Below are 57671 nucleotides of genomic sequence, written 5' to 3'. Positions count from 1 at the left end.
GAAAAACCTGAATGTGCATCTGATTGGCCGGGCAACCAAAACCAAAATCGAGCTGGATCAGGACTACATTGACGAACGCTTGCCGGTTGCGGGTAAAGAGATTATCTATCGCCAGGTTGAGAACAGCTTCACCCAGCCGAACGCCGCCATGAATATTCAGATGCTGGAGTGGGCGATTGATGTCACCAGGGGCTCAAAAGGCGATCTGCTGGAGCTGTATTGCGGCAATGGCAATTTCTCGTTAGCCCTGGCACAAAACTTCAACCGCGTACTGGCAACGGAAATCGCCAAGCCGTCCGTTGCTGCTGCACAGTACAACATTGCGGCTAACCAGATTGAAAACGTACAAATAATCCGCATGGCGGCCGAAGAGTTTACTCAGGCGATGAACGGCGTTCGCGAGTTCAACCGTTTGCAGGGAATCGATCTGAAGAGTTACCAGTGTGAAACTATCTTCGTTGACCCACCGCGCAGCGGTCTGGACAGCGAAACGGAGAAAATGGTGCAGGCGTATCCGCGCATTCTGTACATCTCCTGCAATCCGGAGACGCTGTGTAAAAACCTGGAAACGTTAAGCCAGACGCACAATGTTTCACGTCTGGCGCTATTCGATCAGTTCCCGTATACGCACCATATGGAATGCGGCGTACTGTTAACCAAGAAGTAAAACTGAACGTAGGCCGGCCGCTTCAGATTGCCGGATGGCGGCTTTGCCTTATCCGGCCTACAGTTACAACTGTTACTCTGCTATTTCCTGCTTACGGTTACGCACTTTAAAGCCGATCCAGAACACCAGAATCACCGACAGTACCGCCGGGAAGAAGTTAGAGCCGATATCCGGATATTCAGCGCGTACTACGGTGCTGTACAACAGAACGCCGAGGATAAAGCAGGCGGCAGCCAGGCCCGGCAATCCCACAGGCATGGTGCGGTTCTGATAGCGTTGATGCAGACAATACACCGTCAGCACCAGCGAAATGATCGGGAATACTGAGAATGGCACAATGGAGCTAAACAGCGCCGCAAATGTACCATTGATCGATAAGCCAGCAACCAGCGCCAGCAGCAGCGTACCTTTATCTTGACCTGACTGTTTCATTGCTTGTCCTTCTCGTTACTCGGAGTGGTGCGTCATCTTCTCTTGTTCACGGCGGTACCAATAAAATGCGCCTTTCGCGATCATGCGTAGTTGCAATACCAGCCGCTCTTCCAGCTGTCGGCGCTGCTCAGCGCCAACATCCAGTGCTTCTGCCCCGGCGCTGAACACAATGGTTACCATGGCTTCGGCTTGTGCTTCAGTAAACGCACGAGGCATATGGTTTTCGAGTTCCAGATAGTCCGCAAGTTCCGCGATGAAGTGCTGAATTTCACGAGCGACCGCTGCACGAAACGCTGCGGATGTCCCCGAACGCTCGCGCAATAATAAACGGAAGGCGTTGGGATTGTTGCCGATGAACTCCATAAATGTTGAGACCGAGGTGCGGATCACACTCCCGCCCTTCGCGATACGCTGGCGCGCCTGGCGCATCAACTGACGCAGCATCAGACCGCTCTCGTCCACCATCGTCAGGCCGAGTTCATCCACATCGCGGAAATGGCGATAAAACGAGGTTGGCGCAATGCCCGCTTCACGAGCAACTTCGCGTAAACTGAGGCTGGCAAAACTACGCTCAGCGCTGAGTTGACTAAATGCGGCTTCTACCAGCGAACGCCGGGTTTTCTCTTTTTGTTGCGCTCTAACGCCCATCACGATGTCTGAATCCTTCCACATACCTTGCTGGCACTATACCAGAGATTAGGCGGTTGGCATGGCTTTGTGAATGATTGTTTACGCGCAGTTTGTGCTTCGACTTCGCAAAAAAGCACAACGATAATTGGGTTATCTCAACAACGATGTTACTATTCTGTTGCTTTTATGTATAAGAACAGGTAAGCCTGACCATGTCACATTCTTACGATTACGATGCAATAGTAATAGGTTCCGGTCCCGGCGGCGAAGGCGCGGCAATGGGTCTGGTTAAGCAAGGAGCGCGCGTCGCGGTAATTGAGCGCTATCATAACGTCGGCGGAGGTTGTACCCACTGGGGCACCATCCCGTCGAAAGCTCTCCGCCACGCCGTCAGCCGCATTATTGAATTCAATCAGAACCCACTGTACAGCGACCACTCCCGACTCCTTCGTTCTTCTTTCGCCGATATTCTCAACCACGCTGATAACGTTATTAATCAGCAAACGCGTATGCGGCAAGGATTTTACGAGCGCAACCACTGCGAAATTTTGCAGGGAAATGCTCGTTTTGTTGATGAACACACGATCGCCCTGGAATGTCACGACGGTACGGTGGAAACGCTGACTGCGGATAAGTTTGTTATTGCCTGCGGTTCGCGTCCTTATCGCCCTGTTGATGTCGACTTTTCGCATCCCCGGGTTTACGACAGTGACTCTATCCTGAGCCTGCACCACGAACCCCGTCATGTGCTGATTTATGGCGCAGGGGTCATTGGCTGTGAATATGCGTCGATCTTCCGTGGAATGGACGTCAAAGTTGATTTAATCAACACCCGCGATCGTCTGCTGGCATTCCTCGATCAGGAGATGTCCGACTCGCTCTCTTACCACTTCTGGAACAGCGGTGTGGTCATTCGCCACAACGAAGAGTATGAGAAGATTGAAGGTTGCGATGACGGCGTCATCATGCACCTGAAGTCCGGTAAGAAACTGAAGGCCGACTGCCTGCTGTACGCCAATGGCCGTACCGGTAATACCGATTCGCTGGCGCTGGAAAACATTGGTCTGAAAACCGACAGCCGCGGGCAGCTCAAAGTGAATAGTATGTACCAGACGGCGCTGCCGCATGTGTACGCCGTAGGGGATGTGATTGGTTATCCGAGCCTGGCATCGGCGGCCTACGACCAGGGACGCATTGCCGCCCAGGCATTGGTAAAAGGCGAAGCCACTGCGCATCTGATTGAAGATATCCCAACCGGGATTTATACCATTCCGGAAATCAGCTCCGTTGGTAAAACAGAACAGCAGCTCACGGCAATGAAAGTTCCATACGAGGTTGGCCGCGCCCAGTTTAAGCATCTGGCACGCGCACAAATCGTGGGTATGAGTGTCGGAACGCTGAAGATCCTGTTCCATCGCGAAACCAAAGAGATTTTGGGGATCCACTGCTTTGGGGAGCGCGCGGCCGAAATTATTCACATCGGGCAAGCGATAATGGAGCAAAAAGGTGGTGGTAACACTATCGAGTACTTCGTTAACACCACCTTTAACTACCCAACCATGGCAGAAGCCTATCGGGTAGCGGCGCTAAATGGCTTAAACCGCCTGTTTTAACGCACTGTCGAAATGGCCATCCATTGATCCACGGATGGCCTCTGCCAGCTGTTCATAACGGCTGCGCAGCGGCGAACCAGGACGGTACACCAGACCAATCGTACGACGCGGTTCGGGTTTAATGCATGGCAGATAAACGACACCATCACGCTTACGCTCCGGTGGAACGGCCAGCGCAGGCAGTAAGGTAATACCACTGCCTGCCGCCACCATGTTACGCAGCGTTTCCAGACTGGTTGCCCGAAAATGGGTATCTTCATCAGCACCCGCTTCAAAGCAGAAACCCATCGCCTGATCGCGCAGACAGTGGCCATCTTCCAGCATCAGCAGTTTTTCACCCGCCAGATCGGACATCGGTACACAGTCACGGTTTGCCCATGGGTGATCTTCATAGATCGCCAGCATCATAGGCTCATCAAATAACGGTACTTCGATGAACGCCTCACTCTCTTTGACCAGCGCCAGAATGACGCAGTCGAGCTTGCCGCTATCCAGTTGCGCCAACAGCTGATGTGTCTGCGCTTCATGGAGATACATCTCCAGTTTTGGGAAGGTCTGGTGCAACATCGGAATAATATGCGGCAGCAGGTATGGCCCCACCGTTGGGATCAAACCAATATGCAGCGGGCCAGACATTGTCTCGCCTTGTTGGCTTGCCATCTCCTTGAGCACTTTGACCTCGCGCAGCACGGTACGCGCCTGATCCACCAGCAGCAAACCGGCCTGGGTGAACAGCACCTTGCGACTCGTACGCTCCAGCAACATGACGCCAAGCTCATCTTCCAGCTTGCGGATCTGCCCGCTCAGCGTTGGTTGGCTAACGTGACAGGAGTCTGCCGCTCGTCGGAAGTGACGATGTTCGGCTAGTGCCACCAGGTATTCAAGATCACGAATATTCATTATTCATCCTCCATCGCCACGATAGTTCGTAGCGATAGGTAGCATAGCAACGAACGATTATCCCTATCAAGCTTTCTGTTTAATAATGCACCACAGAAACGGAACGGTACCCCTTTAACCCTTGAAGCTACTGTCCGTTTGAGAGTTTCTCTCATACTCGAAATAACTAAAGCCAACGTGAACTTTTGCGGACCTTGAGTCCGCATTTTTTTTGCATAAAAAAAGCCCGGCGTCGCAAAGCTCGGCCGGGTTATGGTTTGGTAGGCCTGATAAGCGTAGCGCCATCAGGCAGAACGGCGCACAGTGCCGGATGGCGGCTTCGCCTTATCCGACCTACAGGCGTGCCTTCGCGTAGTCGATCGCCTGCGCAACCTGCTGCGGCGACACGCCACCTTTCGCTGCACGTTTATCCAGACACGATTGCAACGAGAGGATCAGGTAAACGTCATCGCCAATCACCTGGCTGAACTTTTGTAAGTCGGCAAGCGACAGCGCTTCCAGCGGTTTGCCCTGACGAATCGCCTCGACCACCGTTTCCCCCACAATATGGTGCGCTTCGCGGAACGGGACGCCCTTCGCCACCAGATAATCCGCCAGCTCAGTGGCGTTAGCATAACCCTGCTGCGCCGCTTCCTGACAACGCGGACGTTTCACCTGAATGCCATCCAGCACCAGCGCGGCCATATGCAGGCAGTCCAGCCAGGTGTCGAGCGCGTCGAACAGCCCTTCTTTGTCTTCCTGCATATCTTTGTTGTATGCCAGTGGAAGGCCTTTTAACGTCATCATCATGCCGGTCAGCGCACCCTGCACGCGACCGCATTTGCCACGGATCAGCTCCAGCGCATCCGGGTTTTTCTTCTGCGGCATCAGAGATGAACCGGAAGTCACACGGTCGGAGAGTTCAACAAAACCCGCTTCGCCGGTGTTAAAGAAAATCAGATCTTCAGCAAAACGCGACAGGTGTACCATGCCGATAGAGGCGTCGGAGAGTAACTCCAGCACGTGGTCACGGTCAGAAACGCTGTCCAGGCTGTTGCGCGTTGCCGAGGCAAAGCCCAACCAACCCGCCAACTGCTCGCGATCGATTTCATACGCCGTACCCGCCAGCGCGCCGCAGCCTAACGGACTGACGTCCAGGCGTTTGAGCGCATCCTGCAAACGGCTCTCGTCACGCGCCAACATTTCAACATAGGCCAGACACCAGTGAGCAAACGTCACCGGCTGCGCACGTTGCAGGTGGGTGTAACCCGGCATGACGGCGTCCTGGTTATTCTCCGCCGTCACCACCAGCGCAGTTTGCAACTGACGATTGGCCGACAGTAATTCGATAACCGTATCTTTGCACCACAGCTTGAGATCGGTCGCGACCTGGTCATTACGGCTACGCCCGGTATGCAGTTTTTTACCAAGCTGGCCGACTTTATCAATCAGCTTACCTTCCACCCAACTGTGAATATCTTCGGCATCGCTTTGCAAAATCTGCTGAGGATTCGCACGAACCTCTTCCAGCAGGTTATTCAGCGCCTCTTCCAACTGCAGCTGTTCATCGGCAGTCAGTACACCGACCGTTACCAACGCTTTGGACCAGGCCACAGAGCCAACAATATCCTGTTCTGCCAGGCGGTAGTCAAAACGCAACGAGTCGTTGAACTGTTTGAACCGCTGATCTGCTGCCTGTGTAAAACGCCCACCCCAAAGTGCCATAACAAATTTCCTTAATATGATATTTTTGCCCGGTGGCGCTGCGCTTACCGGGCCTACAAAACCCACGTAGGCCGGATAAGGCGAAGCCGCCATCCGGCACATTAATAGTTAAGCCAGAATACGCGTACCAATTGGCGTGCCGTTAAACAGCGCCGGAAGTTGCTCTGCATGACGCCAGGAGGCGATATCCACCGGACGGCCCAGCGTACGCGCGGCATCCAGCGCTGCATTCACCTTCACGATCATGCCATCGGTAATAATGCCCTGTTCAATCAGCTGTTCCGCTTTCGCCGCGGTCATTTCGGCAATGCGCTGGCCTTTGCCATCCAGAATACCGCTCACATCAGAGAGCAGGATCAGATCCGCACCCAGCGTTGCCGCCAGCGCCGTTGCAGCCTGATCGGCATTCACGTTCATCAGCAGACCATCATCAGTGACACCAATAGAGCTCACTACCGGCAGAAAACCGCTTTCCAGCAGCGTGTTAATCAGCTTAGGCGAACCCGGCTGCGCCAGTCCAACATGACCCAGTTCTTTATCGAGCGGCGTCACTTTTACGCTGTCGCCATCGCCAAGATACAGACCAACAGACGCGATGTGATGCTTTTTCGCCCAGGCCAGCAAGGTTTTATTCGCCGTTCCCGCCAGGGCACCGGTAATAATGTCAATTTGATCGGCAGGCGTGACGCGCAGACCATTTTTCTTTTTCACCGGCAGATTCAGCTGCTTCATCAGCTCGTCGACCACGCAGCCGCCGCCGTGCACAATGACCAGCGGACGCTGGTGCGACTCACGATAATTCACCAGTGCGGTAAACAGACGCTCCAGCGCCTCTTCGCTATCCAGTAAAACGCCGCCCAGCTTGATAATTAATGGATTCATTGTTGCACCCTTAAATAAGAGACTGCGTTTGGGCAAAGCCAAAACGAATATTTGCGCACTGCATCGCCTGTGCCGCCGCGCCTTTCAATAAGTTGTCTTCCGTCGCCACAACGATCAGATGCTCACCCTGCACAGCAAACCCGATATCGCAGAATGGTAATCCAACCACATTCTTCAACGCTGGAACCCCTTTGTCATACAGACGCACCAGCGGTTTATCGCCATACGCCTGTTGCAGCGTCTGCGCTACCTGAGCATGAGCTACACCCGCTTTAAGGCGGCAAGTGATAGTTTCCAGAATTCCGCGCGGGAAGTTGCCCAGATGCGGGGTGAAAATCACTTCAGCCCCCAGATGACTAGCGATTTCCGGCTGATGACGATGGGTAAACACGCCATATGGTTGCAGGCTTACTTCGCAAAAACTATTAGAGATAGCCGCTTTACGGCCCGCGCCGCTTACGCCGCTGGTCGCATTAATTACCGGCCAATGGCTGAGATCCAACAGCCCGGCGTCAATCAGTGGTTTCAGCGAAAGCTGCGCCGCCGTCGGGTAACAACCCGGCACAGCAATCAGATTCGCTTCTTTCAGTTGGTCTTCTTTCCATTCCGCCAGTCCGTAAACTGCCTGCTCCAGCAGGTCGGGATGCTGATGGGTAAAACCATAATATTTTTCATAGAACGCGCCGTCATTTACGCGAAACGCGCCAGAGAGGTCAAACACCACGCAACCGGCCTGCAAAAACTGCGGAGCCAGGTCATGACTTACCTCATGAGCCGTTGCGAGGAACACAACATCCACCCCTGCGCTAAACTCGCTGATATCTGACATTGGCTGCAACGGTAAATCGACAATGCCTTTCAACTGCGGATGCAAATCGGAGATTAATTTTCCTGCATCATTGCTTTGCGCTGAGACGGTCAAAGCGGTTATGGTCATATCAGGATGGCGATTTACATAGGTCACAAGCTCTGCGCCGGCATAGCCACTGGCGCCCACAATCAGCGTATTCAACATCGGGGCTGCTCACCTTCTTAGATTCTGTTGCCAGGTATAAGCCTTTATCACCTCACCTTACACTTGGTGGGTTTTATTACGCTCAACGTTAATGTATTTTTATTCATAAATACTGCATGAATATTGATACTATCATGACCCGAGGTGTGTCAACAATGAAAAACAATTTACCGCCATTTATCGAGATTTACCGCGCTCTGATTGCCACGCCATCGATTAGCGCTACCGAAGAAGCGCTCGATCAAAGCAATGCAGGTTTAATCACTCTGTTGGCGGGCTGGTTTAAAGATTTAGGCTTCAATGTGGAGGTCCAGCCGGTTCCCGATACGCGGAATAAATTCAATATGCTGGCGAGCATTGGACAGGGCTCTGGTGGTCTGTTGTTGGCGGGCCATACCGATACCGTACCCTTTGACGACGGACGCTGGACGCGCGATCCGTTCACCCTGACCGAGCATGACAATAAGCTCTATGGTTTGGGTACGGCGGACATGAAAGGCTTCTTCGCCTTTATCCTCGACGCGTTGCGTGATGTCGACGTCACGAAGCTGAAAAAGCCCCTCTACATTCTGGCCACTGCTGACGAAGAGACCAGCATGGCGGGAGCTCGCTACTTCTCTGAAACCACTGCTCTGCGCCCAGACTGCGCGATTATTGGCGAACCCACTTCACTGCAACCGGTTCGCGCACACAAAGGTCATATCTCTAATGCGATACGCATTCTGGGACAATCGGGTCATTCAAGCGATCCGGCGCGTGGCGTTAATGCGATTGAACTGATGCATGATGCCATCGGCCATATCATGCATCTGCGCGATGACCTGAAAGCGCGCTATCACCATGATGCCTTTACCGTTCCGTATCCAACGTTAAATTTGGGCCACATCCACGGCGGCGACGCCGCCAACCGAATCTGCGCCTGCTGCGAACTGCATATGGATATTCGCCCGCTACCGGGTATGACGCTAAACGATCTCAATGGGTTACTTAACGAAGCGCTGGCCCCTGTCAGCGAACGCTGGCCGGGTCGCCTGACCATATCGGAACTGCATCCACCGATTCCAGGCTATGAGTGTCCACCTGACCATCAACTGGTAGAGGTGGTTGAGAAACTGCTGGGCGCACAGACTGAAGTGGTGAACTACTGCACCGAAGCGCCATTTATCCAGACGCTTTGCCCGACGCTGGTATTGGGTCCTGGTTCTATTAATCAGGCGCATCAGCCGGATGAATATCTGGAAACACGCTTTATTAAGCCAACTCGCGAATTAATCACCCAGGTTGTGCATCATTTCTGCTGGCATTAACTGCTTGTCACCCCGCCAATCCTTTAGTGGTAAGCGGGGTGATTTTTTAACATTTCCATAAGCAACGCTTATTTGATTGGATGTGAATTAAATAACGTAAATTCACGGCATTTATTCGTTTGCTGAACCGATTTCGCAGCAATTGACGTCACGTGTTTTACGTGGCTTTATAAAAGACGGCTAAAAAATTAAGTCCGCAAGATTTCGCGTGATAGTCAGGCGTGAAAGATACAGGACATATTCAAAATAGATGGGGTGTCTGGGTTAATATGAACGAACAATATTCCGCGTTGCGTAGTAATGTCAGTATGCTCGGCAAAGTGCTGGGAGAGACCATCAAGGATGCGCTGGGAGAGAACATTCTTGATCGCGTAGAAACAATTCGTAAGCTGTCCAAATCATCTCGCGCTGGCAATGAAGTTAATCGCCAGGAATTGCTCACCACACTGCAAAATCTGTCTAACGACGAGCTGCTGCCGGTTGCCCGCGCATTTAGCCAGTTCCTGAACCTGGCCAACACCGCCGAGCAATACCACAGCATTTCGCCAAAAGGCGAAGCAGCCAGCAACCCGGAAGTGATTGCTCGCACTCTGCGTAAACTGAAAGAGCAGCCCAACCTCAATGACGCCACCATCAAGAAAGCCGTAGAATCACTCTCTCTGGAGCTGGTACTCACCGCCCACCCGACCGAGATCACTCGTCGTACGCTGATCCATAAAATGGGTGAAGTGAACGCCTGCCTCAAGCAGCTTGATAACAAAGACCTCGTCGATTATGAACGCAACCAACTGATGCGCCGTCTGCGTCAGCTCATTGCCCAGTCCTGGCATACGGATGAGATCCGCAAACTGCGCCCGAGCCCGGTTGATGAAGCCAAATGGGGTTTCGCGGTAGTTGAAAACAGCCTGTGGGAAGGTGTACCGAACTACCTGCGCGAGCTGAATGAACAACTGGAAGAGCATCTGGGTTATAAGCTGCCGGTTGATTTTGTCCCGGTTCGATTTACTTCCTGGATGGGCGGTGACCGTGATGGTAACCCGAACGTAACGGCAGATATCACCCGTCACGTGCTGCTACTCAGCCGCTGGAAAGCGACAGACCTGTTCCTGAAAGACATCCAGTTTCTGATTTCTGAGCTGTCGATGGTGGATGCCACGCCGGAGCTGATGGCGCTGGTAGGCGAAGAAGGCGCAGCTGAACCTTATCGCTATCTGATGAAAACCCTGCGTTCTCGTCTGATGGCAACTCAGGCCTGGCTTGAAGCCCGTCTGAAAGGCGAGAAATTGCCGAAACCTGCGGGACTTCTCACCCAAAACGAACAGCTTTGGGACCCGCTATACGCGTGCTACCAGTCTCTGCAGGCCTGTGGCATGGGTATTATCGCCAATGGCGAATTGCTCGACACCCTTAGGCGCGTGAAGTGTTTCGGTGTACCGCTGGTGCGTATTGATATTCGTCAGGAAAGCACCCGTCATACTGAAGCCCTGGGCGAACTGACCCGTTATCTGGGTATTGGCGACTACGAAAACTGGTCGGAAGCGGATAAACAGGCTTTCCTGATCCGCGAACTGAATTCCAAGCGTCCGCTCCTGCCGCGTAACTGGGAACCGAGCAACGACACCCGTGAAGTGCTCGACACCTGTCGGGTCATTGCCGAAGCCCCATATGGCTCCATTGCCGCCTATGTTATCTCGATGGCGAAAACTCCGTCGGATGTGCTGGCCGTGCATCTGCTGCTGAAAGAAGCCGGAATTGGTTTTGCTATGCCGGTCGCTCCGCTATTTGAAACGCTGGACGACCTCAACAATGCCGATGACGTCATGTCTCAACTTTTAAATATCGACTGGTACCGCGGCTTTATTCAGGGCAAACAGATGGTCATGATTGGCTATTCTGATTCCGCAAAAGACGCGGGCGTGATGGCGGCCTCTTGGGCGCAATACCAGGCTCAGGACGCGCTAATCAAAACCTGCGAAAAAGCCGGTATCGAACTGACGCTTTTCCACGGTCGCGGTGGTTCCATTGGTCGCGGCGGCGCGCCTGCACATGCGGCGCTACTCTCTCAACCGCCGGGCAGCCTGAAAGGCGGTCTGCGCGTGACAGAACAAGGGGAGATGATCCGCTTTAAATACGGCCTGCCGGAAGTGACCATCAGCAGCCTGTCGCTGTACACCGGAGCAATTCTGGAGGCCAACCTGTTACCACCGCCAGAACCGAAAGATAGCTGGCGTCATATCATGGATGAGCTTTCCGATATTTCCTGCGAGCTCTATCGTGGATATGTGCGTGAAAACAAAGACTTCGTCCCTTATTTCCGCTCGGCAACACCTGAGCAGGAACTGGGTAAACTCCCGCTCGGTTCACGTCCGGCAAAACGCCGTCCGACCGGCGGGGTAGAGTCTCTGCGCGCCATTCCGTGGATCTTCGCCTGGACGCAGAACCGCCTGATGCTCCCGGCCTGGCTGGGTGCAGGTACCGCGCTGCAAAAAGTGGTTGAAGACGGCAAGCAAAGCGAACTTGAAGCCATGTGCCGCGACTGGCCATTCTTCTCCACACGCCTTGGCATGCTGGAAATGGTTTTCGCGAAAGCAGACCTGTGGCTGGCAGAGTATTACGATCAGCGCCTGGTCAAAAAAGATCTGTGGCCGTTGGGTGCAGAGCTACGCCAACGCCTGGCAGCAGATATCGATGTCGTACTGGCGATTGCCAACGACTCACATTTGATGGCCGACCTGCCGTGGATTGCCGAGTCCATTCAGTTAAGAAATATTTATACTGACCCGCTAAACGTATTACAGGCAGAGCTGTTACACCGCTCACGCCTGGCGGAAGAGCAAGGCAATGCACCGGACCCACGCGTAGAACAAGCATTGATGGTCACAATCGCTGGTGTCGCCGCTGGTATGCGCAATACAGGCTAACGTCCCTCCCCCGTCGCCTTCGTGCTATTATTCGGAGGCGACGGCAAAAACCGCTGTTACAACCACTTCATTTTCAATATATTCCCCCTCGAATATATTCATAAAATGAATATAAAGATGGCAAAACACGATCCTAAGATCGTGATGCTTCAGTTCCTCTTAATGTTTAAGTGCTACTCTTGGCGCTACAATTAAAGACAGGCTTACATTATGCAATCCTTACACCCCCAGTCTAAACCTAAATTTAGCTGGAAAGCCCTGGGCTGGGCGCTCCTCTATTTTTGTTTTTTTTCCAGTTTACTCCAGGTCGTTATTCTCTTATCCGGCTATAGCGGAACTAATGGTTTACGCGACTCCTTGCTGTTCAGTTCGCTGTGGTTGATTCCGGTATTCTTATTTCCAAACCGTATCCGCGTTATTGCTGCCGTCATTGGCGTAATGCTATGGGCAGCCTCGCTGGCTGCTCTAAGCTATTACGTCATTTACGGACAAGAGTTCTCGCAAAGCGTTCTGTACGTAATGTTTGAAACCAATGCGAACGAAGCCAGCGAATATCTGAGCCAGTATTTCAGCCTGAAGATTGTCTTGATTGCGCTGGCCTATACAGCTGTGGCAATTCTGCTATGGACACGTCTGCGTCCTGTGCATATTCCATCGCCCTGGCGCTATCTGGTGTCGTTTGCACTGTTATACGGTTTGATTCTGCATCCGATGACGGTGAACACGTTTATCAAACATAAACCATTTGAAAAAACGTTGAATGGTCTCGCCTCACGCATGGAACCAGCTGCGCCATGGCAATTCATCTCTGGTTATTATCAGTATCGTCAGCAGTTGACCGCGCTGAACAGCCTGCTGAATGAGAACAATGCCCTGCCGCCGTTGGCCAACTTTAAAGACAGCTCAGGTGATGCACCGCGTACGCTGGTACTGGTGATTGGCGAATCAACGCAACGTGGCCGCATGAGCCTGTACGGTTACCCACGCGAAACAACGCCGGAACTGGATGCACTGCATAAATCCGATCCTAACTTCACCGTGTTCAATAATGTCGTGACCTCCCGTCCGTACACCATTGAAATCCTGCAGCAGGCGCTGACCTTTGCCAACGAGAAGAACCCGGATCTGTATCTGACTCAGCCGTCCCTGATGAACATGATGAAACAGGCAGGTTATAAAACCTTCTGGATCACCAATCAGCAGACGATGACCGCCCGCAACACCATGCTGACGGTGTTCTCTAAGCAGACGGATAAACAGTTCTATATGAACCAGCAGCGTACACAAAGTGCGCGCGAATATGACAGCAACGTGCTGGCACCGTTTAAAGAAGTACTGGCCGACCCTGCACCGAAAAAGTTCATCATCGTGCACCTGCTGGGAACGCATATTAAGTACAAATTCCGCTATCCGGATGGTCAGGGTAAGTTCGACAATAATGTCGACAATGTGCCCGCAGGCCTGAGTGACGATGAGCTGGAAGCCTACAACGATTACGACAGCGCGAATGTCTACAATGACCATATCATTGCCAGTCTGATCAAAGACTATAAAGCGACCGATCCGAACGGCTTCCTGCTGTACTTCTCCGATCATGGAGAAGAGGTATACGATACGCCACCGCATAAAACGCAGGGTCGTAATGAAGACAACCCAACGCGTCATATGTATACGGTGCCGTTCCTGCTGTGGACCTCGGAAAAATGGCAGGCTGCACACCCGCGTGACTTCTCACAGGATGTGAATCGTAAATACAGCAGCTCAGAGCTTATCCACACCTGGTCTGATTTAGCGGGCTTCACCTATGATGGTTTCGATCCAACTCGTGCCATTACCAGCCCGCAGTTCAAAGAGACGACCCGCTGGATTGGCAACCCGTACAAAAAGAATGCCCTGATTGATTACGATACCCTTCCTTACGGCGATCAAATCGGTAATCAGTAACAGTCTGCCGGATTCGCTACGCTTATCCGGCCTACAGCTCGCAAAGACTTGTAGGCCGGATAAGGCATTAGCCGCCATCCGGCAATAATCACTTGAGGGCGATTGTTTTCAACGTTACTGTTTCCCTGTCTGCTGCCTGCAAGGGATTAACATGTATCACGACATCAGCCACCTGCTCTCTCGCCTGATCAACGGCCCCACACCGCTGCGGCAGATTTACTTTGCCAGCACCAGTAGCTCAACGCCGGAACTGGCGTATCAGGTCGATTTTCCCCGACTGGAGATTGTGCTGGAAGGTGAATTCACCGATAACGGTGTTGCTGGCGCATCCGCGACGTTACAGCCTTGCGATGCCTTGTTCGTTCCGGCTGGTGGCTGGAACTTTCCACAGTGGCTCACACCGGTGACCACGCTCAGTATCTTATTTGGCAAACAGCAACTGGGTTTTAGCATCGTTCAGTGGGACGGTAAGCAATATCAAAACCTTACCCGCCAGCACGTCGCGCGCCGTGGACCGCGTATTGGCTCATTCCTGCTGCAAACGCTCAATGAAATGCAGATGCAGCCGCAGGAGCAGCAAACCGCCAGGCTAATCGTTGCAAGCTTACTGAGCCACTGCCGCGATCTGCTCGGCAGCCAGATCCAAACCGCATCACGCAGCCAGGCGCTTTTCGAAGCCATTCGCAACTATATTGACGAACGCTACGCTTCACCGCTCACCCGAGAATCCGTCGCGCAGGCGTTCTACATCTCACCCAATTATCTTTCCCACCTTTTTCAAAAAACGGGCGCTATCGGTTTTAACGAATACCTGAACCACACGCGACTGGAACACGCAAAAACGCTGTTGAAGGGTTACGAATTGAAGATTAAAGAGGTGGCGCACATTTGTGGGTTTGTTGACAGCAACTACTTCTGCCGCCTGTTTCGCAAAAATACAGAACGTTCACCATCAGAATACCGTCGGCAATACCACAGCCAATTGACGGAGAAAAATATCTGCCAGCAATAAAGAAGACAAAAATAACATTCACTGGATTTTTGTAATATCAAAAAAGAAATCCATTACCCATTTTGCCAGAATAAACTCACCTAAAACTGATATGTGAAGTATCTCTCATTTTTCTAGATACATTACATTTATCCAGCTTTTGACAAATTTGTCAGATAGCGCGGTGTGGAGAAACACTCTTATCCTGTTCACAGCAAAGCATTCCGGCAACGGGTTGCTAATAGAAAACGAAGAGGGTGTTTTGTATGGAACTTTACCTTGATACCGCCAACGTTGCGGAAGTTGAACGTCTGGCACGCATCTTTCCTATCGCGGGAGTCACCACCAACCCAAGCATTGTGGCGGCAAGCAAAGAATCTATCTGGGATGTACTGCCACGCCTGCAAAACGCCATCGGCGAAGAGGGTATTTTGTTTGCCCAAACCATGAGCCGCGAGGCGCAGGGCATGGTGGAAGAAGCCAAACGCCTGAGCAATGCAGTGCCCGGTCTGGTAGTGAAAATCCCGGTGACATCCGAAGGTCTGGCCGCGATTAAGATGCTGAAAAAAGAGGGTATCACCACGCTGGGAACCGCCGTTTACAGTGCTTCTCAGGGGCTACTGGCTGCGCTGGCAGGAGCCAAATATATCGCGCCTTACGTTAACCGTATCGACGCACAGGGCGGCGACGGGATTCGCACAGTACAAGAACTGCAAACGTTACTGGAGCTGCATGCGCCAAACAGCATGGTACTGGCAGCCAGCTTTAAAACCCCGCGTCAGGCGCTGGATTGCTTACTGGCAGGATGTGAAGCTATCACCCTGCCATTAGACGTAGCGCAACAAATGCTCAATACCCCTGCGGTAGAGTCAGCAATAGAGAAGTTTGAGCAGGACTGGAACAACGCATTTGGTCACATCAACCTGTGAGGGAAATAAAGTATGGATCGCATTATTCAATCACCTGGTAAGTACATCCAGGGTGCCGATGTTATTACCCGTCTTGGCAGCTACCTCAAACCACTGGCAGAACGCTGGCTGGTCGTTGGGGACAAGTTTGTCTTAGGCTTTGCCCAGAGCGCACTGGAAAAAAGCTTTCAGGATGCCGGACTGGCGCTGGAAATTGCACCGTTTGGCGGCGAATGTTCACAAAACGAAATCGACCGTCTGCGCGGCGTAGCGGAAAAAGCGCAGTGTGGCGCAGTACTTGGTATTGGCGGCGGTAAAACGCTGGATACCGCCAAAGCGCTGGCACACTTTATGGGCGTGCCTGTCGCCATTGCCCCAACCATCGCCTCTACCGATGCGCCGTGCAGCGCGCTGTCCGTCATTTACACCGATGCCGGTGAATTCGATCGCTATCTGCTGCTGCCCAACAATCCGGACAGGGTCATTGTGGATACCAAAATTGTTGCGGGTGCACCGGCGCGTCTGTTATCTGCGGGTATTGGCGATGCGCTGGCAACCTGGTTCGAAGCGCGTGCTTGTTCACGCAGCGGCGCAACCACCATGGCGGGCGGTCAGTGTACTCAGGCGGCGCTGGCGCTGGCAGAGCTGTGCTTTAATACGCTAATCGAAGAAGGTGAAAAAGCGATGCTGGCAGCCGAGCAGCACGTGGTTACACCAGCACTGGAGCGCGTTATTGAAGCCAACACCTATCTGAGCGGTGTCGGTTTTGAAAGCGGTGGTCTGGCAGCTGCTCACGCCATTCATAACGGTCTGACCGCAATCCCGGATGCGCATCACTACTACCACGGCGAGAAAGTGGCTTTCGGTACGCTAACGCAGCTGGTGCTGGAAAACGCGCCAGTTGATGAAATTGAAACCGTTGCCGCGCTGTGTCATTCCGTTGGCCTGCCGATTACCCTGGCGCAACTGGACATCAAACAGGATATCCCGGCGAAAATGCGCATTGTGGCTGAGGCAGCCTGTGCAGAAGGCGAAACCATCCACAACATGCCTGGCGGCGCAACTCCGGACCAGGTGTATGCCGCCCTGCTGGTGGCTGACCAGTACGGTCAACGTTACCTGCAAGAGTGGGAATAACCTGCCAATAGAAAATCCCCGCAATCGCGGGGATTTTTTTATTCATACTATGCCGGATACGCACAAGCGACATCCGGCATTATCTGTTACAGCAGATCGAAACGATCCAGGTTCATCACTTTCACCCATGCGGCAACGAAATCTCTCACGAACTTCTCGTGAGCATCGCTGCAGGCATAAACTTCAGCCACTGCGCGCAGTACGGAGTTAGAACCGAACACCAGATCGGCGCGGGTTGCCGTGTATTTTACTTCACCGCTCAGACGGTCACGACCTTCGAACAGCTCTTTTGACTCATCAACCGCCTTCCACTCATGGCGCATATCCAGCAGATTGACGAAGAAGTCAGTGCTGAGCACGCCAGGACGATCGGTAAAGACGCCATGCTGGCTGCCGTCGAAGTTGGTGCCCAGTACGCGCATACCGCCCACCAGCACGGTCATTTCCGGTGCGGTCAGCGTCAGCTGCTGCGCTTTATCAATCAGCAACGACTCGGTGGTCGATACGTCAGGACGGGAGCGGTAGTTACGGAAGCCATCGGCGATCGGCTCAAGCAGTTCAAACATCTCAATATCCGTTTGGTCCTGACGCGCATCCACGCGGCCCGGCGCAAAAGGTACTTTAATGCTGACACCCGCAGCGCTAGCCGCCTGCTCTATACCAACAACACCGGCCAGCACGATAATATCGGCTAACGAAGCGGTATGGGCTGACTTATAAATGCCTTCCAGCACAGGCAGTACGCGTGCCGCGGTAGCATTCACATCCCAGCCACGCTGTGGGTCCAGCGCCAGACGCGCACCGTTAGCGCCGCCACGTTTATCCCCACCGCGGAACGTTGATGCAGAAGCCCACGCCACTGACACCAGCTCGCCCACGGACAACCCGGAAGCAGCAATGGTCGCCTTCAGTTTCAGGATATCTTCTTCGCTTGGGTTAAAGAACGCATGCGGCAGCGGGTCTTGCCAAATCAGATCTTCTTTTGGCACTTCCGGTCCGATGTAACGCGCTTTTGGCCCCATATCACGGTGCGTCAGCTTAAACCATGCGCGGGCAAACGCTTCGTTAAACGCCTGCGGATCGTTCAGGAAACGGCGGGAAATCTTCTCGAACTCCGGATCGAAACGCAGCGTCAAGTCGGTAACCAACATTGTTGGCTTACGTTTTTTCGACGGATCGAACGGATCGGGGATAATTTCCGGTGCGTCAACCGCTTCAAACTGAATAGCGCCTGCCGGACTGCGAGTTTGCACCCATTCATATTTGAACAGGTTCTCGAAGAAATAGTTGCTCCATTGGGTCGGCGTCTGCGTCCAGACCACTTCCAGACCGGAAGTAATTGCGTCTGCACCCGCGCCGCTGCCGTAGCTGCTGGCCCAGCCCAGGCCCTGCGCTTCAATTGGTGCGGATTCTGGATCGGCGCCTACGTGCGAAGCCGGCGCTGCACCGTGAGTTTTGCCCAACGTATGACCGCCGCCAATCAGCGCTACGGTTTCTTCGTCGTTCATACCCATGTTACCGAAGGTCGCGCGAATAGCCGCTGCCGCAGAAAGCGGTTCGCCGCTATGGTCCGGCCCTTCCGGGTTCACATAGATAAGACCCATTTCGGTTGCGCCCAGCGGCGCTTTTGCCAGTTCTTCCGGATGACGGTGGGTCAACCAGGCTTTTTCATCACCCCAGTTTACGTCGAGATCCGGTTCCCAGACGTCTTCACGACCGGCACCGAAGCCGAAAGTGCGGAAGCCTGAGTTTTCCAGCGCCACGTTACCCGCAAGGATAAACAGGTCGGCCCAGGAAATTTTCTGGCCATATTTCTGCTTGATTGGCCACAGCAGACGACGCGCTTTATCCAGGCTGACGTTGTCTGGCCAGGAGTTCAGTGGTGCAAAACGCTGCTGTCCGCGACCCGCGCCACCGCGTCCATCGATGGAACGATAGGTCCCAGCACCGTGCCATGCCATGCGGATAAACAAACCGGCATAAGAGCCCCAGTCAGCAGGCCACCACGGTTGAGATTCGGACAGAAGGGCTCTGAGATCCCCTTTCAGGGCAGAGTAATCAAGTTTGCTAAATTCTTTGCGGTAGTCGAAGTTCTCACCCAGCGGGTTCGAACGATTGGAATGTTGGTTTAAAAGATCAACGCGGAGTTGATTAGGCCACCAGTCGCGGTTATTTCTTCCTGCACCCGCGCTGTGATCCGGCCCGCCCTGATGAAAAGGACACTTACCGGCAGTTGATGCGTTTTGGCTATCGTCGGACATGCTCATCTATATGCTCCCTTTACAGTGTTCTGACTACGATATACACCACCAGAGATAAGATATAGTCGAAAAAACCCACAGATTCGATAGCTCATTCCTTTTATATTTAAAGTTACAGAGATGTAGATCAAAATGATCAATAAAAAACCCTCCGAAGAGGGCTGAGGCACTAATTATGCTGGTCTTACTCCCAGCGTGTGACAAATTGCGTAGCTCATCTCGGCGCGATTTAGAGTATAGAAGTGAAAATCTTTCACCCCTTCGCGACTGAGGATTTTCACCATGTCCATGGCGATGTTTGCACCTACCAGCTTGCGGGTTTCCGCATCGTCATCCAGACCATCAAACATGGTCGACATCCAGGAGGGGATACGAACATTGGTCATATCGGCAAATTTTTTCGCCTGTTTAAAGTTGGAGACTGGCAGGATACCCGGAATAATTTCCACATCGATTCCCGCAGACACGCAGCGATCGCGAAAGCGCAGATAGCTTTCCACATCGAAGAAAAACTGAGTAATGGCGCGGTTTGCACCAGCATCAACCTTACGCTTCAGGTTCAGCAAATCGGCCTGAGCGCTCTTCGCTTCTGGGTGTACTTCCGGATAAGCCGCAACGGAGATATCAAAGTCCGCAACGTCTTTCAGCAGAGTCACCAGGTCAGAGGCATACATATCCGGTTTACCGCTTCCCGGCGGCAAGTCACCGCGCAGAGCAACAATATGACGAATACCGTTATTCCAGTAGTCCTGAGCAATGGTGCGCAGCTCATCGCGGGTAGCATCAATACAGGTCAGGTGCGGAGCTGCTTCAAGACCAGTGCGATCCTTAATGCCTTTAATAATGCTGTGCGTACGGTCGCGCTCACCAGAGTTTGCACCGTAGGTGACTGAAACAAACTTCGGCTTCAGGCTGCTCAGGCGATCGATGGAGTTCCACAGGGTTTGCTCCATTTCACTGGTGCGCGGCGGGAAAAACTCAAACGAAACGTTAATCTGACCCTGTACTTCCGCCAGGCTCTGATTCAGGGCTTCCCGCTGGTTGGCGTGAAAAAAGCTCATACCTTACCTCATCAATCTTTTGTCGTTATATGTTGTGTTGTGAACTGCTATACGTTTAGACGTCTAGATGTAAAAATGACGGAAAAGCACGCTGGCGTCAACACAAAAATCATCGTTAAAGGTGAGGAATACTCAGCCAACGTGAAAAAAATTCACATCAGCCTGAAATGATGGGGAATTGTGGCATGACCGTCTGCCAGCCGTTAACGAGAGCGGTGACAGACTCGCCTCTGGCCAGAGCGCGGGTAAGACGCAATACGGGTAGGTTTAACGCAGGATGAGAGCGTTGAAGTGATTATGCAGATGGCTGTTGACGTATTTTATCCGGCCTGGGTCACAAACGAACCGTCGGCCGGATCATCCGGCAACAAAAACTACAGCAGCTGCGCCAGACGGTTGATGTCTGACTGAATAGCGCCGGCAGTGACGTCACGACCTGCGCCCGGTCCACGGATCACCAGCGGGTTATCGCGATACCAGCGGCTTTCAATAGCGAATACGTTATCGCACGGCAGCAGCGCCGCCAGCGGGTGTTCAGGACGAACCGCTTCAACACCAACGCGCGCTTTACCGTTAGCATCAAAACGCGCCACATAGCGTAGCACCAGCCCCATTTCACGCGCCGCTTCCAGACGCTGCACCATCTGCTCGTTAAGCTCATCACCATTCTCAAAGAAATGGTCAATAGAGCCTTCTTCACAGTGCGCAGGCACCAGCGATTCCACGCGAACCTGGTCCGGTTCGATGTCGTAACCTGCTTCACGCGCCAGAATCACCAGCTTACGCATCACATCTTTGCCGGAAAGATCTACGCGCGGATCGGGTTCAGTCAGCCCCTGTTGCCACGCCTGATCCACCAGATCGGTGAACGGGACCGTGCCATCAAATTGCAGGAACAACCACGACAACGTACCGGAGAAGATCCCGCTGATCGACAGAATGGTATCTCCGCTATCAATCAGATCGCGCACGGTATGATTGATCGGCAAGCCTGCGCCTACGGTAGCGTTATACAGCCAGTGGCGACCGGTTTTTTCAAAAGCGTCATGAATTTGGCGATAATTATGACTGCTGCTCGCCCCCGCCAGTTTGTTGGCGCTGATAACGTGGAAACCATGGCTGGCAAAATCCAGATACTGATCCGCAAGTTGCTCGCTGGCAGTAACGTCCAGCACCACTAAATCATCATACGGGTGAGCACGCATCCACAGGAATAGAGACTCTTCATCCTGCTCTACTGCCTCGTCATCAAAGAAAGCTAACGCGCGGCTGGCATCCAGCCCTTCGTAATTCAGCAGGCTACGACGGCTATCAACCACACCCGCCAGCACAAACTCTAATCCGGTGCGCGCCGAGAGCGTGCTCTGCTCGCGAGCGAACAGTTCCAGCCAGCGCGAACCAATGTTGCCTTTGCCGAACAACACCAGACCAATGCGTTTTTCCGCGCGGAAAATTGACTGATGCAGGCCCTGAATCAGGCTCTCTGTTGGCCCAGTACGCAGTACCGCGACCAGGCTGATACCCTCTTCCGATTGCCAGGTGAATTCAACCGGCTGACCTTTCAACTGTTGCCAGAAACGGTGGCAGTGCAGCGGATTACGGGTGACGCCCGCCCCGACCATCGCTACCAGCGCCAGCCCCTGGCGCAAACGCAGCTCGCCCGGCAGACCAGCTTCATCCAGAATTTTCAGTGCGCCGTCAGCGACTTCGGAGGTATAGCAAAATTGCAGCAGTTGGCGGTCAGGATGCACACCCACTGCCAGCGGACGCACCTGGGTACGTTTTAAAACCTGATCAATCTCTTTATAAGCCAGCTTAAAGTCCTGGCCAGTCGGAACCAAAAACTCAATCAGGCAGACGTCATCATGACTGGTCACAATACGCGCCCCGGTACCGGAGGCCAGTACGCGTTCAATGCGCGTTGAACCCTGCTCCGGCGTATAGCTACAACGCAGTTGGAGATCGATATCGCTACCGGAAACCGGCTGTAAGGTACGGGCATGGAGAACCGGCGCCGCCAGACGCGCCAGTTCGCTGGCTTCATCCAGACGCAGCAGCGGCAGCAAACAGGCGTCTTTTACTTTACGCGGGTCCGCGCTGTAAACCCCGGCGACATCGCTCCAGATAGTTACGCGAGAAACGCCCGCCAGCGCGCCAACCTGCGTCGCCGAGTAGTCGGAGCCGTTACGCCCCAGCAGGACCGTTTCACCGGCATTGCTGCGGCTAATAAAGCCGGTAACCACCAGCCGTTTACCCGGATGCTGTGCCAGCAGTTGCTGTAGCAGCGGGTAAGAAAGACCTTCATCTACCTGCGGCTGGGCACCGCGTTCAGCACGTAAAAAATCGCGCGCATCCAGCCAGGCTGACTCCAGCCCCTGTTGGTTAAGGACCGCAGACATCAAACGCGCGGACCATACCTCACCATGCCCAACAACCTCAGCATAGACGGCATCGTTCACGCCGCTGTCGAGTAATCCGGCCAGACGCTCCAGATCGTGAATAAACGCGCCAATCAGTCCATCCGCTATCTCAGGCGGTAACAAACCGCTGATAAGCTCGCTCTGATAGCGACGTAACGCCTGTTGAACCTGATGCGCAGAAAGGCGATCGGTCTGGCTTAATTTCAGCCAGCTAATCAACTGGTTAGTGGTACTGCCTGCGGCTGAAACAACCATCATGTCATCAGGCTGCGAGTACTCCGCCATAATGCCTGCGACACGCAGATAACATTTCACATCAGCCAGACTACTACCACCAAATTTGTGCAGTTGACGACCCTTCGCCCCTGCCTGCGCAATCACACTCATGTTTACCCCTTGTTTGCAGCCCGGAAGCCATTTTCCAGGTCGGCAATTAAATCTTCGCCATCTTCAATACCGGTGGAGATACGCAGCAGCGTTTCGGAAATTCCGGCAGCAGCACGCGCTTCTGGCGCCATGCCCGCGTGTGTCATGGTTGCGGCGTGGGAGATCAGACTTTCAACGCCCCCTAACGATTCCGCCAGCGTAAACAATGACAACCCTCCGAGGAAGCGGCGCAGCGTTTGCTCATCACCATCCAGTTCAAAACTTAACATCGCGCCAAAGCCTTTTTGCTGACGCGCGGCAATCTCATGGCCCTGATTATCCGGCAATGACGGGTGATACAATTTTTTCACCAGCGGCTGAGTTTGCAGATAATCGACTATCGCCTGAGCATTACGTTGCGCCACCTCCATTCGAGGAGACAGAGTACGCAGGCCGCGCAACAGCAGATAACTATCAAACGCGCCGCCGGTCACACCAATATTATTCGCCCACCATGCCAGTTCAGTGACCGTTTCCGGATCTTTCGCTATCACAACACCAGCCACCACGTCTGAGTGACCGTTTAAATATTTCGTGCATGAATGCAACACCAGATCGGCGCCCAATGCCAGTGGATTTTGCAGTGCCGGGCTTAAAAAAGTGTTGTCGACCACGCTGACCGCGCCAGCTTCACGCGCCAGCTGACAGATTTTCGCAATATCCACCACGCGCAGCAGCGGGTTGCTTGGGCTTTCTACCAGCACCAGCTTCGGTTTTTCCGCCAATGCGGCCTGCAATGCCTGCTCATCTCCTTGATCGACAAACAGGACGCGGTAACAGCCACGTTTTGCCAGACTGTCAAACAGTCGGTAGCTCCCGCCGTAGCAGTCATGCGGTGCGACCAGCAGATCGCCTGGCTTGAGGAAGACTGTGGTCACCAGATGAATCGCCGACATGCCAGTATTGGTCAGCACAGCACCTGCACCGCCTTCCAGTTCCGCCAGCGCACGCTGAACAACATCGCGCGTTGGGTTGCCGCGACGCGAATAGTCATGGGCGCGAGGTTCATTAAATCCGGTAAAGTTATAGGTGCTGGAGAGGTGAATCGGCGGGACAACGCAACCGTACTGTTCGTCGTCATTTAACCCGCTACGCACTGCGATGGTGGCCTGTTTACGCGTCATATTGAGGAGATCCTGGCTGAGTCGGTGAAAAGTCAGACACCAGAGTAATCATAGTTACGATAGCCGTCAATACATCTGGACATCTAAACTTCTTTGCGTATAGATTGAGCAAACTGGAAATAGCCGTTAAAATTATATGCATTAGCGTACATCTGCGTCGGCTTACTTCGTGTCAGGGCCACGCCACTACGATAAACTACGCGCAATTATGGTCCGGGCTCAGGTTCTGGCCTCAATATTAATGACGAAGAGGATTAGGTATCTCATGGCTGAATGGAGCGGCGAATATATCAGCCCATACGCTGAGCACGGTAAGAAGAGTGAGCAAGTCAAAAAAATTACGGTTTCCATTCCTCTGAAGGTGTTAAAAATCCTTACCGATGAACGCACGCGTCGTCAGGTGAACAACCTGCGCCACGCCACCAACAGCGAACTGCTGTGTGAAGCGTTTCTGCATGCTTTTACTGGGCAACCCTTACCCAACGATGACGACCTGCGTAAAGAACGCAGTGATGAAATCCCGGAAGAAGCAAAGGTAATCATGCGTGAACTGGGTATCAACCCGGAAACGTGGGAATACTGATAGTTAGAACGGCAATGGGCGTGTAGAGGCGGGAATGCTCCCGCCTTTTCTCACAGTGTTACTTACTAATACCATTGAGTTTATTCAATGTTTCTTCCATTTTGAGCGTTTCCGTACGGTTCAATGGATAGAAATAAATCAGAATGACCGCCGCCAAAAACAGGCATAGCGCCGGCAAGAGATTCGCCATCGTATAAATATTTTCCTGCACAATGCTGGTTTGCACTGCACCACCTGTTGACGATGATTGATAGCCAATGATAGCCAACATAAAGCCACCAATCGCCCCTGCGCATGCCTGACCAACCTTGCGCGCAAAGAAGTTCACACCATAAACCGTGCCATCCTCGCGATCGCCAGTGACATACTGATGGTAGTCACAAACATCAGTCATAAACGCCCAAATCATCAGGTTGAATAACCCTGCACCCAGCGTCGCCAGGAACAAGAAAACCAGATAGACCTTTGCATCCGTAATGTGGACAAAGTACATAATCACATACATGACCACGGCAAAAAGCAACGCGCCTACGCTGGCTTCTTTTTTACCAAACCGCTTCGTGAGCCAGGATGCCGATGGCGCCAGCAGAACCAGGGAACCAAAGGTAAACAGCAATGCGACTGACATCGCCTCTTTATTGTGGAAATAGTCATTAAACAGGTAAGTCATGTTGGTACCGGACAACCCCTGATTAATTACAATCAGCAAATCCACAACCACTAAAACAATCAGCGCCTTATTGCGTGCCAGTCCCTTCAGCAACACCGAAACGGGCATGCTCTCTTTTCTCTCCACGCGCACGCGCTCCGTCGTTAAATGACAGGTCAAGGATAAAAAGATCAAGCCCAGCACTGCGCAACCAATGGAAATCCAGAAGAAGTGTTGCCCGGAAATCACCTGGCTTCCATCCACCAGGGTGGTGTACATCAGGATTGGAATGAAAAAGCCAGTTGCCCCACCGCCAATTGCTGACCCAACGCTACGCCAGGTTGAAAGCGATACACGATCTTCAGGATTCGAGCTAATCGCCGCAGACATAGCACCGTACGGAATACTCACGGTCGATAACAGCGAACCGTAAATGAAATAGGAGCAGCAGATGTAGATGATTTTCGCCGTATAAGAAAAATCATTCACAAACGGCAGGAACAGGACAACCGCAATGATGCAAAATGGATACTTCATACGACGCACCCACGGGTTGAAACGTCCATGTACCGTCAGTTTAGAGGTATCGCATAAGCGCCCTACACCAACATCAACAAACGCATCAAAGAGTTTGGTCACAAAATAGAGTGAACCAACAATAACGCCGGAAATACCGAGGACGTTAGTGTAATAAATCATTAAAAAACTATTAACTAAGCCAAGAATAAAACAGGTTCCGAGGTCACCACATAAATAACCAATTTTATCTCTAATTCCGAAAGGCCTGACGGCAGTGGTTTCATTATTTCCGATAATAGCTCCATCATTAGACATGATGTCAACTCCTTAGACATATTATTCACACAAACTATGCTTATCGACGTAATCAGCCGATACGAAAACTATTACCGATTAAAAGTTATAACCAAGACCGACACGATAACGGGTCTGACGATCGTCTGTCGTTGTTGTGTTATAACCCGAGGAAACGTTGCCAACCTCAACAAATGGAACCCAGGAGCCTAATTTGTACGCCACGCGGAAGTTATATTCATAATCATCTTTCCGGTTGTTATATAAATCTTCGCTATCGGCAATTTTATAAATACCATTTAGCTCAAACATCCAGTCATTGACATTATAACCAAGCCAGGCTTCCGGACGATAGACCATGCGGTCATCTTTGCCGTCAGTGTTTCTGCGCATGTATTCCTGACGATAGCGGAACGCGGTCCACCAGTTGTCGTTGATGTTGTACTGCACGCGGATATAAGGCTTATAAATCGCGATATTATCGCCCGTTTCGATCGCAATGCCGGGCTGCCAGACAAGACCCTGCCAGGTGAACTGATAGCTTGCGGTATACTCGTTGCCGTTACTTTCCATATTATTCCACGCATCATTTGACTGCGTGTTTTCGGAACGAGAAATGGCTTCTACTGCCACACCAAAACCCGTGGCAAAACGGTGAGACATATACACACGATCGTAATTACGTCCATCGTCATAATATTCATGTCGGTAATCAACATAACCCGCCTGTGCGGCCGCAGAGAATAATGGAATCAGTAATAACGCAGATTTAAATTTCATGACAATCCCTCTTCACACTCAACAACGGAAATAATCCATCTCGTTTGTCCATAAAATGGGAAAACAAAAAGGCTTTTAGATTAATTTTATATTTCCACGAAAGTGTATTTTAGAAAGAAAGCAGAAACCTTTGGTATTTTGCCAGGAGCTGGTAAAAGTGGCAAAAGACAGAAGATAAAAAGGACGCAGATCACCAGTTGCAATATTTTATCGAGAAAATAAAACACCGTTTTATTTATTGAATAAAATAGATTATTCAATACATCAATATATATTTCAGTTCTGAAGCGCAGAAACAAAAAAAGCGCCGTAAGGCGCTTTTTTCTGACAGCTGAAACTTACTTGCTGCCTGGGATGCTGAAACGCTTGTTGAAGCGATCAACACGGCCACCGGTAGCAACATCACGCTGCTTGCCAGTATAGAACGGGTGGCACTGACCGCACACGTCCAGGTTCAGATCGTGACCGACGGTAGAGCGGATTTTCATGACGTTACCGCAAGAGCAGTTTGCAGTAATTTCTTCGTATTTCGGGTGAATATCTTTTTTCATGGGAAAACCTCGGTTTAAGGCCGCGTCGCTCTTCCAGCCCTAACGCCAGACACCACGCGATGTTAATTATTCCCCGTCACCTTTCACGCTGCATCAACAGCCTGAAACTCTCGGGTAATGGTCATTGTTTGACGCAATCAATTTGCATCAAAGGCGGCGAATCATACAGAAATTAACCTGCTCATGCAAACTGATCCGCATTCTACCCTCCACTAATGTGTATACTAACCCGCCAGATTTCAAGTCAGGATGATTCAATGCCCGTTGCGCACGTTGCCTTACCTGTTCCGCTACCTCGCACCTTTGACTACCTCCTGCCGGAAGGCTTGAGTGCCAAAGCCGGGTGTCGTGTACGCGTGCCCTTTGGCAAGCAGCAGGAGCGCGTGGGTATCGTCCTTTCCGTCAGCGAGCACAGTGAACTGCCGCGGAGCGAATTGAAAGCCGTTCTCGAAGTGCTGGACAGCGAACCTGTCTACTCGACCTCTGTCTGGCGTCTGCTGTTGTGGGCGGCTGATTATTATCATCATCCCATCGGTGACGTACTGTTTCACGCTCTGCCAATTTTACTGCGCCAGGGACGCCCGGCGACAAACGCGCCCATGTGGTACTGGTTTGCCACTGAAGAAGGCCAGGTAATTGACCTCAACAGCCTGAAGCGTTCTCCCAAGCAGCAACAGGCGCTGGCTGCGCTACGCCAGGGGAAAATCTGGCGCGACCAGGTGGCTGAACTGGAATTTAATGATGCCGCATTACAGGCACTGCGGAAAAAAGGGCTGTGCGATCTGGCGAGCGAAACACCAGGCTTTAGCGACTGGCGTACGCACTACGCGGTTTCCGGTGAGCGTCTGCGGCTGAACACCGAGCAGGCCACCGCCGTCGGGGCGATTCACAGCGCCTCAGACAGTTTTAGCGCCTGGCTATTAGCGGGCGTAACGGGATCAGGCAAAACAGAGGTCTATCTCAGCGTTCTGGAAAACGTCCTTGCCCAGGGCAAGCAGGCTCTGGTGATGGTGCCGGAGATTGGCCTGACGCCGCAAACTATTGCCCGTTTTCGCGAACGTTTCAATGCGCCGGTCGAAGTCCTGCACTCCGGTTTAAACGACAGTGAACGTCTTTCAGCCTGGCTGAAAGCAAAAAATGGCGAGGCGGCGATAGTTATCGGCACGCGTTCTTCGCTGTTTACGCCGTTTAAAAATCTCGGCGTGATTGTCATCGACGAAGAACACGACAGCTCTTATAAACAGCAGGAAGGCTGGCGCTATCATGCGCGCGACCTCGCGGTTTACCGCGCCCATAGTGAGCAGATCCCGATTATTCTCGGCTCAGCCACTCCGGCACTGGAAACGCTGTGTAACGTGCGGCAGAACAAATACCGCATGCTGCGCCTGACGCGCCGAGCCGGAAATGCGCGCCCAGCCACTCAGCACGTGCTGGATCTCAAAGGTCAGCAGGTGCAGGCCGGACTCGCCCCTGCGCTAATCGCCCGTATGCGTCAGCACCTGCAGGCGGATAACCAGGTGATCCTGTTTTTGAACCGTCGTGGTTTTGCGCCCGCCCTGCTTTGCCACGACTGTGGTTGGATTGCCGAATGTCCGCGTTGCGATCATTACTACACGCTACATCAGGCGCAGCACCACCTGCGTTGCCACCACTGCGACAGCCAGCGCCCAATACCGCGTCAGTGCCCCTCCTGCGGTTCGACGCATATGGTTCCGGTAGGACTCGGCACCGAACAGCTTGAGCAGGCTCTGGCACCTTTTTTCCCCGGTGTGCCAATTTCACGTATCGATCGCGACACCACCAGCCGTAAAGGGTCGCTGGAGCAGCATCTGGCGGAAGTGCATCGCGGCGGCGCACGAATTCTTATAGGCACGCAAATGCTGGCCAAAGGCCACCACTTCCCGGACGTCACTCTGGTGGCGCTGCTGGACGTTGACGGCGCGCTATTCTCCGCAGATTTCCGGTCAGCAGAACGCTTCGCCCAGCTCTATACGCAGGTCTCTGGCCGTGCCGGACGCGCCGGGAAACAAGGCGAAGTGGTGCTGCAAACGCACCATCCTGAACATCCGCTGCTGCAAACCTTGCTGTATAAAGGCTATGACGCGTTTGCCGAACAGGCGCTGGCCGAGCGACAAACGCTCCAGCTTCCACCGTGGACCAGCCATGTGATCGTGCGGGCAGAAGATCATAACAACCAGCATGCACCAATGTTCTTGCAGCAACTACGGAATCTCATTCAAGCCAGCCCGTTGGCCGATGACAAACTCTGGGTGCTCGGCCCGGTTCCCGCACTGGCGCCCAAACGCGGTGGTCGTTATCGTTGGCAAATATTGTTGCAACATCCATCACGAATTCGTCTGCAACATATCGTCAGCGGCACGCTGGCACTGATCAATACGCTACCCGATGCACGCAAGGTTAAATGGGTGCTGGATGTCGATCCCATCGAGGGATAACCCCTCACGATGCGAGGCGGATCGTAAAATTAAAGATCCATCACACTTTTTATGAAAATTCTGTAACCGCTTCCATTCACTATCTGATAAAAATGTTTCAGATGAAGGTTATCCAGGGACGAGTCTGTGCCAGCAGCTCTCTGGCGAGGAGAAAGAGTGAAACCGAATAAGCAGGTTGCCGCCGCTACGATGAAAGATGTTGCTCTGAAGGCGAAAGTCTCAACGGCAACCGTATCCCGCGCATTAATGAACCCGGACAAAGTCTCGCAGTCAACCCGTAACAAGGTTGAGCAGGCAGCGCTGGAAGTGGGATATCTACCCCAATCAATGGGACGTAACGTTAAGCGTAATGAGTCACGTACCATTCTGGTGATTGTGCCAGATATCTGCGATCCGTTTTTTAGCGAAGTGATTCGTGGCATCGAAGTGACTGCCGCAGAACAGGGATACCTGGTGCTTATTGGCGACTGCGCGCACCAGAACCAGCAGGAAAAGACGTTTCTTAACCTCATTATCACCAAGCAGATCGATGGCATGGTACTGCTCAGCTCACGCCTGCCGTTTGATGCCAGCGTGGAAGAACAGCGCAATTTACCGCCGATGGTCATGTCGAACGAGTTCGCGCCAGAGCTGGAACTCCCTACCGTGCACATTGATAACCTCACCGCCGCCTTTAACGCGATGAATTATCTGCTGGAACTGGGGCATAAACGCATTGGTTGTATCGCCGGACCCGAAGATATGCCGCTGTGCCATTACCGTCTGCAAGGCTACGTTCAGGCATTACGCCGCAGCGGAATTACGGTCGATCCGCATTTCATCGCGCGCGGTGACTTTACCTATGAAGCGGGAGCCAATGCGTTGAAGCAGCTCCTTGAACTACCGCAGCCGCCGACCGCTGTCTTTTGTCACAGCGACGTCATGGCGCTGGGCGCACTCTCTTACGCCAAACGTCAGGGTCTGAAAGTCCCTGATGATTTATCCATTATTGGCTTTGATAACATTTCGCTCACGGAATTTTGTGATCCACCCCTGACAACCGTCGCACAGCCGCGTTTCGATATCGGACGTGAAGCTATGCTGTTACTGCTCGATCAATTACAAGGGCAGAGCGTCAGCAGTGGCTCACGTTTACTGGACTGCGAGCTTATTATTCGGGGTACTACCCGGGCACTGACGTAAAGTAAAGTGCTTTCGGACTCCCCTGTCTGGTCAAAGGCCCGCCGCTTAAGTAACATGGCGGGCTGACGAACGAATATATACAGCGAAACGATAGTGGCACAACGAGATTATGTACGTCGCGGCCAACCGGCACCTTCGCGGCGCAAGAAGAGCACATCACGGAAAAAACAACGCAATACGCCTGCGGTATCGCCCGCAATGGTTGCTATTGCTGCAGCCGTACTCGTGACCTTTATCGGTGGTCTGTACTTCATTACGCATCACAAGAAAGAAGAGTCCGAAACGCTGCAAAACCAGAAAGTCACCGGTAATGGCATTCCGCCAAAACCGGAAGAGCGCTGGCGATACATCAAAGAGCTGGAAAGCCGTCAGCCTGGCGTACGTGCGCCTACCGAACCGTCTGCGGGCGGCGAGGTGCTGAATGCCGATCAGCTAACCAATGAGCAGCGCCAGCTATTGGCGCAAATGCAGGCTGATATGCGTCAACAGCCGACGCAGCTCAACGAAGTACCGTGGAACGAGCAAACGCCTGAACAACGCCAGCAAACGCTGCAGCGTCAGCGTCAGGTGCAACAGCAGCAGTGGAATAACGCACAGCAGCAGGCTCAGCAGCCGCGTCCACGGGCAACAGAACAGCCGTATCAGCAGCAGCAAACGCGTACAGCACAAGCCGCGCCGGTACAGCAGCCGAAAGCGCAGCCAAAACCGGCGGCGCAACAGCCGTATCAGGATCTGCTGCAAACGCCTGCGCATACCACCGCCGCTCAGCCGAAAACGCAACCGGCCGCGCCAATAACGAATGAAACGCAACCGCCAAAACAGACGGCGGAGAAAAAAGATGAACGCCGCTGGATGGTTCAGTGCGGGTCATTTAAAGGCGCTGAGCAGGCAGAAACCGTGCGCGCGCAGCTGGCCTTTGAAGGCTTTAACTCCCGTATTACCACCAATAACGGCTGGAATCGTGTGGTCATTGGTCCGGTCAAAGGCAAAGAGAATGCCGACAACACCATCAGCCGCCTGAAGGTTGCTGGTCACACAAACTGCATTCGACTCTCTACTGGGGGTTGAAACCCCCAAAATCCCCCCCATCTATACTTGCATTACGCCCCGTACACTGTGCGGGGCCTGTACATTGCATTTGTAACCAAGGGGTCTGCTCGTGACAACAATAGTAAGCGTACGCCGTAACGGCCATGTGGTAATCGCCGGTGATGGTCAGGCCACACTGGGTAACACCGTAATGAAAGGCAACGTGAAGAAAGTCCGCCGTCTGTATAACGACAAAGTCATTGCGGGCTTTGCGGGCGGTACTGCGGATGCATTCACGCTGTTCGAACTGTTCGAACGCAAGCTGGAAATGCACCAGGGTCACCTGGTGAAAGCGGCCGTTGAACTGGCAAAAGACTGGCGTACCGACCGTATGCTGCGCAAACTCGAAGCGCTGCTGGCCGTCGCAGATGAAACGGCATCACTCATCATCACCGGTAACGGCGACGTCATCCAGCCAGAAAACGATCTGATTGCTATCGGCTCCGGCGGTCCCTACGCCCAGGCTGCTGCACGCGCTCTGCTTGAAAATACCGAGCTTGGCGCACGCGAGATTGCTGAGAAAGCGTTGGATATTGCAGGGGATATCTGCATTTATACCAACCACTTCCATACCATCGAAGAATTGAACTCCAAAGCGTAAGGATCCCCCATGTCTGAAATGACCCCACGCGAAATTGTCAGCGAACTGAACAAACACATCATCGGCCAGGATAACGCTAAGCGTTCCGTGGCGATCGCCCTGCGTAACCGCTGGCGTCGTATGCAGCTCAACGAAGAGTTGCGTCATGAAGTCACGCCGAAAAACATTCTGATGATTGGCCCGACCGGCGTCGGTAAAACCGAAATTGCCCGTCGTCTGGCAAAACTGGCCAACGCGCCGTTCATCAAAGTTGAAGCAACAAAATTCACCGAAGTCGGCTATGTTGGTAAAGAAGTAGATTCCATCATCCGCGATCTGACCGATGCTGCCATCAAAATGGTCCGCGTGCAGGCAATCGAGAAAAACCGCTTCCGTGCCGAAGAGATGGCGGAAGAGCGCATTCTCGACGTGCTGATCCCACCAGCTAAAAATAACTGGGGGCAGTCAGAGCAGCCGCAGGAACCTTCTGCAGCGCGTCAGGCATTCCGTAAAAAACTGCGTGAAGGCCAGCTGGATGATAAAGAGATCGAAATCGATCTCGCGGCCGCACCGATGGGCGTTGAAATTATGGCGCCTCCAGGAATGGAAGAGATGACCAGCCAGCTGCAGTCCATGTTCCAGAACCTGGGCGGTCAGAAGCAAAAACCGCGTAAGCTGAAAATCAAAGACGCGATGAAGCTGCTGATTGAAGAGGAAGCGGCCAAACTGGTGAACCCGGAAGAGCTGAAACAAGAAGCTATCGACGCCGTTGAGCAGCACGGGATCGTGTTTATCGACGAAATCGACAAAATCTGTAAGCGCGGCGAATCCTCCGGCCCGGACGTGTCCCGTGAAGGCGTACAGCGCGACCTGCTGCCGCTGGTTGAAGGCTGCACGGTCTCCACCAAGCACGGCATGGTGAAAACAGATCACATTCTGTTTATCGCTTCTGGTGCATTCCAGGTAGCCAAACCGTCCGACCTGATCCCAGAACTGCAGGGTCGTCTGCCGATTCGTGTCGAGCTGCAGGCGCTGACCACCAGCGATTTTGAGCGTATCCTTACCGAACCGAATGCCTCCATCACCGTCCAGTACAAAGCGCTGATGGCGACTGAAGGTGTGGACATCAACTTCACTGAATCCGGTATTAAACGCATTGCCGAAGCGGCCTGGCAGGTTAACGAAACCACCGAAAACATCGGTGCACGTCGTCTGCATACCGTTCTGGAACGTCTGATGGAAGATATTTCCTATGATGCGAGCGATTTGAACGGCCAAAGCATCACAATTGATGCCGAATATGTGAGCAAACATCTGGATGCGCTGGTCGCAGATGAAGATCTGAGCCGTTTTATCCTATAATCGCGTTCAATGCATTTTCATCACTGTTGATGGGGCTGATAAAGCCCCATTTTTATTGGCGCTAAATATGACTGAACAACAACAAATTAGCCGCTCACAAGCCTGGCTGGAAAGTTTACGACCTAAGACCTTACCGCTCGCCTTCGCGGCGATCATCGTCGGTACGGCATTAGCATGGTGGCAAGGATACTTCGATCCGCTGGTTGCTCTGCTGGCATTGATTACGGCAGGACTGCTGCAAATTCTGTCCAATCTCGCTAACGACTATGGCGATGCCGTTAAAGGCAGCGACAAACCCGACCGTATTGGACCGCTGCGCGGTATGCAAAAAGGGGTCATCACCCAACAGCAGATGAAGCGCGCGCTGATCGTCACCGTGGTGCTGATCTGTCTGTCCGGGCTAGCCCTGGTTGCTGTAGCCTGTCACACGCTGGCGGATTTTGTCGGTTTCCTGGTGCTCGGCGGTCTGTCGATTATCGCCGCGATCACCTACACCGTGGGTAATCGCCCTTACGGATATATCGGCCTGGGCGATATTTCTGTGCTGGTATTCTTCGGCTGGCTCAGCGTAATGGGAAGTTGGTATCTGCAGGCGCATACGTTGATTCCAGCGCTGATTCTGCCTGCCACCGCCTGCGGCCTGCTGGCAACCGCCGTGCTCAACGTCAACAACCTGCGCGATATCAACAGCGACAGAGAAAACGGCAAGAACACGCTGGTCGTGCGTTTAGGCGCTGTCAATGCCCGCCGCTACCACGCCTGTCTGCTGATGGGCACGCTGGTCTGTCTGGCACTGTTCAACCTGTTCTCACTGCAAAGCCTGTGGGGATGGCTGTTTATCCTCGCCGCTCCGCTGCTGATCAAACAGGCTCGCTATGTAATGCGCGAGATGGACCCGGCAGCAATGCGTCCGATGCTGGAACGCACCGTAAAAGCGGCATTGTTAACTAACCTGCTGTTTGTCGTTGGAATTTTCTTAAGTCAGTGGTCTCTTTAACTGACAAATATCAATTAACAATTGATGATTTTGCCAACAGTACACATAGCGCGATATACTAAAAATTCTCGCAGCAACTGAACGTTAAGCCTATGAAATACGATACATCCGAGCTTTGTGACATCTATCAGGAAGATGTCAACGTCGTGGAACCGCTGTTCTCTAACTTTGGAGGACGGTCGTCGTTTGGCGGACAAATCATCACGGTAAAATGTTTCGAGGACAACGGGTTGCTGTACGATCTGCTCGAACAAAACGGCCGTGGTCGCATTCTGCTGGTCGATGGCGGCGGTTCTGTTCGTCGTGCGCTGGTCGATGCCGAACTGGCACGGCTGGCCGTACAGAATGAATGGGAAGGTCTGGTCATCTACGGCTCAGTACGCCAGGTAGACGATCTGGAAGAACTGGATATCGGCATTCAGGCGATTGCCGCAATTCCGGTAGGCGCTTCCGGTGAAGGCATTGGGGAAAGCGATGTGCGCGTCAACTTTGGCGGCGTGACGTTCTTCTCCGGCGACCACCTGTACGCCGATAACACCGGGATAATCCTCTCCGAAGACCCGCTCGATATCGAGTAAGCGAAAAAGGCCATCAGCAAATTTGATGGCCTTTTTTTCATTCATTTGATTCGTAATGAATGACTTTAATATCATACTTTTTATATTTTTCTTCGACAACGATACTCATCGTCTCACGACTGACAGGATAAGTTTCGATATAAGCATTTAATTTATCCTCAGCTATCTGAATGCCACTCTTTTGTATCTCGGTAAAAATTATCTCACTGCGTTGAAGATGACTACCATCATCTGCATAGCTTACAAAAAACCAGTCGTTAGATATCCTTGGAGCCTGTTTAAGAGGTTTCGGTGTTAGCAGATGATAAAATAATAAATTCTGCTGAGTGTAGATTTTTTCTGTATAGATGCTCACCATAAAATGACAATAAAATAGCGCAATAAAAAGCATAAACACAATAATAAAACCTGATCTCCTGGATTTCATATGTGGAGTTCCCGAACATAATCAGGATTAGCAATAGGTCTTATTACATCCATAAATAAAGGTAATTCACCCGAATAGGGTTCATGTCTCTTATCTTTATTGATAGGGTCAGGAAACAGTAACGGAATAACACTTTTATTCTTAAACTCACCAACTGGGCCATAGAAGTCCCAGATTCGATAAGCCTTTTCTTTCGAGCATATCTGAAGGTAAGAGGTGTAATCTGCATAATTTACCGCTTGGTAAAAACCAAATAGATTTGAGACCAAATCTTCAGCACTATAACCACTATCCGTTAAATAAACATAAGGCCAAAAGTCCTGTAAGGACTCAAAGCGATGTGACGTACCTAAGAATATTGATAAAGCAATACCTTGTAAGGTTCGCTCCTGCAATCCTCGGCGCACCATAAATCTACGATATATACCAGTATTGATATTTATGCCATGAATGTTTTTGGACATACTTTGATGATAATTCACTTCATAAAACTCACTATCACCACCACGAGGCCTTGTCATTTCAAACCATAATTTTTCAGCCCCTGCCGGATTAGCATGGCCTAAATCAATCCATCCTAAATTATCTGTATAGATAAGACCATATCTAATATCGCTGGTGATAAGTCGATCCGAATCATCAATAATATCGTTTCTTTTTGTCATATCGTATTCTTTGATATTTAAAAAATACGATATCCTAATCTCTACATAACAAAAAGGCATCCATTATGGATGCCTTTTTCAAGAAATCAGAATTAGACTTCTTCCATACGACCCAGCAGGGCATGCAGACGATCCTGCCAGCCGTTCTGCTGTTCTTTCAGGTTGTTGTTCTCACGCTCCAGTTCTTCACGCTGCTGCTGTGCAGTCTGAACTTCCTGCGACAGTGAGTTGTTCTTTTCTTTCAGCTCTTCGATTTCCATCTGCAACAGCGTGATGGTATCAATCGCCTGCTGTACTTTTGCTTCCAGTTTCTCAAACACTTCTAATGACATCGTCATACCTCTCCTGAATTGCAAGGCGTTGATGGATAAAAATCCTCGTCCCGATAACCGGCGACGCCTTAATAAAAACGAGCGCACTCTACTTAACACCGATTGTATGAAGCCGCGTCATCCCTGTCCAGCGGCATCCCGCGCAGATTGCGGTTTGCAACACTTTTAGTCTTTCTCCTGGTGACATTACTGTCATAACTCTTAAGTGTTAACAGATTGATCAGTGAAATGATTCAGCTCACATTATTTTTGTATAACAAATACCTCACGATGGCGCGAAAACGCTCATTTTGTTGATGCAGTACACACATTTTAATTTCGATATTTCTCGTTTTTGCGCGTTAACGATAAATTAACAGTGTGCCTACCGGCTCCGGGGATGTCAGTGACCTTCTCGCACACAATAAACATTAAACTCTCTTCAGGATCCGATTATGAGTCAAACATCAACCTTAAAAGGCCAGTGCATTGCTGAATTCCTCGGTACCGGGTTGTTGATTTTCTTCGGTGTGGGCTGTGTCGCTGCACTTAAAGTGGCTGGGGCTACTTTTGGTCAGTGGGAAATCAGTATCATCTGGGGTCTGGGGGTAGCGATGGCTATCTATCTGACCGCAGGCGTTTCTGGTGCACACCTGAATCCCGCGGTAACCATCGCACTCTGGCTGTTCGCCTGTTTTGATAAACGCAAAGTTGTTCCTTTTATTATTTCGCAAATTGCCGGCGCCTTTTGCGCAGCGGCACTGGTTTACGGGCTTTATTACAATCTTTTCCTCGATTTCGAACAAACTAACCATATCGTACGCGGCAGTACCGAGAGCCTGGGTCTGGCAGGTACTTTCTCCACCTATCCAAACCCGCATATCAATTTTGTGCAGGCCTTCGCGGTTGAAATGGTCATTACCGCTATTCTAATGGGGCTGATTCTGGCTCTGACCGACGATGGTAACGGTGTACCTCGTGGTCCGCTGGCACCACTGCTGATCGGCTTGTTGATTGCCGTTATTGGTGCTTCCATGGGTCCGCTGACAGGTTTTGCGATGAACCCGGCACGTGACTTCGGACCGAAACTCTTCGCCTGGATGGCCGGATGGGGTGAGATTGCCTTCACGGGTGGTCGCGATATCCCTTACTTCCTGGTTCCGGTGTTTGGCCCGATTACCGGCGCGATTTTGGGCGCATGGGCATATCGCAAACTGATTGGTCGTCATTTACCGTGCGATGTCTGCGCGATTGAAGAAAAAGACGTTGCGGCCAACACTCAACAAAAAGCTTCGCAGTAATGTGACTACGGGACAAAAAATTATGACTGAAAAAAAATATATCGTTGCGCTCGACCAGGGCACCACCAGCTCCCGCGCGGTCGTAATGGACCACGATGCGAATATCGTTGCCGTTTCACAGCGCGAATTCGAGCAAATCTACCCGAAAGCAGGTTGGGTAGAACATGACCCGATGGAAATTTGGGCGACCCAAAGCTCCACGCTGGTAGAAGTTCTGGCGAAAGCCGATATCAGTTCCGATGAAATTGCAGCGATCGGTATTACCAACCAGCGTGAAACCACCATCGTCTGGGAACGCGAAACCGGTAAACCTATCTATAACGCGATTGTGTGGCAGTGTCGTCGTACCGCGGATATCTGCGAAAAGCTCAAACGCGACGGTATGGAAGAGTACATCCGTAATAATACAGGTCTGGTCATTGACCCGTACTTCTCCGGCACCAAAGTGAAGTGGATCCTCGACCACGTAGAAGGCTCGCGTGAGCGCGCTCGTCGCGGCGAACTGCTGTTCGGTACCGTAGATACCTGGCTTATCTGGAAAATGACGCAGGGACGTGTACACGTCACGGATTACACCAACGCCTCACGTACCATGCTGTTCAACATCCACTCCCTGGACTGGGATGACACGATGCTGGATGCGCTGGATATTCCGCGTGCGATGCTGCCTGAAGTTCGTCGCTCTTCTGAAGTGTACGGCCAGACCAACATCGGTGGTAAAGGCGGTATTCGTATTCCTATCTCCGGTATCGCCGGTGACCAGCAGGCGGCGCTGTTTGGCCAGCTGTGCGTGAAGGAAGGGATGGCGAAAAACACTTACGGTACCGGCTGCTTCATGCTGATGAACACCGGCGAGAAAGCCGTTAAGTCCGAAAACGGACTGCTGACCACCATCGCTTGCGGACCGACCGGGGAAGTGAACTACGCGCTGGAAGGTGCGGTATTTATGGCTGGCGCATCTATCCAGTGGCTGCGTGATGAAATGAAACTCATCAGCGATGCGTTCGACTCCGAATATTTCGCCACCAAAGTGAAAGACACCAACGGCGTGTATGTCGTTCCGGCATTTACTGGCCTGGGCGCACCATACTGGGACCCGTATGCTCGCGGCGCCATCTTTGGTCTGACCCGTGGGGTAAACTCCAACCACATCATCCGTGCCACGCTTGAGTCTATTGCATATCAGACTCGTGATGTTCTGGAAGCAATGCAGGCTGACTCCGGTATTCGCTTGCACGCCCTGCGCGTCGATGGCGGTGCGGTCGCCAACAACTTCCTGATGCAGTTCCAGTCCGACATTCTCGGCACGCGCGTTGAGCGCCCGGAAGTCCGCGAAGTCACCGCATTGGGTGCGGCATACCTGGCTGGTCTGGCAGTAGGCTTCTGGCAGAATCTGGATGAGCTGCAGGAAAAAGCGGTCATCGAGCGTGAATTCCGCCCAGGTATCGAAACCACCGAACGTAACTTCCGTTACAGCGGCTGGAAAAAAGCGGTCAAACGCGCCATGGCGTGGGAAGATCACGACGAGTAATACGTCATAGCCGGATGGCAACTGTGCCTTATCCGGCAATATCTTCGTGCGGGGGCAACCCCGCACACACATCAATAATCTCGCCCCCTCCCCTGTGCTACACTTCGCGCCATTCCTTTTAGCTACGAGTTTGCAATGAGACGAGAACTTGCCATTGAATTTTCACGCGTGACCGAAGCGGCCGCGCTGGCTGGCTATAAATGGCTGGGCCGCGGCGACAAAAATACCGCTGACGGCGCGGCGGTAAACGCCATGCGTATTATGCTCAACCAGGTCAATATCGACGGCACCATCGTGATTGGCGAGGGTGAGATCGATGAAGCACCGATGCTGTTTATCGGTGAGAAAGTCGGGACCGGTCTTGGTGATGCGGTCGACATCGCCGTCGATCCTATCGAAGGCACACGCATGACGGCAATGGGTCAGGCAAACGCGCTGGCCGTACTGGCTGTTGGCGATAAAGGTTGCTTCCTGAACGCGCCAGACATGTACATGGAAAAGCTGATTGTCGGCCCAGGCGCAAAAGGGTCTATCGACCTGAACCTGTCGCTGGAAGCCAACCTGCATAACGTTGCCGCTGCACTCAATAAGCCGCTGAGTGAACTGACCGTCACCATTCTGGCCAAGCCACGCCATGATGAAACGATCGCCGAAATGCAAAAACTGGGCGTGCGCGTCTTTGCTATTCCAGACGGTGACGTTGCTGCCTCCATTCTGACCTGCATGCCAGACAGTGAAGTTGACGTGCTGTACGGCATTGGCGGCGCACCGGAAGGTGTCGTTTCTGCCGCCGTTATCCGCGCGCTGGACGGCGACATGCAGGGTCGTTTGCTGGCGCGTCATGACGTCAAAGGCGACAGCGAAGAGAACCGTCGCATTGGCGAACAGGAACTCGCTCGTTGCGCCGCCATGGGTATTGAAGCGGGCAAAGCGCTGCGTCTCGATGAAATGGCGCGTAGCGACAACGTCATTTTCTCTGCCACCGGCATCACCAAAGGCGATTTGCTGGAAGGGATTAGCCGCAAAGGTAATATCGCAACCACCGAAACGCTGCTGATCCGCGGTAAATCACGTACGATCCGCCGCATTCAGTCGATTCACTACCTCGATCGCAAAGATCCCGATGTGCAGGCGCACATCCTGTAATTGATTTGATCAATAGAGCCTTCCAGCCCATATGGGCTGGAAATCTTTCGTCCAACAAACGAAGATAAGGCAATCAAAGCAGACAGGAGAAAACCATGGCAGATTGGGTAACAGGCAAAGTCACGAAGGTACAGAACTGGACCGATGCCCTGTTTAGTTTGACCGTGCGAGCTCCGGTTCTTCCTTTCACTGCAGGTCAATTCACCAAGCTTGGCCTTGAGATCGACGGCGAACGCGTCCAGCGCGCCTATTCTTACGTCAATGCCCCTGATAACCCCGATTTAGAGTTTTATCTGGTGACGGTTCCCGACGGCAAACTCAGCCCTCGTCTGGCAGCACTGAAGCCTGGCGATGAAGTCCAGGTGGTGAGTGAAGCTGCTGGTTTCTTCGTGCTGGATGAAGTCCCCGATTGCGACACGCTGTGGATGCTGGCAACCGGCACGGCTATCGGCCCATATTTGTCGATTCTGCAATTAGGCAAAGACCTGGATCGCTTCAAAAATCTGGTGCTGGTCCACGCCGCGCGCTATGCCGCCGATTTGAGCTATCTACCGTTGATGCAGGCCCTGGAAAAGCGCTACGAAGGTAAATTACGCATCCAGACGGTAGTCAGCCGTGAAACCGTGGCAGATTCGCTGACCGGGCGTGTACCGGCGCTAATTGAAAGCGGTGAACTGGAAAAAGCGGTCGGGCTGCCAATGGATAAAGAAACCTGTCATGTGATGCTGTGCGGAAACCCGCAGATGGTACGCGACACGCAGCAGTTGCTGAAGGACACCCGGCAGATGACCAAACACCTGCGCCGCCGACCAGGCCATATGACCGCAGAGCACTACTGGTAAGAACGTTTCAATGCCCGGTTAACACCCGGGCATTTTGCCGGATGGCGCTTATCCGGCCTACGAGTCAGCCCTGTACTTTACGTCCTGCGTATCCTTACCATATTTATTTGCGTCCTGGGTGCCAATGAACGCCCCCAGATCGATAAGCATGCCGACCAGAATCAACGTTGGAACAAAGCGGCCTACCGCCCATTGCCAGACGCCGGGTAACATCGCCCAATTTCCGGCCAGCAGCATCCACGCAAGAATCATCAACAGCGCCCACGCTCCAGAACGCCCACGGTCATGCAGACGTTTTACCGTCACTGCCGCCGTTGGCCATAGCAGACACACCAGACAAAAAGCCGCGGTCTGAATATCGAGTAATTGTTTGCTCGCCAGCGAAAACAAAACCAGCATGCCGACGATCCATAGGCCAATCCAAATCCAGAAATCACGGCGCCCGATGCGCCCTTTAAATGAGAATAACCACTGCTGTATGGTCATGTAAGTTCCTTTATTATTACCTTCCAGAACAGTTTACCCTTTTGACAAGCTCGACGGTTACCGTTTTAATCGTGAGCAGCGAGAATGAAAGGTACGATTGATGAAGCACGGATTTACACTGTTTTTATTATTGTTTTCAGCCTTAACCGCGAGCACTGCGGCATTGGCGGAAGCGCCATCGACGGCAACCACAGCCCCCTATTTACTGGCGGGCGCGCCGACCTTTGACCTGTCGATTAGCCAGTTTCGCGAAAACTTTAATACACAGAATCCGAAGCTGATCCTGAATGAGTTCCGCGCCATCGACAGCAGTCGCGATCGGGCAAATCTCACCCGCGCGGCCAGTAAAATCAATGAAAACCTGTATGCGTCTTCCGCCCTTGAGCGCGGCACCCTGAAAATCAAAAGCATGCAGATAACCTGGTTACCAATTCAGGGACCAGAGCAAAAGGCAGCTAAAGCGAAAGCGCTGGAATACATGACCGCCGTCATCCGCACCGTCGCACCGCTACTGACGAAGGAACAGAGCCAGAAAAAACTGCAAAAACTGCTCGCCGCAGGCAAAGGTAAGCACTATTACGCCGAAACAGAAGGCGCAATTCGCTATGTCGTGGCAGATAACGGTGAAAAGGGGCTGACCTTCGCTGTTGAACCGATTAAGCTGGCACTATCTGAAAACCTCGAAGGGTCGAATTCCCCCTAAATTATTCACGTTTCAGGAAGGCGGCGACGCAACGAATCCCCAGGAGCTTACATCAGTAAGTGACTGGGGTGAGAGAGTACAGCCAACGCACCTGCAACGTGGAGAATGACGGGGAAATGACAAAAAGCAAAGCCTTTCGGGGGATGAATCTCTATACTGTTTCACAGACCATGCTGCCCTGAGGGGCGGCCATATTCCTTAATTCGCTGACAAGCGTGGAGAAATGAAATGCGACATCCTTTAGTGATGGGTAACTGGAAACTGAACGGCAGCCGCCACATGGTAAACGAACTGGTTGCTAATCTGCGTAAAGAACTGGCTGGCGTTGCTGGCTGTGCAGTAGCGATTGCTCCGCCGGAAATGTATATCGACCTGGCGAAACACGCCGCTGCCGGTAGCCACATCATTCTGGGCGCGCAGAACGTTGACCTGAACCTGTCTGGCGCATTCACTGGTGAAACAAGTGCTGAAATGCTGAAAGACATCGGCGCACAGTACATCATTATCGGTCACTCTGAGCGTCGTACTTACCACAAAGAATCTGACGAGCTGATCGCTAAAAAATTCGCCGTGCTGAAAGAGCAGGGTCTGACTCCAGTTCTGTGCATCGGTGAAACCGAAGCAGAAAACGAAGCGGGCAAAACTGAAGAAGTTTGTGCACGTCAGATCGACGCAGTTCTGAAAACTCAGGGCGCGGCAGCATTCGAAGGCGTCGTTATCGCTTACGAACCAGTATGGGCTATCGGTACCGGTAAATCTGCAACTCCTGCTCAGGCTCAGGCTGTTCACAAATTTATTCGTGACCACATTGCTAAAGCTGACGCGAAAATCGCTGAGCAAGTAATCATCCAGTACGGCGGTTCTGTAAACGCAGCTAACGCGGCAGAACTGTTTGCTCAGCCGGACATCGACGGTGCGCTGGTAGGTGGTGCTTCTCTGAAAGCAGACGCCTTCGCCGTCATCGTTAAAGCAGCAGAAGCCGCTAAACAGGCTTAAGTTGTTAAGGCGGGAGGAGCACTCCTCCCGCTGTATTAACTACCAGTATCCCAACCAGTGCCACCAGAAGGCGCCGGTCACCCCCCAAATGGTCAGGTTGACCACACTCATCACCAGCCCCGTTTTCCACCACTCTGCCAGCGTGACATAGCCCGAACCAAAGATGATCGGCGCAGTGCCCGTGCCATAGTGCGTGAGCGACATCATCAGGGAGGAGGAGAAACCGAGCATTAAACCAAGCAGCGCTGGCGGCGCGCCGAGGCCTAATCCTGCAGCGAAAAACGCAGCGAACATAGCCGTAATATGCGCAGTAGTGCTGGCGAAAAAGTAGTGCGAGTAGACATAAAGCAGAATCAACAGCAGCGTTGCAACACTCCAGTGCACGCCAAGATGGTCGATTGCGCTACCAACGCTGGTTGCCAGCCATCCCACCAACCCCAGTTTGCTGAGAAAATCCGCCATCATCACCAACGCGGCAAACCAAACTATCGTATCCCATGCCCCGCGGCATTTAAGAATGTCATCCCAGCTCAATACGCCCGCCATCAATAGAATCGACAAACCAATTAACGCGGCGCTAGTGGGGTTTACGCTCCAGGCACTGCCCATCAGCATCGCTGGAACACCCGCCCACAGGCAGAGCAGCAAAATGAACACTGCCAGGGTGATTTTTTCTGCCAGTGATAGTGGACCCAGCGCATCCAGTTTTTGCCGCGCGAACTGCGGCGCATTTGGCGTGCGCGTGATAGCTGGCGGATAGAGCCACCAGATTACAATCGGCATGACAACCAGTGATACCAAAGCGGGAAGAAGCGCCGCAATAGCCCACATTCCCCAGGTCATATTCAGCACGCCATCCGTCCCCTTCGTCAAAAAGCTGACGATTAACGGGTTAGGTGCGGTCGCGGTGATGAACATTGCCGAGCTGATCGGGTTAATGTTGTAGTTCACCAGCGCGAGATAACGGCCCGTTGAGCCATTCTCGGCATGGCCTGGCTGCGAGCCGAGGCTTTCCGCAATCGCCCGCATTACCGGGTGGATAATGCCGCCTCCACGCGCGGTATTGCTTGGCGTTACGGGTGCAATTAGTGTTTCCGCAAGGGTTAATGCCCACGCAATACCCAGCGTTCTTTTACCAAATAGCGCAATAAACCCGTAGCCAATACGCGCTCCCAGGCCAGTCTTTAACAGACTTTGCGACAGCATAATGGATAAACCAATCAGCCAGATTAACTGGTTCGAAAAGCCACTCAACGCATCGTTCAACGCCGCGGAGGGTTTGCCGGGGTTAGTAACGCCAGTCATCGCCACCAGCATAATCGCCACAATCGCAATTGCGCCAATGGGCATAGCTTTACCGATAATCGCAGCGATCGTACCAATAAACAGTGCCAGCAGGTGCCACGCTTGCGGGGTTACGTCAGGAGGACACGGGATAACAAACCAGATGGTCAGCGTAATCACGAGCGAGATGATGGCAGGCCAACAGCGGATGGGGGTCAAACTGTCCATGAATCAATCCTTGAATTTCCAGTGCGCAAATCTGCGCTCAGGCATTAACCGATATTGCCGCACATAATACAATTCACTCACTCACAAAACATAAAATTAACATTTTGATACATCTACAGTTTTCCTAACACCGTAAACCAGGCGTAATCCAGCGGCAGAAGAATCAAATACGTTGCCGCCGCCAGTGCGATACACAGCAGCATCCCCGCCCTTGCAGGTACTTTCCCGAGCGCCATCGCCACTACGATCGGTGAAGCCTGATACGGCAACAGTGGCGTGGAATAACCCAGCACCTGGATCATAATCACCGACAGCAGCGGGAATCCCGTCGCATCGGCAAAACTTTGCGCCAACGTGGTATACAGCGCCGGAACACCGTTCGCCGTCATAATAAAATTAAGCGCTGTGGTAATACCGGTTAGCGCGAGGAAACTGGTAAACGGCTTTTCCGCATCCAGCGGCATCACCTGTAACAGCGCTTCGCCAACAGCGCTACCAATACCGGTTTGCGTGACGGTGATCGCCAGCCCCAGAATACCCGCCACATAAATACAGGTACGAATGTTGACCCCAGTGGAAAACTCGTCGCCATTGATAAAGCCAACCCGTGGTAGCAATGTGATAACTGCCGCAGCCAGTCCGGTCCACGCAGGGCCAATGCCGTGCCAGCTTTCGCTTACCCACAAGAACAGCACCACCGCTAACATCCAGGCCAGACGTTTTTCATTCCGGCTCATCGGCTCCGGCGGCGTGAGATCGCGCGGCGCATGCGGCTTGCCAGGGAACAACCAGCAGATAAGCACAATGAGCACCGCGCCTTTAAGCCAACCCAGAACCGGCGTATGCAGCAGCAAATAGGGAAGATAATTGAGGTGGATGCCGTAAGAGCCTTCCGCCGCGCCGCTCATCACCAGATTCGGTACGTTAGCGGGTAAAATCGTCGCAGAAAGCTGGAACGTCCCAAACCCGACGGCCAGTGCCAGACCATACCAGGCGCGCATGCCGTCGTTAATTCCAGCCCGTTTCGCCATCGCCGCGACGATCGGCATCAGCAGCGCAATGCGGCCCATGTTGGATGGCATTACAAATGCCAGCGCGTAACTCAGCAGCACTACGCTCGCCACCATTAACGGCCAGGAATCAGTCAACCTCGATGACAGCGCCCTCGCCGCCCTGTCCGCCAGCCCCGTTTTACGAATCGCGATACCCAGTACAAAGCCGCTAAACACCAGCCAGAACGCGGAGGACGCAAAGCCGCCAAAAATCACATCCGGTGGCGCGATTTTGGCCACCATCGCCACGGCAAAGAACAGCAGCGCCGTTATAAACTCCGGCAGCAGCGACGTAGCCCAGAGCAGAATGGTGATACCAACCACCAGAGAGGGGATAAACAGAGGGTGTGTAAGCCAGAGCGACATGCCTGTCTCCTGTTGTTTTTTTCAACAAGAATACGGGGACAGGCATGCGGAGTAAACGCCAGATTAGGTGGGGTTAACGCAGAATATCACATTGATGATCCTGAATTTCCTCAGCGGAGGCGAGATTCAGTGCCAGCAGATTGCGCTGAGTAGCCAGCAGGACAAAGGATTCGTCGCTCTGGCGCACCATCGCCAACGCATAGCTGCCCATATGCTCACGCGCATCCGGCACCTCTTCCGCCAGCATCATAAACGGGCTGCGTTGTGCCAGTTCATTTTCCGTGACGCGACGTGCCAGATATTCATGACCGCGCAGCCCACCCGGTAATGGTAGCCAGCGGGTGCTGATTTTCGCCAGGTTGTCATCCAGCTGCTTTCTGACATCGGTTCGCAGGCAGGAGATATGAATATGCAGGTGATTTTGCGTACGCCCGCTACGAGAGTTAATGGTCAGAGAGACTGCTTTGTCAGGGATTTCCTGGCCGTATTTTTGGCTCATAAAGCTACGTGCCTGCCAGGCCAGCCAGAAAAAGTTCGGCGTGCCTGATTTCAACAGCAGCGGACTTTCCGTACCGTTGATCCGCCAGGTAGGCATCAACAGATATTGCAGTGGGCCGTTACGGTCTTTGAACACCACATATCCGGCATCCGGCTTTACTTCAGCGCATGGTGCGGGGTCCTGCTGCTGCAACTGGTGCGGCAGGCATTGCTGAAGAACGATCTGGCGTAATGCGTCCGGGTTGCCGGTGAATTTCCAGTACCCGATACCTGCAGCGGCGGCGACCACAATCACCGCCAGTAAAAGATAGCCTGCTTTTTTCATTACGCGTTTCCTGTATCCCATTGAAGGGCAAGAGTAACGCAAAACCATGACAAATAAAAAACCCGGTCGCGCTTGGCCACCGGGTCGGTAAATCACAGACTTATTTATCGTTTACTGATTTGGTCGAACGTACCGCCGTTAGAGAAGTGCTCTTTCTGCGCTTTCGTCCAGCCGCCAAACTCTTCGTCGATAGTGAACAGCTTCAGCTTCGGAAATGCGTTTTCGTATTTCTTCGCGACTTCTGCATCACGTGGACGATAGTAGTTTTTCGCCGCAATTTCCTGGCCTTCCGGAGAGTAGAGATACTTCAGGTAAGCTTCCGCCACCGCTTTGGTGTCTTTCTTTTCCACCACTTTATCAACCACGGACACGGTCGGCTCCGCGAGGATAGATTCACTCGGGGTCACTATCTCGAATTTATCTTTGCCCAGCTCGTTCGTTGCCAACAGCGCTTCGTTTTCCCAGGCAATCAGTACATCACCGATACCACGTTCAACGAAGGTATTGGTTGAACCACGTGCACCAGAATCGAGTACCTCAACGTTTTTATACAGGGCCTTCACAAAGTCTTGTGCCTTGGCCTGATCGTTGTTGTTGTGGTGCAGGGCATAGCCCCATGCCGCCAGATAGTTCCAGCGAGCTCCGCCGGAGCTTTTCGGGTTTGGCGTAATGACCGACACGCCCGGTTTGATTAAATCGTTCCAGTCATGAATTTGTTTGGGATTGCCTTTGCGGACCAGGAACACGATGGTGGAGGTGTAAGGCGCGGAGTTATCAGGCAGGCGTTTAATCCAGTTTTTATCGATACGGCCACGTTCAGCAATGGCATCCACGTCGTAAGCCAGTGCCAGCGTCACAACATCGGCTTCAATGCCGTTGATGACGGAAGTCGCCTGTTTACCCGAACCGCCGTGCGACTGGCGGATCACAACGTTGTCGCCCGTTTCCTGCTTCCAGTGCGCGCTGAAGGCCTTATTGTACTGCTCGTACAGTTCACGCGTTGGATCGTACGATACGTTAAGTAACTGAATATCCTTTGCCAGAACGCTGGTCGATGCCAGCAATAATGTTAACCCTACGCCCCATTTGTTCATCGCCCAGCTCTCTTAGGTAGTGTTGTGATGAGCAAAGCGTGCCAGAAAGGCATCCAAACATTAAAGAATAAAAAAAGATTTGCTATAACTTGGGGGAATATATGGCGTCGAGTTTTTGCCTGATGGCGCTACGCTTATCAGGCCTACGATTTGCATCATGTAGGCCGGATAAGGTGCAAGCCGCCATCAGGCAATTGCATTTAGTACAGTTTTTTCGCGCAGTCCAGCCAGTCACCTTTGAACGGACGCTTCATGTTTTCGATAGCGTCTATGATGTCGTGGTGAACCAGCTGCTCGTTCTGAATACCTACGCAGCGACCGCCGTGGCCTTCCAGCAACAGTGCAATCGCATATGCGCCCATGCGGGATGCCAGGATACGGTCGTAAGGAACCGGGGAACCACCACGCTGGATGTGACCCAGTACGGTTGCACGCGTTTCGCGGCCCGTTTCCTTCTCGATGTAATGCGCCAGTTCGTCAACGTCACACATGTGTTCAGTGATCGCTACGATTGCGTGTTTTTTACCTTTCGCGATACCTGCTTTGATTTCAGTAACCAAATCGTCACGGCTGAATTCCACTTCCGGAACCACCACGAACTCACAACCACCGGCAATTGCAGCCGCCAGGGTCAGGTCACCACAGTAGCGGCCCATCACTTCGACGATGGAAATACGCTGGTGAGAAGAAGAGGTATCACGCAGGCGGTCAATCGCTTCAACGACAGTGCCCAGAGCGGTGAAGTAGCCGATGGTGTAGTCGGTGCCCTTGATATCGTTATCGATAGTGCCCGGCAGACCGATGCATGGGAAGCCCATTTCAGTCAGGCGTTTTGCACCCATGTAAGAACCGTCACCCCCGATAACAACCAGGGCGTCGATGCCACGCTTCTTCAGGTTTTCGATCGCCACCGCACGTACGTTTTCATCACGGAATTCCGGGAAGCGAGCAGAACCGAGGAAAGTACCGCCACGGTTGATCATGTCGGACACGCTGTAGCGGTCAAGCTGGACCATACGGTCTTCATACAAACCCAGGTAGCCATCATGGATCCCCATGACTTCCAGCCCTTCCGTCAACGCTGCACGTACAACACCACGGATTGCTGCGTTCATGCCCGGCGCATCACCGCCGCTTGTCAACACACCGATTTTCTTAATCATGACTACCTCTGAACTTTGGAATGCAAAATGAAATCTGCTGCCGGAAGTCGATTCCGCATATCGAAACGATCCAACGAATATGCAGATAGTATAACAATCACTTCCTGCTGAATTGATTCAGGTCAGGCCAAATGGTGGTAATTTATACACAAAATGCTGGCCCGGTTCACTTTTTTTACAACGAATTATGAAAGCTCAAACATCTTGCCTTCCTTGGGTACGACTGAACAGGGATCCTGATGAATGATGACATCCGATCCCGGGAAACGCCGTAAAATTGCCTGCTCAACCTGTTCAGCCACTAAATGCGCCTGAACGAGCGGCAGATTATCTTCCATTTCCAAATGAATCTGAATAAAGCGGGTCGGCCCTGACTGCCGCGTGCGAAGATCGTGAGCGCCGCTGACTCCAGGCCATGACGTCACTATATCAATAATTTCCTGACGTTCCTCATCGGGTAAAGCGCGATCCAGCAAAGATTGCACTGCCTCATACCCCATGCGTAATGCGCTATATAAAATATAGATGCCAATCCCCAGCGCAAACAAGGCATCTGCACGATGCCAGCCATACCATGCCAGCCCGAGCGCAATGAGAATCGCACCGTTCATCATAACATCAGACTGATAATGAAGCATATCTGCCCGAACGGCCTGACTTTGCGTACGCTTCACTACCCAGCGCTGAAACGAGACCAGAATGATTGTACACACTAACGCAATGATGGTGACAACCACCCCAACGCCCGGATCTTTCATCGGCGTGGGTTGGATGAGATGCTGAATCCCGGTCAGGAATAAAAACAGCGCCGAACCAGAAATAAACATGCTTTGCGCCAGCGCCGCCAGCGATTCCGCTTTTCCGTGTCCGAACGTATGCTCATCATCGGCGGGCTGCAGCGAATAGCGCACCACCAACAGGTTGGTTAACGACGCCGCGATGTCCACCAGAGAATCCACCAGTGCAGCCAGAATACTGACCGATCCGGTGTACCACCACGCGAAAATTTTGATCAAAAGTAACAGCGATGCCATCACGGTTGCCGCGATTGCCGCCCGGCTCACCAGCCGCCCATAGGTTTGATTCATAAACACTCCTGCCAGGATATGCCGCTAGTATAACGGATGAAGTAAAACAGTCAGGCAATAACCGAGGGACAAATTTTGGGCAAAAAAAAACCCCACATCATGTGGGGGAAGACAGGGATGGTGTCTATGGCAAGGAAAACAGGGTTACTACTGGGAACGTGAGTTGCTACTACTCAATAAATTCAACGATGAGCTTTTTTTCCAGTGCGCTACATCGCGCAGTTGCTCCATTCGTTGTTCATGTTTCTCATTTAAAACCGCTTGCTGCTCTGGTGTTAACAGGCGATACATCTGGTTGCGGATCCTGGCTATTTCAACCTGGCGGGCAACCTGTTCTTGCGCCATTCTTTCTGCCTGAGCGCGCACTGCGCTTTCATCAAATTTCTCTGCGGTGACAAGGCGATGCATTGTCTCCATTTCGCTAACATTAACAGGAGGCTGTTCGTGTCTTGCCTGCTGCATTAAATCTCGCATCTGTTGACGTTGATGTTCGGTTAAACTGATACCGTCAAACATGTGGCTCTGAACGCTGCGTTGCGATGAGCCTTCACCCAGGTGCCAGTGATCGCCTGTGACGACTTCAGCTGCATGGCTAAATGTACTGAGTGCCAGCGTTGAGGCCATGACGGCAGCGGTAACTTTGCCCATCACTTGCTCCCAAAATCTTTTCTGTCGCGATTCAACGAGAGACAGTTTACGATTCGGGCTGCAAACATGCGTCAGGGGGTGTAAAACAACGTAAAGTCATAGATTAGCGACGCCTGATGACGTAATTTCTGCCTCGGAGGTACGTAAACAATGAATAAAATCCTGTTAGTTGATGATGACCGAGAGCTGACTTCCCTGTTAAAGGAGTTGCTCGAAATGGAAGGTTTCGATGTGCTGGTTGCCTATGATGGGGAACAGGCGCTTGAGCTTCTGGATGACAGCATCGATTTACTTTTGCTCGACGTCATGATGCCGAAGAAAAACGGCATTGATACGCTGAAAGCACTTCGTCAGACACACCAGACACCCGTAATCATGCTGACCGCTCGCGGCAGCGAATTGGATCGCGTACTTGGCCTTGAGCTGGGCGCGGACGACTATTTACCTAAACCGTTTAACGACCGTGAACTGGTCGCGCGCATCCGCGCTATTCTGCGTCGCTCACACTGGAGCGAACAGCAGCAGAACAGCGATAACGGTTCGCCGACGCTGGAAGTTGATGCGTTAAGCCTTAATCCGGGTCGCCAGGAAGCCAGCTTTGACGGGCAAATTCTGGAGTTAACCGGCACCGAATTCACCCTGCTCTATTTGCTGGCTCAGCATCTCGGTCAGGTGGTTTCGCGTGAGCACCTGAGCCAGGAAGTGCTGGGCAAACGCCTGACGCCTTTCGATCGCGCGATCGACATGCATATCTCGAACCTGCGTCGTAAGCTGCCAGAGCGTAAAGACGGACACCCGTGGTTTAAAACCCTGCGTGGTCGCGGCTACCTGATGGTCTCCGCTTCATGATAGGGAGCTTAACCGCACGCATCTTTGCCATCTTCTGGTTGACGCTGGCACTGGTGTTGATGTTGGTACTGATGTTACCCAAGCTCGACTCACGCCAGATGACCGAGCTACTGGACAGCGAGCAGCGCCAGGGGTTAATGATTGAGCAACACGTTGAAGCTGAACTGGCGAACGATCCACCCAACGATTTGATGTGGTGGCGTCGCTTGTTTCGGGCGATAGACAAGTGGGCGCCGCCAGGACAGCGGTTATTACTTGTTACGACGGAAGGACGCGTGATCGGCGCAGAACGCAACGAAATGCAGATCATTCGTAACTTTATTGGTCAGGCCGATAACGCCGACCATCCGCAAAAGAAAAAATACGGTCGCGTTGAGATGGTCGGGCCTTTCTCCGTCAGAGACGGTGAAGATAACTACCAGCTGTATCTCATACGACCTGCCAGCAGCTCACAATCTGACTTTATCAACCTGCTGTTCGACCGACCGCTGTTGTTGCTGATCGTCACCATGTTAGTCAGCTCACCGCTATTGCTTTGGCTTGCCTGGAGTCTGGCGAAACCGGCGCGTAAGTTGAAAAACGCGGCGGATGAAGTAGCTCAGGGTAACCTGCGTCAACATCCTGAGCTGGAAGCCGGTCCGCAGGAGTTCCTGGCGGCAGGCGCGAGCTTTAACCAGATGGTTACGGCGCTGGAACGGATGATGACCACACAGCAACGCCTGCTGTCGGACATCTCTCACGAGCTGAGAACACCGCTAACGCGTCTGCAACTGGGCACCGCTCTGCTGCGCCGTCGTAGCGGTGAGAGCAAAGAGCTGGAGCGCATTGAAACAGAAGCTCACCGACTGGACAGCATGATCAACGACCTGCTGGTGATGTCACGTAATCAGCAGAAAAACGCGCTGGTCAGTGAAACAGTGAAAGCTAATCAGCTTTGGGGCGAAGTGCTGGATAACGCCGCCTTTGAAGCTGAGCAGATGGGTAAATCACTCACGGTGAATTTCCCGCCGGGTCCGTGGCCGCTGTACGGTAACCCAAATGCGTTGGAAAGTGCGCTGGAAAACATTGTGCGCAATGCCCTGCGCTATTCACATACGAAGATTGAAGTTGGCTTCGCGGTGGATATCGACGGGATTACCATCACCGTGGACGACGATGGCCCAGGCGTTAGCCCTGAAGACAGAGAACAGATTTTCCGTCCGTTCTATCGTACCGATGAGGCGCGCGATCGCGAGTCTGGCGGAACGGGTCTGGGTCTGGCGATTGTTGAAACCGCAATTCAGCAGCATCGTGGCTGGGTGAAGGCCGAAGACAGCCCGCTGGGTGGTTTACGGCTGGTGATTTGGTTACCGCTGTATAAACGCGCGTAACAGGCTTCCCCGGTACGACATAATTACCGGGGAAGCATTCACGTTATGCCGCCGCAGCCGCCGCCGCTAGCTTTTGCTTTTTAATTCGCTTCACCAGAATGGTCGAGCAGATAAAGCCCATTAAGCTGAACGCAATCATCACGCTAAAGACATAGTTGTAGCCAGTGATGCCGCTATTGGTATCCAGCAAATAGCCGTACAACGTGTACGCAAACATCGCTGGCATATAACCGATGATGCAACCAAATGCCATTGCCGAGCCCGCATACTCACGTGGGGTACCGATCTCATCCATCGGCGCGAAGAAAATGGCGCGCTGTGAGAAGATAATCGCTCCGAACCCTAATGTCGCCGCCATACCGATATACACGTTCATTGTTTGATGCGGTAACTGCATGAACACAAGCATCGCCACAGCAGAGATCAGGAACGTCCACTTCAGATACACTGTCGGTGATTTAGCAACTTTATCTGCCAACATTCCACCAATCGGCCCACCTACCATTTTTAACGCATACTGGTTGATGATGCCGTACGCACCGACGAGAGCTACCGGAAGCATATAGATATCTTTTAAGAACGGAATAAAGTAAGTCAGTCCACAGTACGCGGCATAAACGAAGAAAATACCTAAAGAAGCCAGCCAAACATTAGGGCAGGACAAAACATGTTTGATACCCTTTAACACTTCCATGTTGGCACTGGTTTTCTCGCCGCCTTTCACTTTGTCATCATCGACAATAAAGTACGTCACAATACCTGCCACAAGCGTAATTACCGTATAGAACAACAGGCCCGCCTGCATCCCCGCTTTACCTTCACCAAACTGAACGAAGACAAACAGAGCGCCAGATGCAACGATAACATCCACCACACCACGTCCGGCTTCTAAAAAGCCGAACATGCGTCCTTGTTCTTCTTTCGTTCCCAGCAAACGAACGGCTTTCAGCAATACCGGCCAATAAACCACATCGGCAAAGAAAGCCATCGCGGCAAAGCAAATGAGATAACCAGTAAATGACGGTAGCGTTGCCAGATATAAGCCACATAACCCAACGCCAATCAGACCGAACGGTAATAATATTTTCTTGGAGTAACGATCTGCGATATAGAGAGAAAGAAAAAGTCCGGTTGTCTGAACAATCGTATAAACCGTAAAGCTCAACCCAATTTGCGTATTAGTTAAACCCCAGTCATTCTGCATTGGCACATAGAAAACATCTTTCATACTTGAAAGCTTGAATATCGTGCCGCCGCCTAAAATCAAAAAACAGAGCCTTGCCCATTTATTCATGAACATGATTAAACCCTCATTGCTTGTTGAGAGAAATATCTAAATTAAATTGTATAATTAATAAAGCCAGGGGATTATTTTCATAATCCTTTCCGCATTTAATAATATTTTAAGAAAACTAATTAATTGCCTATAAACTTGTCACATATATCACGAATGTATTTTATTTGGGCAAGAGCATGTTCTTTTTCCTGCGCCAGTCGCGCATCAATCATGTTGCTGTCAGGCAGCGGCGTATAACTTGCATCGCGCCATGGGATCCATGGATTATCACCCTCATCGTCGAAGCGAAATGCAGGGGCATAATATTCAACTTCTTCTTCCAGGCCAAAAGCATGTACTTGCGGTTTATCTTCACCTAAAAGTAATAATGCCTTAAGCATCTCTTCCATGGGTAAATCGCCGTGTCCTGAACGACAAGCCTCATGCCCCCAGCCTTTACCTTCTTTAATAATTTTTGCGTCTTTGATATGCACCTGAGTGATCAGAGGAGACATAACCTCTAACGCAGAAAGCGGCTGCTCATTGGCATTAATCATGTTGCCAAAATCAAACAGAATAGAGAGATTTTTCATCCCGCTATTGTTAACCAGCGTCACCAGCTCATGGCCTTGCAGATCTTCATGCTGTTCGATAGTAAAGCTTAGTCCGCAATCGTCATACTGAGACAGCCACGCAATATCATTGGCAATCTTCGCCATAACATCGTTGAGATGCCCTTCATAACGCGGGTAGAAACGCACTGAAGTTGCACCAGTAGCAACAGCAATACGGATGGCATCCGTCAATGTCGCCTTATCCGATGCGCTCGTTTCGATATGCACATCCAGATTATATTTTTTGGCCTTCTCTTTAAAATCGTGTAGCTGCTGATCGTTCAGTTTCTGCAGTGATTGGGACTCACCATCCTCAACATGTATTTTTACACCCTTCAATTTTTGCTGATGCGCAATATCCAGAAGATCCCCCGGCAGGACTCTCTCGTAGCGCATATTCAGATGAAAAGCATAAGCATGTAGGTACAGCGGTATATTTCTCGCGCGTTCCGCAAGAAGTTCTTGGTTACATTTTCCCATTATTTTTCTCATTCATCGCGAATAACAAGTTCCACTGATTCAAGTCGCCAGTATTCGAAATCAACCTGAACCACTTTTTTATCTCGGGTAGCCCGATGTTTTTCTACTAAAATTCCATACGTATTAGGCGCAACACCCAGCTCTTTGCAGGCCACTTCTGGCATATTGACCGGTTTAAAAATCATTTCTTTGATATTTAAAACATGACCAAACGCATCTTCCCAGACGCTGGCAAAAGACTGATTGCCCAATTTATTAATGAATCCTGGCGCAACATCAGCATCAATATAGGATTCATGGTAAAACACTTTATGTGAATCAAGACCGCACCAGCCGGTAACTAAATAGCGGTCACCGGAGGAGAGAAAAACATCATCAACATGATGCGGAACTGTATCAATGGTTTCTTTGGTTAAATAATCCCAAAAAGGCTTACGTCCCTGAGCACAGGCTTCAGCATTGAAGCTGGAAAGTGATTTAGGGTTATAAATAAATCGCTTCGACGAAATAAACCAACCACTGCGGTTCTTGCGGAAAATACGCGCATCGATCTCAAGCTCAATCAGAACCTGACGTAAGGTCATACGCTTTGCATCCAGCAGCTCACATAACTCCCTTTCCGAAGGCAATTTGGACCCCGCTGGTAAATTCTTCTCGTTTAACCAGCTTTCAAAGCGCTCCCTGAGCACATCAACATTGTTTTTCTTTTTCATTTCGCTCATCTGGTTTAAACCAATTTGAAGCTAAGATATTTGAGTGCAGGAAATACTCAAGTTTTTTTTCAACGCAGAGTTTCTTTTTGTGGACCAGGTATCAAGAATGGCTTTGAAGCAAACCGAGACCGTCAGGTTTTTGCCCGGTTTTGTACACAGGGGGGATGAAGCACGGGGGAGAGGTAAATCAGGTGTCTCCACCTGATTTAACTGCCAGATGAAGGTAGGTTTATTTTCCCCACAAACGGCGGG

At 52.0% G+C, this 57671-nt stretch carries 52 protein-coding genes (2 of these 52 cut by a window edge); 24 read left to right on the top strand and 28 right to left on the bottom strand.

What is annotated here, in order from left to right:
• Positions 1-667, top strand: the 3' portion of a protein-coding gene (gene trmA, locus OGY10_RS14655) for a tRNA (uridine(54)-C5)-methyltransferase TrmA (protein ID WP_079935053.1). The gene continues 434 nt to the left of window position 1, outside the view; 667 of the gene's 1101 nt are visible here — the last part of the coding sequence; the start codon falls outside the window, past its left edge; it ends in the stop codon at positions 665-667.
• Positions 668-739: 72 nt separating this feature from the next.
• Here trmA and OGY10_RS14650 read toward each other — a convergent pair whose 3' ends face one another.
• Together OGY10_RS14650 and fabR are read right to left on the bottom strand one after the other, a co-directional pair.
• The gene (locus OGY10_RS14650; RefSeq protein ID WP_003825114.1) at positions 740-1099 is read right to left on the bottom strand and encodes a YijD family membrane protein; all 360 of its coding nucleotides are present in this window, start codon (positions 1097-1099) and stop codon (positions 740-742) included.
• 15 nt (positions 1100-1114) lie between these two features.
• Positions 1115-1750, bottom strand: a complete 636-nt coding sequence (fabR, locus tag OGY10_RS14645; protein WP_003028862.1) for an HTH-type transcriptional repressor FabR — start codon at positions 1748-1750, stop codon at positions 1115-1117.
• Positions 1751-1941: 191 nt separating this feature from the next.
• On the opposite strand from fabR, the gene sthA reads away from it, so the two are divergent.
• A complete protein-coding gene (sthA, locus tag OGY10_RS14640; protein WP_003028860.1) occupies positions 1942-3342 on the top strand; it encodes a Si-specific NAD(P)(+) transhydrogenase in 1401 nt (466 codons plus the stop codon).
• Here sthA and oxyR read toward each other — a convergent pair.
• From oxyR to argC, 4 genes are all read right to left on the bottom strand, one after another.
• Positions 3325-4242 carry a DNA-binding transcriptional regulator OxyR gene (oxyR, locus tag OGY10_RS14635; protein WP_008787060.1) on the bottom strand — a complete coding sequence of 306 codons (918 nt, stop codon included), beginning with the start codon at positions 4240-4242 and terminating at the stop codon, positions 3325-3327. The genes sthA and oxyR overlap by 18 nt on opposite strands.
• 333 nt (positions 4243-4575) lie before the next feature.
• Positions 4576-5946, bottom strand: coding sequence for an argininosuccinate lyase (gene argH, locus OGY10_RS14630; protein WP_286576937.1), 1371 nt, complete (start codon positions 5944-5946; stop codon positions 4576-4578).
• 108 nt (positions 5947-6054) lie between these two features.
• Entirely contained in the window at positions 6055-6828 is a 774-nt protein-coding gene (gene argB, locus OGY10_RS14625; protein ID WP_003028854.1) for an acetylglutamate kinase, read from the bottom strand.
• A gap of 10 nt (positions 6829-6838) precedes the next feature.
• Entirely contained in the window at positions 6839-7843 is a 1005-nt protein-coding gene (gene argC / locus OGY10_RS14620; protein WP_286576935.1) for an N-acetyl-gamma-glutamyl-phosphate reductase, read from the bottom strand.
• Between the two features lie 155 nt (positions 7844-7998).
• On the opposite strand from argC, the gene argE reads away from it, so the two are divergent.
• The 6 genes from argE (at position 7999) to gldA (ending at position 17051) form a co-directional block, all read left to right on the top strand.
• Positions 7999-9150, top strand: coding sequence for an acetylornithine deacetylase (argE, locus tag OGY10_RS14615; protein ID WP_048215168.1), 1152 nt, complete (start codon positions 7999-8001; stop codon positions 9148-9150).
• A 269-nt stretch (positions 9151-9419) separates the two neighbouring features.
• A complete protein-coding gene (ppc, locus tag OGY10_RS14610) occupies positions 9420-12071 on the top strand; it encodes a phosphoenolpyruvate carboxylase (RefSeq protein WP_003825139.1) in 2652 nt (883 codons plus the stop codon).
• A 210-nt stretch (positions 12072-12281) separates the two neighbouring features.
• Positions 12282-14015: a phosphoethanolamine transferase CptA gene (locus tag OGY10_RS14605; protein WP_008787054.1), complete on the top strand. Its 1734-nt coding sequence runs from the start codon at positions 12282-12284 to the stop codon at positions 14013-14015.
• Between the two features lie 151 nt (positions 14016-14166).
• Positions 14167-15027 carry a helix-turn-helix transcriptional regulator gene (locus tag OGY10_RS14600; RefSeq protein WP_191226552.1) on the top strand — a complete coding sequence of 287 codons (861 nt, stop codon included), beginning with the start codon at positions 14167-14169 and terminating at the stop codon, positions 15025-15027.
• Between the two features lie 245 nt (positions 15028-15272).
• Positions 15273-15935, top strand: a complete 663-nt coding sequence (fsa, locus tag OGY10_RS14595) for a fructose-6-phosphate aldolase (protein ID WP_020996106.1) — start codon at positions 15273-15275, stop codon at positions 15933-15935.
• A gap of 12 nt (positions 15936-15947) precedes the next feature.
• Positions 15948-17051: a bifunctional L-1,2-propanediol dehydrogenase/glycerol dehydrogenase gene (gene gldA / locus OGY10_RS14590; RefSeq protein ID WP_057068734.1), complete on the top strand. Its 1104-nt coding sequence runs from the start codon at positions 15948-15950 to the stop codon at positions 17049-17051.
• A gap of 86 nt (positions 17052-17137) precedes the next feature.
• Here the strand turns inward: gldA and katG are convergent, their stop codons facing one another.
• The 4 genes from katG to metB all read right to left on the bottom strand — a co-directional run bounded on the left by katG (position 17138) and on the right by metB (position 24343).
• A complete protein-coding gene (gene katG / locus OGY10_RS14585) occupies positions 17138-19318 on the bottom strand; it encodes a catalase/peroxidase HPI (RefSeq protein ID WP_057068732.1) in 2181 nt (726 codons plus the stop codon).
• 167 nt (positions 19319-19485) lie between these two features.
• Positions 19486-20373: a methylenetetrahydrofolate reductase gene (gene metF, locus OGY10_RS14580; protein WP_008787045.1), complete on the bottom strand. Its 888-nt coding sequence runs from the start codon at positions 20371-20373 to the stop codon at positions 19486-19488.
• 374 nt (positions 20374-20747) lie between these two features.
• The gene (gene metL / locus OGY10_RS14575) at positions 20748-23180 is read right to left on the bottom strand and encodes a bifunctional aspartate kinase/homoserine dehydrogenase II (protein WP_008787044.1); all 2433 of its coding nucleotides are present in this window, start codon (positions 23178-23180) and stop codon (positions 20748-20750) included.
• A 2-nt stretch (positions 23181-23182) separates the two neighbouring features.
• Positions 23183-24343, bottom strand: coding sequence for a cystathionine gamma-synthase (gene metB, locus OGY10_RS14570; protein WP_003028818.1), 1161 nt, complete (start codon positions 24341-24343; stop codon positions 23183-23185).
• 265 nt (positions 24344-24608) lie between these two features.
• Between metB and metJ the strand changes: the two genes are divergently transcribed.
• Complete coding sequence (gene metJ, locus OGY10_RS14565) at positions 24609-24926, top strand: met regulon transcriptional regulator MetJ (protein ID WP_003825168.1); 318 nt, start codon at positions 24609-24611, stop codon at positions 24924-24926.
• Positions 24927-24984: 58 nt separating this feature from the next.
• Here the strand turns inward: metJ and OGY10_RS14560 are convergent, their stop codons facing one another.
• The 3 genes from OGY10_RS14560 to rpmE form a co-directional block, all read right to left on the bottom strand.
• Entirely contained in the window at positions 24985-26409 is a 1425-nt protein-coding gene (locus tag OGY10_RS14560; protein ID WP_079935062.1) for an MFS transporter, read from the bottom strand.
• 78 nt (positions 26410-26487) lie between these two features.
• Positions 26488-27168, bottom strand: coding sequence for an oligogalacturonate-specific porin KdgM family protein (locus tag OGY10_RS14555; protein ID WP_003825173.1), 681 nt, complete (start codon positions 27166-27168; stop codon positions 26488-26490).
• Positions 27169-27506: 338 nt separating this feature from the next.
• Positions 27507-27719, bottom strand: coding sequence for a 50S ribosomal protein L31 (gene rpmE, locus OGY10_RS14550; protein ID WP_008787040.1), 213 nt, complete (start codon positions 27717-27719; stop codon positions 27507-27509).
• A gap of 257 nt (positions 27720-27976) precedes the next feature.
• On the opposite strand from rpmE, the gene priA reads away from it, so the two are divergent.
• From priA to rraA, 7 genes are all read left to right on the top strand, one after another.
• Entirely contained in the window at positions 27977-30175 is a 2199-nt protein-coding gene (gene priA, locus OGY10_RS14545; RefSeq protein ID WP_048215183.1) for a primosomal protein N', read from the top strand.
• 156 nt (positions 30176-30331) lie between these two features.
• The gene (cytR, locus tag OGY10_RS14540) at positions 30332-31357 is read left to right on the top strand and encodes a DNA-binding transcriptional regulator CytR (RefSeq protein ID WP_003825179.1); all 1026 of its coding nucleotides are present in this window, start codon (positions 30332-30334) and stop codon (positions 31355-31357) included.
• Positions 31358-31450: 93 nt separating this feature from the next.
• The gene (ftsN, locus tag OGY10_RS14535; protein ID WP_079935063.1) at positions 31451-32425 is read left to right on the top strand and encodes a cell division protein FtsN; all 975 of its coding nucleotides are present in this window, start codon (positions 31451-31453) and stop codon (positions 32423-32425) included.
• Positions 32426-32516: 91 nt separating this feature from the next.
• Positions 32517-33047, top strand: a complete 531-nt coding sequence (gene hslV / locus OGY10_RS14530; protein ID WP_003028805.1) for an ATP-dependent protease subunit HslV — start codon at positions 32517-32519, stop codon at positions 33045-33047.
• A 9-nt stretch (positions 33048-33056) separates the two neighbouring features.
• Positions 33057-34388 carry an ATP-dependent protease ATPase subunit HslU gene (gene hslU, locus OGY10_RS14525; RefSeq protein ID WP_003028803.1) on the top strand — a complete coding sequence of 444 codons (1332 nt, stop codon included), beginning with the start codon at positions 33057-33059 and terminating at the stop codon, positions 34386-34388.
• Positions 34389-34455: 67 nt separating this feature from the next.
• Positions 34456-35385: a 1,4-dihydroxy-2-naphthoate polyprenyltransferase gene (menA, locus tag OGY10_RS14520; RefSeq protein WP_003825185.1), complete on the top strand. Its 930-nt coding sequence runs from the start codon at positions 34456-34458 to the stop codon at positions 35383-35385.
• A 92-nt stretch (positions 35386-35477) separates the two neighbouring features.
• Positions 35478-35963: a ribonuclease E activity regulator RraA gene (gene rraA / locus OGY10_RS14515; protein ID WP_008787034.1), complete on the top strand. Its 486-nt coding sequence runs from the start codon at positions 35478-35480 to the stop codon at positions 35961-35963.
• Between the two features lie 37 nt (positions 35964-36000).
• Here the strand turns inward: rraA and OGY10_RS14510 are convergent, their stop codons facing one another.
• The 3 genes from OGY10_RS14510 to zapB form a co-directional block, all read right to left on the bottom strand.
• The gene (locus tag OGY10_RS14510) at positions 36001-36390 is read right to left on the bottom strand and encodes a hypothetical protein (RefSeq protein WP_032945603.1); all 390 of its coding nucleotides are present in this window, start codon (positions 36388-36390) and stop codon (positions 36001-36003) included.
• Positions 36387-37055: a hypothetical protein gene (locus tag OGY10_RS14505; protein ID WP_032945663.1), complete on the bottom strand. Its 669-nt coding sequence runs from the start codon at positions 37053-37055 to the stop codon at positions 36387-36389. Before OGY10_RS14505 ends, OGY10_RS14510 begins: the two co-directional genes overlap by 4 nt.
• 92 nt (positions 37056-37147) lie before the next feature.
• Positions 37148-37393: a septal ring assembly protein ZapB gene (gene zapB, locus OGY10_RS14500; RefSeq protein WP_088732415.1), complete on the bottom strand. Its 246-nt coding sequence runs from the start codon at positions 37391-37393 to the stop codon at positions 37148-37150.
• A 428-nt stretch (positions 37394-37821) separates the two neighbouring features.
• Between zapB and OGY10_RS14495 the strand changes: the two genes are divergently transcribed.
• From OGY10_RS14495 to fpr, 4 genes are all read left to right on the top strand, one after another.
• Positions 37822-38667, top strand: a complete 846-nt coding sequence (locus OGY10_RS14495; protein WP_003825195.1) for an MIP/aquaporin family protein — start codon at positions 37822-37824, stop codon at positions 38665-38667.
• A 22-nt stretch (positions 38668-38689) separates the two neighbouring features.
• Positions 38690-40198 carry a glycerol kinase GlpK gene (glpK, locus tag OGY10_RS14490; protein WP_003028792.1) on the top strand — a complete coding sequence of 503 codons (1509 nt, stop codon included), beginning with the start codon at positions 38690-38692 and terminating at the stop codon, positions 40196-40198.
• A gap of 135 nt (positions 40199-40333) precedes the next feature.
• Complete coding sequence (gene glpX / locus OGY10_RS14485) at positions 40334-41344, top strand: class II fructose-bisphosphatase (protein WP_003840506.1); 1011 nt, start codon at positions 40334-40336, stop codon at positions 41342-41344.
• Between the two features lie 95 nt (positions 41345-41439).
• Entirely contained in the window at positions 41440-42186 is a 747-nt protein-coding gene (gene fpr / locus OGY10_RS14480; RefSeq protein ID WP_008787029.1) for a ferredoxin--NADP(+) reductase, read from the top strand.
• A gap of 57 nt (positions 42187-42243) precedes the next feature.
• Here the strand turns inward: fpr and OGY10_RS14475 are convergent, their stop codons facing one another.
• The gene (locus tag OGY10_RS14475) at positions 42244-42672 is read right to left on the bottom strand and encodes a DUF805 domain-containing protein (RefSeq protein ID WP_008787028.1); all 429 of its coding nucleotides are present in this window, start codon (positions 42670-42672) and stop codon (positions 42244-42246) included.
• Positions 42673-42772: 100 nt separating this feature from the next.
• On the opposite strand from OGY10_RS14475, the gene OGY10_RS14470 reads away from it, so the two are divergent.
• Complete coding sequence (locus tag OGY10_RS14470; protein WP_048237080.1) at positions 42773-43375, top strand: YiiQ family protein; 603 nt, start codon at positions 42773-42775, stop codon at positions 43373-43375.
• 228 nt (positions 43376-43603) lie between these two features.
• Positions 43604-44371, top strand: coding sequence for a triose-phosphate isomerase (tpiA, locus tag OGY10_RS14465; RefSeq protein ID WP_003028783.1), 768 nt, complete (start codon positions 43604-43606; stop codon positions 44369-44371).
• Between the two features lie 39 nt (positions 44372-44410).
• Here tpiA and OGY10_RS14460 read toward each other — a convergent pair whose 3' ends face one another.
• The 7 genes from OGY10_RS14460 to cpxP all read right to left on the bottom strand — a co-directional run bounded on the left by OGY10_RS14460 (position 44411) and on the right by cpxP (position 52117).
• Positions 44411-45883 carry a DASS family sodium-coupled anion symporter gene (locus OGY10_RS14460; protein WP_003825206.1) on the bottom strand — a complete coding sequence of 491 codons (1473 nt, stop codon included), beginning with the start codon at positions 45881-45883 and terminating at the stop codon, positions 44411-44413.
• 113 nt (positions 45884-45996) lie between these two features.
• Complete coding sequence (locus OGY10_RS14455) at positions 45997-47301, bottom strand: SLC13 family permease (RefSeq protein WP_286576930.1); 1305 nt, start codon at positions 47299-47301, stop codon at positions 45997-45999.
• Positions 47302-47374: 73 nt separating this feature from the next.
• The gene (locus OGY10_RS14450) at positions 47375-48124 is read right to left on the bottom strand and encodes a CDP-diacylglycerol diphosphatase (protein WP_020996109.1); all 750 of its coding nucleotides are present in this window, start codon (positions 48122-48124) and stop codon (positions 47375-47377) included.
• A gap of 104 nt (positions 48125-48228) precedes the next feature.
• The gene (gene sbp, locus OGY10_RS14445; RefSeq protein ID WP_008787024.1) at positions 48229-49218 is read right to left on the bottom strand and encodes a sulfate/thiosulfate ABC transporter substrate-binding protein Sbp; all 990 of its coding nucleotides are present in this window, start codon (positions 49216-49218) and stop codon (positions 48229-48231) included.
• A 200-nt stretch (positions 49219-49418) separates the two neighbouring features.
• Positions 49419-50381 carry a 6-phosphofructokinase gene (pfkA, locus tag OGY10_RS14440; RefSeq protein WP_048237083.1) on the bottom strand — a complete coding sequence of 321 codons (963 nt, stop codon included), beginning with the start codon at positions 50379-50381 and terminating at the stop codon, positions 49419-49421.
• A gap of 185 nt (positions 50382-50566) precedes the next feature.
• A complete protein-coding gene (fieF, locus tag OGY10_RS14435) occupies positions 50567-51469 on the bottom strand; it encodes a CDF family cation-efflux transporter FieF (protein ID WP_003825216.1) in 903 nt (300 codons plus the stop codon).
• A 147-nt stretch (positions 51470-51616) separates the two neighbouring features.
• Positions 51617-52117, bottom strand: a complete 501-nt coding sequence (cpxP, locus tag OGY10_RS14430) for a cell-envelope stress modulator CpxP (protein ID WP_008787022.1) — start codon at positions 52115-52117, stop codon at positions 51617-51619.
• Between the two features lie 150 nt (positions 52118-52267).
• Between cpxP and cpxR the strand changes: the two genes are divergently transcribed.
• Together cpxR and cpxA are read left to right on the top strand one after the other, a co-directional pair.
• Positions 52268-52966, top strand: a complete 699-nt coding sequence (gene cpxR, locus OGY10_RS14425) for an envelope stress response regulator transcription factor CpxR (RefSeq protein ID WP_003028763.1) — start codon at positions 52268-52270, stop codon at positions 52964-52966.
• On the top strand, positions 52963-54336 hold the full coding sequence (gene cpxA / locus OGY10_RS14420) for an envelope stress sensor histidine kinase CpxA (RefSeq protein WP_003028758.1): 1374 nt from the start codon (positions 52963-52965) through the stop codon (positions 54334-54336). Before cpxR ends, cpxA begins: the two co-directional genes overlap by 4 nt.
• A 43-nt stretch (positions 54337-54379) precedes the next feature.
• Here cpxA and OGY10_RS14415 read toward each other — a convergent pair whose 3' ends face one another.
• The 4 genes from OGY10_RS14415 to yiiM all read right to left on the bottom strand — a co-directional run.
• Positions 54380-55630: an MFS transporter gene (locus OGY10_RS14415; protein ID WP_095533158.1), complete on the bottom strand. Its 1251-nt coding sequence runs from the start codon at positions 55628-55630 to the stop codon at positions 54380-54382.
• A gap of 122 nt (positions 55631-55752) precedes the next feature.
• Complete coding sequence (locus tag OGY10_RS14410) at positions 55753-56706, bottom strand: sugar phosphate isomerase/epimerase family protein (protein WP_020996111.1); 954 nt, start codon at positions 56704-56706, stop codon at positions 55753-55755.
• Positions 56707-56714: 8 nt separating this feature from the next.
• Positions 56715-57419: a GntR family transcriptional regulator gene (locus OGY10_RS14405; RefSeq protein WP_020996112.1), complete on the bottom strand. Its 705-nt coding sequence runs from the start codon at positions 57417-57419 to the stop codon at positions 56715-56717.
• Between the two features lie 229 nt (positions 57420-57648).
• A protein-coding gene (gene yiiM, locus OGY10_RS14400; RefSeq protein ID WP_020996113.1) for a 6-hydroxyaminopurine reductase crosses the window boundary here: on the bottom strand, positions 57649-57671 show its end. Its footprint extends 652 nt past the window's final position; only the last 23 of its 675 coding nucleotides appear in the window; its start codon lies beyond the right edge, outside the window; the stop codon is at positions 57649-57651.

Source organism: Citrobacter sp. Cpo148, from assembly GCF_030332375.1.
GTDB classification, from domain to species: Bacteria; Pseudomonadota; Gammaproteobacteria; order Enterobacterales; family Enterobacteriaceae; genus Citrobacter; species Citrobacter portucalensis.
The sequence above is the reverse complement of the archived record's forward strand: the minus strand, read 5'-3'. Positions and strand labels throughout refer to the sequence as shown.

Bases quoted from the DNA above. Each gene is read 5' to 3' on its own strand.
- OGY10_RS14650 (WP_003825114.1), bottom strand. From the start codon at position 1,099: ATGAAACAGTCAGGTCAAGATAAAGGTACGCTGCTGCTGGCGCTGGTT.
- sthA (WP_003028860.1), top strand. From the start codon at position 1,942: ATGTCACATTCTTACGATTACGATGCAATAGTAATAGGTTCCGGTCCC.
- oxyR (WP_008787060.1), bottom strand. From the start codon at position 4,242: ATGAATATTCGTGATCTTGAATACCTGGTGGCACTAGCCGAACATCGT.
- argH (WP_286576937.1), bottom strand. From the start codon at position 5,946: ATGGCACTTTGGGGTGGGCGTTTTACACAGGCAGCAGATCAGCGGTTC.
- argB (WP_003028854.1), bottom strand. From the start codon at position 6,828: ATGAATCCATTAATTATCAAGCTGGGCGGCGTTTTACTGGATAGCGAA.
- argC (WP_286576935.1), bottom strand. From the start codon at position 7,843: ATGTTGAATACGCTGATTGTGGGCGCCAGTGGCTATGCCGGCGCAGAG.
- argE (WP_048215168.1), top strand. From the start codon at position 7,999: ATGAAAAACAATTTACCGCCATTTATCGAGATTTACCGCGCTCTGATT.
- ppc (WP_003825139.1), top strand. From the start codon at position 9,420: ATGAACGAACAATATTCCGCGTTGCGTAGTAATGTCAGTATGCTCGGC.
- OGY10_RS14605 (WP_008787054.1), top strand. From the start codon at position 12,282: ATGCAATCCTTACACCCCCAGTCTAAACCTAAATTTAGCTGGAAAGCC.
- OGY10_RS14600 (WP_191226552.1), top strand. From the start codon at position 14,167: ATGTATCACGACATCAGCCACCTGCTCTCTCGCCTGATCAACGGCCCC.
- fsa (WP_020996106.1), top strand. From the start codon at position 15,273: ATGGAACTTTACCTTGATACCGCCAACGTTGCGGAAGTTGAACGTCTG.
- gldA (WP_057068734.1), top strand. From the start codon at position 15,948: ATGGATCGCATTATTCAATCACCTGGTAAGTACATCCAGGGTGCCGAT.
- katG (WP_057068732.1), bottom strand. From the start codon at position 19,318: ATGAGCATGTCCGACGATAGCCAAAACGCATCAACTGCCGGTAAGTGT.
- metF (WP_008787045.1), bottom strand. From the start codon at position 20,373: ATGAGCTTTTTTCACGCCAACCAGCGGGAAGCCCTGAATCAGAGCCTG.
- metL (WP_008787044.1), bottom strand. From the start codon at position 23,180: ATGAGTGTGATTGCGCAGGCAGGGGCGAAGGGTCGTCAACTGCACAAA.
- metB (WP_003028818.1), bottom strand. From the start codon at position 24,343: ATGACGCGTAAACAGGCCACCATCGCAGTGCGTAGCGGGTTAAATGAC.
- metJ (WP_003825168.1), top strand. From the start codon at position 24,609: ATGGCTGAATGGAGCGGCGAATATATCAGCCCATACGCTGAGCACGGT.
- OGY10_RS14560 (WP_079935062.1), bottom strand. From the start codon at position 26,409: ATGTCTAATGATGGAGCTATTATCGGAAATAATGAAACCACTGCCGTC.
- OGY10_RS14555 (WP_003825173.1), bottom strand. From the start codon at position 27,168: ATGAAATTTAAATCTGCGTTATTACTGATTCCATTATTCTCTGCGGCC.
- rpmE (WP_008787040.1), bottom strand. From the start codon at position 27,719: ATGAAAAAAGATATTCACCCGAAATACGAAGAAATTACTGCAAACTGC.
- priA (WP_048215183.1), top strand. From the start codon at position 27,977: ATGCCCGTTGCGCACGTTGCCTTACCTGTTCCGCTACCTCGCACCTTT.
- hslU (WP_003028803.1), top strand. From the start codon at position 33,057: ATGTCTGAAATGACCCCACGCGAAATTGTCAGCGAACTGAACAAACAC.
- menA (WP_003825185.1), top strand. From the start codon at position 34,456: ATGACTGAACAACAACAAATTAGCCGCTCACAAGCCTGGCTGGAAAGT.
- rraA (WP_008787034.1), top strand. From the start codon at position 35,478: ATGAAATACGATACATCCGAGCTTTGTGACATCTATCAGGAAGATGTC.
- OGY10_RS14510 (WP_032945603.1), bottom strand. From the start codon at position 36,390: ATGAAATCCAGGAGATCAGGTTTTATTATTGTGTTTATGCTTTTTATT.
- OGY10_RS14505 (WP_032945663.1), bottom strand. From the start codon at position 37,055: ATGACAAAAAGAAACGATATTATTGATGATTCGGATCGACTTATCACC.
- zapB (WP_088732415.1), bottom strand. From the start codon at position 37,393: ATGACGATGTCATTAGAAGTGTTTGAGAAACTGGAAGCAAAAGTACAG.
- OGY10_RS14495 (WP_003825195.1), top strand. From the start codon at position 37,822: ATGAGTCAAACATCAACCTTAAAAGGCCAGTGCATTGCTGAATTCCTC.
- glpK (WP_003028792.1), top strand. From the start codon at position 38,690: ATGACTGAAAAAAAATATATCGTTGCGCTCGACCAGGGCACCACCAGC.
- glpX (WP_003840506.1), top strand. From the start codon at position 40,334: ATGAGACGAGAACTTGCCATTGAATTTTCACGCGTGACCGAAGCGGCC.
- fpr (WP_008787029.1), top strand. From the start codon at position 41,440: ATGGCAGATTGGGTAACAGGCAAAGTCACGAAGGTACAGAACTGGACC.
- OGY10_RS14475 (WP_008787028.1), bottom strand. From the start codon at position 42,672: ATGACCATACAGCAGTGGTTATTCTCATTTAAAGGGCGCATCGGGCGC.
- OGY10_RS14470 (WP_048237080.1), top strand. From the start codon at position 42,773: ATGAAGCACGGATTTACACTGTTTTTATTATTGTTTTCAGCCTTAACC.
- tpiA (WP_003028783.1), top strand. From the start codon at position 43,604: ATGCGACATCCTTTAGTGATGGGTAACTGGAAACTGAACGGCAGCCGC.
- OGY10_RS14460 (WP_003825206.1), bottom strand. From the start codon at position 45,883: ATGGACAGTTTGACCCCCATCCGCTGTTGGCCTGCCATCATCTCGCTC.
- OGY10_RS14455 (WP_286576930.1), bottom strand. From the start codon at position 47,301: ATGTCGCTCTGGCTTACACACCCTCTGTTTATCCCCTCTCTGGTGGTT.
- OGY10_RS14450 (WP_020996109.1), bottom strand. From the start codon at position 48,124: ATGAAAAAAGCAGGCTATCTTTTACTGGCGGTGATTGTGGTCGCCGCC.
- sbp (WP_008787024.1), bottom strand. From the start codon at position 49,218: ATGAACAAATGGGGCGTAGGGTTAACATTATTGCTGGCATCGACCAGC.
- pfkA (WP_048237083.1), bottom strand. From the start codon at position 50,381: ATGATTAAGAAAATCGGTGTGTTGACAAGCGGCGGTGATGCGCCGGGC.
- fieF (WP_003825216.1), bottom strand. From the start codon at position 51,469: ATGAATCAAACCTATGGGCGGCTGGTGAGCCGGGCGGCAATCGCGGCA.
- cpxP (WP_008787022.1), bottom strand. From the start codon at position 52,117: ATGGGCAAAGTTACCGCTGCCGTCATGGCCTCAACGCTGGCACTCAGT.
- cpxR (WP_003028763.1), top strand. From the start codon at position 52,268: ATGAATAAAATCCTGTTAGTTGATGATGACCGAGAGCTGACTTCCCTG.
- cpxA (WP_003028758.1), top strand. From the start codon at position 52,963: ATGATAGGGAGCTTAACCGCACGCATCTTTGCCATCTTCTGGTTGACG.
- OGY10_RS14415 (WP_095533158.1), bottom strand. From the start codon at position 55,630: ATGAATAAATGGGCAAGGCTCTGTTTTTTGATTTTAGGCGGCGGCACG.
- OGY10_RS14410 (WP_020996111.1), bottom strand. From the start codon at position 56,706: ATGGGAAAATGTAACCAAGAACTTCTTGCGGAACGCGCGAGAAATATA.
- OGY10_RS14405 (WP_020996112.1), bottom strand. From the start codon at position 57,419: ATGAAAAAGAAAAACAATGTTGATGTGCTCAGGGAGCGCTTTGAAAGC.